Origin of the sequence: Prevotella sp. P5-64, from assembly GCF_002251285.1 — a bacterium.
GTDB lineage: Bacteria > Bacteroidota > Bacteroidia > Bacteroidales > Bacteroidaceae > Prevotella.
This window is the reverse complement of sequence record NZ_NPJK01000010.1, coordinates 1-57671: the sequence shown is the minus strand read 5'-3', so window position 1 is coordinate 57671 and position 57671 is coordinate 1. Positions and strand designations below refer to the sequence as shown.

Below are 57671 nucleotides of genomic sequence, written 5' to 3'. Positions count from 1 at the left end.
CCACCGACAAGGCTCTCGGCCACGCCGCGACATATCTGGCTGATGCCCTGACACAGCAGACGGGTCGCAAGGTAAGGACTGGCAGCAAGAAGGGTGACATAAGGCTGGGGCTCGACCGCAGTCTCGGCAGCGGAGCCTACAGGCTGAGCGTCGGCGCCAAGGGAGCCACCATCGAGGGCGGCGACTATGCCGGAGTGGTCAACGGCATAGCCACTCTGCGCCAACTGATGCCTGCTGCACCGGACACAGGAGCGACGGTGGCTGGCGTGAAGGTAAGCGACGCGCCGCAGTTTGGCTGGAGAGGCTTCATGATAGACTGCTCGCGCCACTTCTACACGGTGGGCGAGATAGAGCGGGTGCTCGACATGATGGCATACTACAAGATGAACCGCTTCCACTGGCATCTCACCGACGACCAGGGCTGGCGTATCGAAATCAAGCGTTATCCCGCGCTCACACTCAAGGGTGGCTGGCGCCGGCTCAACGGCCAGGACTCGCTCTGCCTCAAGCGCGCGGAGCAGGAGGATATGCCCAATCTGATGCTGCCCGAAGAGAAGATGCGCACCGCTGACGACGGCTCGCGCGAGTATGGCGGCTACTACACCCAGGACGACGTGAGACGCGTCGTGGCTTATGCCGCCGAGCGTGGCATCGACGTGATACCCGAGTTGGACATGCCCGGCCACAGTCTGGCTGCCATCCAGTGTGTGGGCGGCCTCTCCTGCTCGGAAGATACGCGGTGGGGACGACTCTTCTCGACACCTATGTGCCCCGGCAAGGACACCATGCTGGAGTTCTGCAAGAACGTTTGGACCGAGGTCTTTGGTCTCTTCCCCTATGAATACGTACACATCGGTGGCGACGAGGTGGATATGAAGAACTGGCGTGCCTGCGCCGACTGCCAGCGTCGCATGAAGGACAACGGACTCAGTTCGGAGCCTCAACTGCAGACCTGGTTCAACCACTATATGGAAGACTTCTTCCGCGCACATGGTCGCAAGATGATTGCCTGGGACGACGTCATCGACGGAGGTCTCTCGCCCTACACCACCGTGATGTGGTGGCGCTCGTGGCTGCCCAAGGGGCCCAAGCGGACTACCAGCCACGGCAACGACCTTATCGACGTGCCCGTCTCCTACTTCTATCTCAGTGGCCGCGATGACCCCAGCAAGATGGAAGGTATCTACCGCTTTGACCCCTACGCCACCCTCAACGCCGAAGAGAGTCAGCGCGTGCGTGGCATCCACTCCTGTCTGTGGGGAGAGCGTATAGCAAGCGCCGAACGCATGTGGTACCAGCTCTTTCCACGGTTTATGGCGGTGGCAGAGCGCGCCTGGAGCCGTCCTGAACGTATGGACTACGAAGACTTCAGCCGTCGTATGCTCAAGCATCTGCCCCGTCTGGAGGCGATGGGCATACAGTACAGGTTGCCCGATGTGACCGGACTCATCCGCACCGCCGTCTTCACCGACAGCGACACAGTGAGCGTGGCGTGCATAGACCCCTCGGTGAGCATACACTATACCACCGACGGCACCATGCCACAGGTATCGTCGGCCAAGTATACCGGTCCGATTGCGGTGAGCCAGACCACGCACTTCATCTTCAGGCCCTTTGGCGCAGACGGACGCAAGGGCGACGCCGTGAGCACCTCGCTGGTCAAGACGACTATGGCAGAGGCGGTAGGCGTGGACGGCGAACTGCTGCCTGGGCTGCGCAACGTGTGGTATGACTATGGCGGCGACAACTGTGCCGGCATCGAGAAGGCTCAGATTAAGGGCGAATATGTCACCGATGGCGTGGTCATTCCTCGCGAGGCCCGCGAGAATATCGGACTGGTCATCACGGGTTATATCGAGGTGCCCCACGACGGCATCTACTCCTTCGCGCTCTACTCGGATGACGGCAGCCAACTCATCATCGACGACAAGATGGTGGTAGACAGCGACGGCATGCACGACATTATGGAAGTGACTGGCCAACACGCCATGAAGGCTGGTCTGCACCCCCTACGCGCCACTTACTTTGACCACAACGGCGGCGACTTGAGACTCACCGTCAAGGACAAGCATGGCAAGAAGGTGGAAGTGAAATACTGGCATAAATAAGACAATGATGACAACACTGGATATAGACGAAAGATACATGAAACGCTGTCTGCAACTGGCAGCGTGTGGACAACAGAACGCCAAGCCTAACCCCATGGTGGGCGCGGTGCTCGTGGCCGACGACCGCATCATCGGCGAAGGTTACCACGTGCGTTGCGGCGAGGGCCATGCCGAAGTCAACTGCTTTGCATCGGTCAAGCCCGAAGACGAAGGGCTCCTCGGCCGCGCCACACTCTATGTCAGCCTGGAGCCATGCTCCCACTACGGGCGTACTCCTCCCTGCGCCGACCTCATCGTGGCCAAGGGCGTCAAGCGCGTTGTGGTGGGCTGCATCGACCCTTTCGCCCGTGTGAGCGGACGTGGCATCCAGCGTCTCCGCGACGCCGGTATCGAGGTCAGAGTGGGTGTGCTCGAGCGCGAATGTCGTTGGCTCAACCGTCGCTTTATCACTATGCACACCCATCATCGTCCCTACATCATCCTGAAGTGGGCGCAGACTGCCGATGGCTTCCTCGACGACCACTACCAGCCCACGATGATATCCAACGCCATGACCCAGATGGTCTCGCACCGTCTGCGGGCAGAGAGCGATGCCATCCTCGTGGGCAGGGTGACTGCCGAGCGCGACAAGCCACAGCTCAATGTGCGCCACTGGGTTGGTCCGGCGCCCGAGCGGATTGTCTTGAGTCACAGCACGACTATCGACGCTATTCTGGAGCGTCTCTACACCGAGCAGCGGCAGAGCCTCATCGTGGAAGGGGGTGCCTCTACGCTCAAGTCATTCATAGACCGCGACCTCTGGGATGAACTGCGAGTAGAGACGGGTACTGCGGTGGTAGGCGAAGGCACCAAGGCACCACAGGTGCCAGCCACGGCACGGCTCAACACCAACCGCATGTATGGCAACAATGACTATCGCATTTACCATAACCATTCACTCCTGAAAATTCATGACCGATAGACAAACAACAATGACTATCGCATTTACCATAACCATTCACTCCTGAAACTCCATGACCAATAGATATACACGACGGCTGGACGGCGACGACGAGATGCGGCGCCGCGAACTCATAGACAAGATAGAGCGCGCGCTGAGCCAGCGGAGCGTAGCCGAACTTGAAGCTATCTCCTACGACCTTTTCACCAAGGGGTATCTGGAGGATTAGGCGACTCACGCCATGATACACACTACGCCCTGAAGGGATGAGAGCAGAGCCAAACGGCTGCTTCGGTCCCTTCAGGGCGTAGTGTATATGGATAATCGGTGTTCCGGAGGGCATCGCCTCTGACTCTGCGCCAGAGGCGGGTATCCCTACGGAGATATGGGCTATGCCGGCAGACTTACTGGATGCTTACAGTAGCCTTGGCATGCACGTCCTTCTGATGGAGGGTAACGCTGACGATGCCCTCGGGGCTATAGGTGAAGTCCTTGGTAGCCACACCGTTGACCTTGACAGCGGTAGGACGGCGGTGGGTATAGACCTCGAGCTTATAGGTACGGCTGGTGTACATACCCTTGTACTGACCCTTGACGGGCTGCACGGTGAAGTCGACGCGCTGACCGTTCTGGGCGCAGTCGAAAGTGGTACGAGCCACGGCACCCTTCTCGTAGTCATAGCTCTCGCCATCGTCTTCCATGAGGGTGTAAGAAGACTTGCCCTTGGGGAACACCTTGACGGTGAGGGTATCGATGGGATATTCGCCCACGAAATTCATGTCGCGCTGCATGGGGATGATAGAGCCCTCACGCACGAAGAGCAGACCGGCACGACCTTCAGGGATATCGCGCTTCACGGTGCGTCCACCCTGTACGCGTTCACCATTCCAGAAGTCGGTCCATTCGCCCTTGGGCAGATAAACCTCATTGCTGAATATTCCTACGAGGAAGTTCTTGCCAAACATATACTGATAGCAAGCATCGTCGACATTGCGGTCGGCAGGGAACTCGAGCGGCATCGACCTTACAATAGGCATACCAGTCTGCGCACCCTCGATGGCGGCAGTGTAGATGTAAGGCAGCAGACGGTAGCGCAGCTGCACATAATACTTGTAGATAGCCTTGTCATGGGTAGAGAAGTAGAAGGGCTGCAGGAGCGAGTACCAACTGTTAATCTGTACCCAGGGGAGGAAGAGACCGAAGTGCAGACTCTGCATCTCCTGCTCCTTGGGCACTGACATCACGTCGCACGATGTGTTGAGGAAGCCGCTCATACCCAGGTTGAGCTGGTCGAAGAGCGCAGTCTTGCCGCCACCATTGTCGCCGCTGGTCGATGCTCCCCAGTGCTGGGTACCAGCCCATCCGGCGGTGTAGTGATGCCAGTTGCGTCGGCCGGTATGGTCGCGCATCATCACCTCCATCTGCTTGGGCAGCAGTATCTGGTTGAGGTTGTGCATCACCTTGTCAGTGTAACCGTTGTAGTAGTCGCGTGTGGGATGCTCATCGATAGTACGGGCGGGGTCCATCTTGAAGCCGCGCACACCATTGTCTACAAAGTTGCGCAGGTGGTCCATCCAGTGCTCCTTGCCGCTTTCGGGCTTGCCGGCAGCCTTTGCCAGCGCGTCCTCTTCGGCGATACTCAGGTCGTATTCCTCACAGAGCCAGAGGCCGAGCTTGAAGCCCATGTTCTTGAGGCGTCCGACGAGCAGGCGATGGTTTTCCTTCTTCGGGTATTTGCATGAGTCCCAGTAAGCCTCTGCCGAGAAGAGCTTGTAGTTCCACTTCTTCTTCGTAGAGAAGTCGTATCGCTTCTCCATCCACTGGGGTTCGAGCCAGAGCAGGTCGCAAGGCACCTCCATACGACGGAACTCGACGGCGTCGCGCAGGATGTCAAACTGGTTTTCGAGCATGTTGGGACCGAAGCAGAGACCGTAGGCCCACTTGGGCTGCAGGTAAGGACGGCCGGTGATGAGGGTGTAGGCGTCGATGATGGCGGGCATATCCTTGCCAAGCATCAGGTAGAAGTCGGCTTCGTCGGTGGTGTTGTAGACCGACATGATGTCCTTCTGGTGACGGCCGATGTCGAAGAAGTGCTTCAGTGTGGTGTTGTTGAAGACACCCCAGCCGTTGCTGCTGATGAGCATGGGCTGTGGTATCTCGGTGTGCTGGTATGTTGTCCACATACGCAGCAACTCTCCTCGGTGCTGGATGTGCTCGCGGCTGGTGCTGCCACCGCCGTAGAAGCGCTCTCCCTCACGCAGGGTGAAGTTGATGATGCTGCACTTCTTGTATTCGCCGGTCTCGGCAGTATCCTTGGCGGCAGCCGAGGTCTTGACGTCGCCGATAATACCATTGTTCTTTGCCACCTTCATGTCGGCAAACTTCACATTGATGTCTTTGCCCAGCGAGGCGAGCAGCGGGTCGGTGCCCTTGAGGTAGTTGACGCGGTCCACTATCTTCTTGCCCGACTTGTCGGCTACGCTGATAGAGCCGTCCTTCTTGTCGATGGTCAGGGAGTAGAGTCCGGTGGTGATAGTCATCACTCCACCCTTGTCGGTGGTATTGCAGTCGACGCGCTGCCAGTCTTTCTTCTGCACATTGTAGCGCAGCATGAGATTTTCGGCATACTTGTCACGAGGCGAGAAGCGTACGCGGAAGATGCCGTCCGTACATACCTGTACGTTCATGTGCATCTTGTTCTTCAGCTTTACCTCGTACTCGGTGGTGTTCTGCGCCATCATGGGGATGGCTGTCAGCAACAGCAGGAAGATAAACAGTTTTTTCATGATTTGTAGCATTGTGATTGTTTCTGCCACAAAGATACTGATAATTATCAAGATAGGCCGTATCGGAATGGACAAAAAAAAGGCGCAGAGCATTTTTTATGGTTTTTTGGGCCAACCTCTCGGTTTTTGCACAGGTCGACGGGAACGAAAAAAGGCTTGCCTCCTTAGCGGAGACAAGCCCAGAGACTACATTGGGTATGACGAAGGTTATAGGTCGTCGCCTGTGTACTGGCCCACGAAGAAGATGGCTCCCGTGGGGCGATGGGTAATCATGTAGATGAAGGGGCGGTCGGCGTGGAAGTTGACGAACCAGGGCTCCTGATCCTCCAGCGCGGTGGTGCGCACCATCACCGAGGTCACGGCGGCAGCCTTGGTGCCCTCTTCGCTCACCTCGATTTTGGCTTTCTGCAGCATGCCCGAGATGTAGATGGGCTGGGCGGTCATCTGGCTGAAGTCTGCCTGGCCGGGGGTAAACATGGTGGCAGCGCCGAGCTGTGCCATAGGCTCGTTGAGCCGGGTCTCGGTGGCTATGGTGAAGCGTGGCAGCTTCAGGTCTACCCTGCACTCTTCGGCAGCGCGCCAGATGCTGTCCATGACGCTGGCGTCGAGAGAGTTCATCACCTCGGTCACCGACTTGCCCTCATAGGGCAGCATTACGGTCATCGTGAAGTTGCCGTTGCCATAGGGCAGCACCACTGCACCATATCCCTGCATGCGTGCATAGTACATCCTGCCCTCTCGGTGCATCATCGGTGCCCGCTTGATGTCGCGGGTATAGCCGTGGAAAGGCTCTACGCGGGTGTCGGCTTTATCAAACTTGTCGGCCCAGGTACCGTTGAAGTAGATGGCATTCATCAGCACAGCCACATCATCGGCGCTGAGCTGGTCGATGATGCGCGGTATCATGCCGTGGGTCTGTCGCTGACACCAGCCGTTAAGATAGTCTACCGTCGAAGCCTTGCCAAAGTCGCGGCTGGTCACCTCGGCGTCGTAGAAGTTCTTCATCTTGGTCACATAGTCGGGGTTGAGACTCGCCTGCCGGTCTACGGCGATGCAGTTGGCCACATTGATGCGGGTCTGGCTGTCCAGACGCGACGCCTTGTCAATGAGAGACTTGCAGACCTCGTTGAGCGCATCCATCTGACTGTCGTCTACGCCGAGGGTCTTCATGATTTCGGCACGGGTAGTGCCGTTGGCGCCGTTGGCGAGCATCGCCATGAGATACGACACGCTGATGGGCGAAACCACCTTGGAGTCCATGCCCGCCTGGGTACGCATCAGGTCGAACGCCATGCCGTTGATGCTCCGCAGAGCCGACTGCTGGGCGTCGGAGAGTACGAGATACTCGCTGTCGAGTTTTTCTATTTCCACGATCTTACTTGCGTTCATGTCTGCGTCTTTGGCAGCGGGCTGCTTGCTGGTGGCACACGAGCCGAGGCCGGTCATCACCATGACGGCGGCGGCTATTACATTGGTTGTCTTGTTCATCTTTGTTCGTTTTATTATATATATAATGTATAAGGTGACGAAAGATTGCATGGCGGCGACGATTTTCCCGCTTTTTTCAGTTTTTTTCACGCTTGTTATGTCCTATTTTGGCTTTTCATACGTTATTAGTGTGAAAGGATATGACTACTGAAGACTTCTATCATACGATCATACCGCTGCGCGACGACCTGTTGCGATACGCCGTCAGTCTGACGGCCAGCAGCGACGACGCCGACGACCTGGCCCAGGAGACCCTGCTGCGGCTCTGGGACATGCGCGAGCGTCTCGATGCCGGCGACAACCTCAGGGCGATGGCCGTGACCATGCTGCGCAACAGGTTCTACGACCAGCAGCGCCACGCCAGCCACAGCCGACGGCTCTCTACCGCTGACGACATGGGGCACGAAGACCTGCGGGTCGAGGCGCGCGACCAGATAGGTCTGGTGAGCGACATCATCGACCACCTGCCGCCTCTGCAGCAGCGACTCTTCCGTATGAAGGAGATTGAAGGCTACACCGCCGACGAGATTATGCGCATCACGGGATGCTCGGCAGCCACTCTGCGCAAGAACCTCTCTCGGGCACGTATCGCCATCCGCACCCAGTTTATCCATATCACACGACAAGGAGGTAACAATATATGAACAATCATCAAGACATAACCCGGCTGATAGACCGCTACATGGCAGGCGCCACCACCAACGACGAGGAAGCCCGTCTGCGAGCCTACTTCGCCACAGCCGGCGACATCCCCGCCGAATGGGCGATATACAAGGCGCTCTTCGGCTACGTCGATGGCCAACGGATGGAGGCAGCCCACTCTCTCTCGACTGCCCCCACCGCGCCCCGACACACCGCCCGGCGCCCGGCGCCGATGGTGCGCCGCCTGTGGATAGGGGCAGCAGCGGCGGCAGCCGTAGTGGCGGTGGCAGTGATGGTATGGCCACGCCCCAGCGCCTCTAACTATGCCGTCATCGACGGCAAGGTATGCACCGACCGCAGCGAGGTGAGAGCCGAGGCACTCAGCGCCCTGCAGACCATACAGCTCGAGGACGACGACGATGCCTTTGCGGCTCTCGGCATGATGGAAAGACAATAGAGAACAAACAATACGACTATGGCACAATATCACATAACGACTACAGCCCGGCGCACCCTCATGGCGGTGGCGCTTGCGCTGATGATGCACCTCGCAGCCATCGCCCAGACGGGGCTGAGCGTCAACGAGGTCTTTACGAGGTACGGCCACGCCAAGGGATGCAAGATGGTATCCATGCGCAACGCCACCCTCAAGGGCTACAAGCTCAACATATACAAGAGTCTGGTGTACAAGCACCTTGCCGACGACGTGGCGCCCTATCTGCAGGCCGACCGCAAGCGCGCCAGGAAGATACGCGAGGTGGTCGAAGACGGACTCGTCACCGGCGGATACTACATGATGCAGCCCACAGCCGAAGGTCTGAACCGCTACATACTCTTCAGCAACGGCGCAGGGCAGCGCGGCACGGTCATCTACATCGAGGGGCGCCTCTCGCCCGACGATATCATGACGCTGTGCTACTCCAGAAGAAAATAAGACATAAATACACACGACAATGAATATCAAGCACATCATCGCGGCAGTGGCGCTCATGGCTATGCCTCACTATGCCGCAGCACAACAGAAAGACACCACCATCGTGGTGGGCAACAGACAAATCGTAGTAAGCGGCACCGAGGCCAACACCACCGTCACCGTCTACGGCAAAGACCAGAAGGAGATGAAGAAGGTGTCGGAGACCCGCTTTGTCGACGGCCAGGACATCGAGCAGGTCTACGTGACCTCGCCGTTTATCCCCTCGTCGCTGGGCAAGAAGAAGGGGCGCATCGTCAACAACTACCCGTGGCTCTACTTCGGCTACAATCTCCTGGGCAGCAGCGCCATGTCGCTGAGCAGTGGCGACAATCTGCCCACACGCGACGCCAAGTCGTGGGAATGGGGCATCACGCTCACCAGCGTGGGCTTCCGCGTGCACCAGAACCTGGCTTTGACCTCGTCGCTGTCAGTGGGACAAGTCTTCAACCACCTCAAGGGCAACACCGTGCTTGCCACCAGCGACGGCAAGACCTCGTTTGCCACCCGCCCCGATGACGAAAACGTGGAGAAGAGTTATCTCATGTACGACTTTGTGCGGTTGCCCATGATGCTGGAATGGCAGAAGCGGCTCGGTCTTAATGCCTTCGTGGCCGTGGGACCATCGCTCGAACTGCGCTGGCACGAGCGGTCGCGCTATGTGGTCAATGGCGACAAGCGCACATCGGCTTCAGACATCAATCTCAATCCCGTGGGACTGAGCCTCGACCTGCGCGCCGGCTACGGAGCCATAGTCGTCTACACCCGCACGGCGCTCACCCCGCTGCTCAAGACCGCCAACGCCCCCAAGTGCTATCCCGTGTCGATAGGAATGGGCATCCGTTTCTGACGCGGGCACGAAGCCAAGGCCAGTGTGGGCCACAGCGCTCGCCGTCACCACATTTGGCGACACCGGAGGCATCGTCGGCGGCTCGTAACGGAAGTCACGAGACCACGTATCAATAGGCACGAAGCCACGTAACAATAGGCACGAGGGCTCGTATCAATAGGCACGAGCCGACGATGATAATCAGCAGAGTGCTGGAGATGGTCAGAAAATTGCTGGAGGTCATCAGCAGAGTGCTGGAGATGGTCAGAAAATTGCCGGAGGTCATCAGCAGAGTGCTGGAGTAATCCATATTGAACAATACGCATACCGCAACAGAAAGACCGACGGTCGGCAGCCCTGTATATAGGGTCGCCGGCCGTCGGTCTTGATCCGATAGAGAGGCGGAGTCAATCCACCTTGCTGAATTCGTCTTTGCCTACACCGCAGAGAGGGCAGAGCCAGTCTTCGGGCAGGTCTTCAAATGCTGTACCTGGTTCGATGCCATTGTCGGGATCGCCTACGGCGGGGGCGTAGATGTATCCGCAGACATCACATACATACTTGTCCATATTCATTATAGTTTTAAGGGTTCTGACCGGAACCATTTCCGGCCAGTCTTGGGGTTATTTCTCTCTGTTGTCGGTGGGGACGACAAGGGGGTTGATGATTTTGACCGACTCCTTGGCGATGACGGTGGGCGCCATGAATATGCGCGACTGCAACTGCTTCCCCTCGTTGATGCAGTTGATCATCATCTTGACGGCAGCCAGCGCCATGTGCTCAGTGGGCTGTGCCACGCGCGTGATGGGCGGGTTCATGTAGTCGAGGAAGACGCTGTCGTCGAAGGAGATTACCGAGATGTCGTTGGGGATGTCCATGTTCTGCTCGCGGAGCGCCTTGATGGTGCCCAACAGGATATTGGTGCTCATGGCAAAGATGGCTGTGGGCACGCGGGGACCTATGAGCGCCACCTTGGTCTCGGTATATCCGTTCTGGATGGAAAACTCGTTGCCCAGCATCTGCAGGCGCACGGGCTGTCCGAAGTCTATCACCGCCTTGCGACATCCCTTGACTCTCTCCTGGGTAGTCACGGCTGTCTCTGGACCGCGTATGCAGAGGATGTCACGGTGGCCGGCGTTGAGGAGCGTCATCATGGCGTCGTAGGCACCCTTGTAGTTGTTGGTCGAGACATAGGGCAGGAAGGAGTCTCTGAAATATCGGTCGATGAGGATTACGGGTATGTTCTTGCTGATGATTTCGAGCAGGTCGGGCGTCTCGGAGCATGGGGCGATGATGATGCCGTTGACCTCGTACTCTACCATCGCCGAGATGCACTTCTTCTCGATGTTGGCGTCTTCCTGGGTGTCAAAGAGCATGACGCTATAGTTGTTCTTCTTGGCCTCGATGGTGATGGTCGACACCAGTTGGGCAAAGAAGAGATTGCTGAGAAACGGTACGGCAATTCCGAGCGTTCGGCCCTCGGACTTGCGCAAAAATTGCGCAACGAGATTTGGCCGATAATTGAGCTCCTTGGCAGCCTGAATTATCTGCTGGCACGTCTCGTCATTGATGCGGAATTCCTTGCCTTTTCCGTTGAGTACCCGAGAAATAGTGGTTTTCGAGTATCCGGTTATCCGGGACAGGTCTTCCAATGTTTCTTTTTTCATGAGCCTTATAGACGTTGTGGTTTTGACTGCCCAAAGATACGCTTTTTTTGCCTCTTGCGAAAAAATAGCCATAATTATTTTGCGCTTGGTTAATTTTTTTTTACTTTAGCACTGTCAATTTGCAAATTATAACCAGGTTTACCATGATAATGAAAGAAAACAAAAAAATTCTCGTCGTGGGCAGTGCCAACACGGACTTAGTGATTTCAGCCGACCACTTCCCACTACCTGGCGAGACTATGTTTGGCCATGGATTTATGACCAATCATGGCGGTAAAGGTGCCAACCAGGCTGTAGCCGCAGCCCGCTTGGGTGGAGACACCGCATTTATAGGTAAGGTGGGCGACGACCAGTTTGGCAACTCCACCATTGACATGCTGCGAGGCGAGGGCATCGACGTATCGGCACTCAAGGTGACTGCCGAGGCACCCTCGGGAGTGGCCATCATCACCACCATCGACTCAGGTGAAAACAACATTGTGCTCGACTCGGGCGCCAATGCCTGTCTGACCGCTGCTGATGTGCGCGAGGCCGAGGCGCTGTTTGCCGATGCCAGCATCGTGCTGATGCAGCTGGAGACCCCTGTCGAGGCGCTCGTCGAGGCTGCCGCGCTGGGCAAGAAGGCGGGAGCCTATGTGGTGCTCAATCCGGCTCCGGCTCCCAAGGAACCGCTGCCCGAGGCTCTGCTGAAGAATGTGGACCTGCTCATCCCCAACGAGACCGAAGCCTCTTACATCGCGGGCATCGAGGTCAAGGGCGAAGATGACATCCCCGCCGCTATGGACGAGATACAGAAGCTGGGCGTCAAGGACGTCATCATCACCGTGGGCAGCAAGGGCGTGTGTGCCCGTCTCGACGGCGAGCTCATCCGTGTGCCTGCCTTCAAGGTGAAGGCTGTCGACACCACCGCTGCCGGCGACACCTTCTGTGGTGCGCTCTGTGTGGCTCTGTCGCAGGGTAAGTCGCTGCCCGATGCCATCCTCTTCGGCAACAAGGCCGCATCCATCTCTGTGACCCGTCGTGGCGCCCAGATGTCTATGCCTCATCTCGACGAAGTGGAACTCTAATCAGTCAATCGCGCAATTATTAACAATCTAAATCTTATACAAATATGTTTATAGTAAGCAGTTATGCAGTAGCCCTGGTGCTCTGCGTCGTTACGATGCTCTGTTGGGGCTCGTGGGGTAACACCCAGAAACTTGCCGGCAAGACCTGGCGTTACGAACTCTTCTACTGGGACTATGTCATCGGTATTCTGCTCTTCTCTCTCCTTATCGGCTTCACTCTGGGTAGCTTTGGTGAGGGTGGCCGCAGCTTTGTCGACGACCTGAAGCAGGTATCTTCGGCCAGCGTGCTCTCTGCCGTTGCCGGTGGTATCATCTTCAACCTGTCCAATATCCTTCTCTCGGCTTCTACCTCGCTTGCCGGCCTGTCTATCGCCTTCCCCGTGGGTTGCGGTCTGGCTCTGGTGCTGGGTGTAGTCAACAACTACCTCTTCGTAGGTGGTGACCAGGGCGACCCCGTGCTCATCTTCTCGGGTGTGGCTCTCGTTATGGTAGCCCTGATACTCAACGGCGTAGCTGCTGCCAAGAAGGGCAACGGCGAAGCAACCAAGGAGACTGGCAATGCGGCTTCGACAGCCAAGAAGGGCGTGGTGCTCGCCATCATCGCCGGCGTGCTGATGTCTACCTTCTATGCACTCGTGGCTCGCGCTATGGACGTGACCAACTTTGAGAACCCCGCCGAGGGTCTGGCTACTCCCTATACCGCGTTTTTCCTCTTCGCAGTGGGTATCTTTGTGAGCAACTTCCTCTTCAACACCATCGTGATGAAGAAGCCTTTCGAGGGCGAGCCTGTAGGTTATGACACCTACTTCAAGGGCAAGCTGTCGACCCACATGGTAGGTGTGCTCGGCGGTTGCGTTTGGGGCCTGGGTACTGTGCTCAGCTATATCGCCAGTGGCAAGATAGGTGCCTCTATCTCTTACGCTCTCGGCCAGGGCGCTCCTATGATTGCCGCTCTCTGGGGCGTATTTATCTGGAAGGAGTTCAAGGGCAGCAAGAGCATCGTCAACATCCTGCTCTCTCTCATGTTCGTGCTCTTCATCGTGGGTCTGGGCATGATAGCCGTAGCCAAGTCATAAACTAAACACATTAATATATAACGCATGAAAACAATGAAAGTCTGCACCCTCGCATTTGCGTCGCTTCTCGCTGTCGCAGCATCGGCAAAGACCGTAACCATGACCCGTGCCACCCTGCAGGACAAAATCAAGGGTGGCTGGGCAGGACAGACCATAGGCTGCGCCTTTGGTGGTCCGACAGAGTTCAAGTACAACGGAAAGATAATCCCCGACGAGACCAAGATAGTATGGGACGACACCCGGGTGAAACACTACTTCGACACGTTCCCCGGTCTGTATGACGACATCTACATGGACCTCACCTTCGTAGAGGTATTTGAGAAGAAGGGGCTGGACGCTCCCATCAGCGAGTTTGCCCACGCCTTCGCCAATGCCAAATACCCCTTGTGGCACGCCAACCAGAGCGCCCGCTACAATATCCTGCAGGGTATGGAGTCTCCCGCCTCGGGCCACTGGAAGAACAATCCTCATGCCGACGACATCGACTTCCAGATTGAGGCCGACTATGCCGGCCTGATGGCTCCCGGTATGCCCCAGGCAGCCGCACACTACAGCGACGCCATCGGCCACATGATGTGCTATGGTGACGGCTGGTACGGCGGTGTCTATGTAGCTACCATGTACTCGCTGGCGTTTCTCTCCAACGATGTCAACTACATCGTGACCGAAGCCCTCAAGTCTATCCCCGAGCAGTCTACCTTCTACCAGTGCCAGGCCGACGTCATCGCCGGTTTCAAGGCTGGCAAGGACTGGAAGACCCTCTGGCACGAGATGCAGAAGAAGTGGGGAACCACCGATCTCTGCCCCGACGGTGTCAAGGCCGCCTTCAACATCGACGCCAAGATCAACTGCGCCTATGTCATCATGGGTCTGCTCTATGGCGGCGGTGACTATACCAAGACTATGGAAGTGTCGACACGCTGCGGACAGGACTCAGACTGCAACCCCTCGACCGCAGGCGGCATCCTGGGCACCATGCTGGGCTACAGCAACATCCCCGACTACTGGAAAAACTCTCTCAAGTCTGTAGAGGACATCCCCTTCATCTACACCGACATCTCACTGAACAAGGTGTATGAGCTGGGCATGAAGCACGCGCTCCAGGTGATAGCCAAGAATGGCGGCAAGGTGACAGCCAAAGCTGTGAAGATCAAGGCACAGCCCATCAAGACCGTACGCTTGGAGCAGTCGTTTGAGGGCATGGAGTTTGTACGCAAGATAGGACTCGGCAACAAGGGCATCGACAAGGTAGGCGCCATCAAGTTCAACGGCTGTGGCATCGTCATCCGCGGTCATCTGCGCACCAAGGACCCCAACTACGTGGGCGAGGTGGAGATAACCATCGACGGCAAGAAGATGCCTATCGTCAAGCTGCCTGGCAACAACCACGCACGCTCTAACGACCTCTACTGGAACTTTGACCTTGAGGACGGCGACCACGTGCTCACCATGAAGCGTCTCAACCCCGAAGACAACGTGGAGAGCAATGTATACAGCTATCTCACTTTCAAGAAGAAGGCTAAGTAGTTTTTATCTTAATATTTCCCAAAGACGGGGTGTGATGCTCTATCCTGATGAGAGGGGCGTTACATTCCGTCTTTTCATTTCAGACGACATCCTTAATAGCACCAATTATGACAAACAGAATGAGAATAGCGCTCATCGCCCTGATGACGGCTGTGGCCGTGGGGGCAGGGGCCAAGACCGTGACGCTGAGCCGCTCGGCCCTGACAGACAAAATCAGGGGCGGATGGGCAGGCAAGACCATCGGCGTAGCCTATGGCGGACCCACAGAGTTCAAATATCCCGGCCGCATGATTCCCGACTCGGTGGCCATAGCCTGGAACGACACCCTGGTGCGCCACTACTTCGACACGTTCCCCGGACTGTATGACGACATCTACATGGACCTGACCTTTGTGGAGGTCTATGAACGGCTGGGGCTCAACGCACCCACCTCGGCGTTTGCCCATGCCTTCGCCCATGCGGGCTATCCCCTCTGGGCTGCCAACCAGGGCGCACGCTACAACATCCTGCAGGGTATGGAGCCTCCGGCTACGGGCTACTGGAAGAACAATCCCCATGCCGACGACATAGACTTCCAGATCGAGGCCGACTATGCCGGACTGATGGCGCCGGGCATGCCCCAGGCTGCCGCCTACTACACCGACAGCATAGGGCACATCATGAGCTACGGCGACGGATGGTATGGCGGCGTGTATGTGGCAACGATGTTCTCGCTGGCATTCATCTCCAACGATGTAGACTACATCGTGACCGAGGCGCTCAAGGCCATCCCCGAACAATCGTACTACCACAAGTTCATGAGCGACGTGATAAAACTCTGCAGGACCAACGCCGACTGGCGCGACACATGGCGCGAGATAGAAAACACGTATGGCCGCCACAAGGCTTGCCCCGACAACTTCAGGGGCAAGGCCAGCATAGACGCCACCGTAAACAGCGCATACGTCATCATGGGTCTGCTCTACGGCAAGGGCGACTTCGGGCGCACTATCGACATATCTACCCGCTGCGGACAGGACTCTGACTGCAACCCATCGACCGCCGGCGGCATCCTGGGTACCATGCTGGGCTACAGCAATATCCCCGACAACTGGAAACGCTGCATAGACCTCGTCGAAGACCGTCCGTTCGAGTACACCGACATCTCGCTGCGACGCGCCACCGAACTCTCGACCCGCCATGCGCTAAAGGTGATAGCCCTCAACGGGGGCAAAACGACCGCCAAGACGGTGAAGATAAAGACCCAAGGGGTGAAGCCCGTGCGCCTGGAGCAATCGTTTGAGGGCATGCAGGCCGTGGGCAAGCGCGGACTGGGCAACAAGCCCATCGACCGTGTGGGCGCCATACGCTTCAACGGCAACGGCGTGGTGGTGCGTGGCGAACTCACTGCCGACGACCAGGACTATGTGGGTCTGGTCGAAGTGACGCTCGACGGCAAGGTAGTGAAGACCGTCAAGATGCCTGCCTCGAAGCACAGTCGTGCCAACGAAATCTACTGCAACTTTGACCTCGAGGACGGCGACCACACCATCACGCTGCGCCGCGTAAACCCGCAAGACAACGTGAAAAGCCGCGTCTACGGCATCGTGGTCTACAAGAAGAAATAGGCCGCCTGCGGCATCGGTCGCAATGCCCGATGCCGCAGGGCGGCTCTTGTGGCCCGCAGCCATAAACAGCAGCTGGTCAGTAGGCCGAAAAGAGCAACTGTGCAGAATGATAAATCGCCCGCCGATGGCGGACGATTTACAAACAGCGGACTATAAGGAGGCGCTGCCATTCTGCTCTTCTGGATAGACCACAAACAGCACTGGCAAACAAACAAAAGCTACGCCCTGAATGGGGAAAGGCAGTGACAGAGACTGCTCTCTTCCCATTCAGGGCGTAATCTATGGTGGACTATACGGCGAGGGGCGACGGGGATGGCGCGGCTCTCGCCGTAGGGGGCGCGACGGCGCAAGGAGGGAGGATTAGTCCTCCATCAGCTTGCGATAGCGGCCCTTCTTGATTTCCTCGTTGCCGAGACGGCGTGCCTTGTTGATCTCGTAATCGGAGTAGCTGCCCTCGAAGTAGAACACTTCGCCATTGCCCTCGAAAGCGAGGATGTGGGTACAGATACGGTCGAGGAACCAGCGGTCGTGGCTGATGACCACGGCGCAACCGGCGAAACTCTCGAGACCTTCCTCGAGGGCACGCAGGGTGTTGACATCGATGTCATTGGTAGGCTCGTCGAGGAGCAGCACGTTGCCCTCCTGCTTGAGCGCCATAGCGAGCTGCAGACGGTTGCGCTCACCGCCGGAGAGGGTTCCGCAGAGCTTGCTCTGGTCGGTTCCGGAGAAGTTGAAGCGCGAGATATAGGCACGGGCGTTGACATCGCGGCCTCCCATGCGGATGGTCTCGTTGCCCTGGGCTATGGTGTCGTATACGCTCTTGCTGGGGTCGATGTCCTTGTGCTGCTGGTCTACATAGGCGAGCTTGACGGTCTCGCCCACCTCAAAGGTACCGCTGTCGACCTGCTCCAGTCCCATGATGAGACGGAAGAGGGTGGTCTTACCGGCGCCGTTGGGGCCGATGACGCCCACGATGCCGTTAGGAGGCAGCATGAAGTTGAGGTCGGAGAAGAGCACCTTGTCGCCAAAGGCCTTGCTGACATGCTGTGCCTCGATGACCTTGTTGCCGAGGCGGGGTCCGTTGGGGATGAAGATTTCGAGTTTCTCCTCGCGCTCCTTCTGCTCTTCGCCCAGCATCTGCTCGTAGGCGTTGAGACGGGCCTTACCCTTGGCCTGACGCGCCTTGGGAGCCATGTGTGCCCATTCGAGCTCGCGCTCGAGAGCCTTGCGTCGCTTGGAGGCCTGCTTCTCTTCCTGCATCATACGCTTGGTCTTCTGGTCGAGCCATGAAGAGTAGTTGCCGTGCCATGGGATGCCCTCGCCACGGTCGAGCTCGAGTATCCACTCGCTCACGTCGTCGAGGAAGTAGCGGTCGTGGGTCACGGCGATGACTGTGCCTTCATACTGCTGCAGATGCTGCTCGAGCCAGTCGATGCTCTCGGCGTCGAGGTGGTTGGTGGGCTCGTCGAGGAGCAGCACATCGGGTTTCTGAAGGAGCAGGCGGCAGAGAGCCACGCGGCGGCGCTCACCACCAGAGAGGTTGGTGACGGGCAGGTCGCCAGCCGGACAGCGCAGGGCAGCCATGGCGCGGTCGAGCTTGGAGTCCATATTCCACGCGTCGGTGGCGTCGATGATGTCCTGGACCTCGGCCTGGCGCTGCATGAGTTTGTCCATCTTGTCGGCGTCGCTGTAGTACTCCTCTTCGCCAAACTTGCGGTTGATTTCTTCGTATTCGGCGAGCGCGTCATAGACCTGCTGCACGCCTTCCATCACGTTTTGCTTGACGGTCTTGCTCTCGTTGAGTGGTGGGTCCTGTGGCAGATAGCCCACGCTGTAGCCGGGGCTCCATACCACCTCGCCCTGTGTGGGCTGTTCCAGTCCGGCGATAATCTTCATCAGGGTAGATTTACCGGCGCCATTCAGACCGATGATACCTATCTTGGCACCATAGAAGAATGAAAGGTAAATGTCCTTGAGGATTTGCTTTCGGTTTTGTGGGATAATCTTGGATACTCCCACCATAGAGAAAATAATCTTCTTGTCGTCAACTGTTGCCATAGTTGTATTAAAAAACTTGTATTGGGTTATTGTTATTTCAGGAATGTGGCCACGCGCAGCACGGGGATGCCGAAGTTGAAGTTGTCGCTGCCATTGGTGCCGGCGAAATTGACGGCTACCACGCGGCCGTGGTCATCGACAACGGGCGAGCCGCTGGAACCCTGCATGGCGGGGATGCTGTACATCACGCGGTTGCCATCGGGCTGCTGGGTGACGGTGCCGCTGGTAAACTGGGCACTGATGCCGCTGGTGGTCTGGGCAAGGGTCACACCATGGTTGTAGCCTATCATGTAGAGGGGTTGGTTGATTTCGAGCTTGTCGCCCACCTTGATGTTGGTCTCGTCGATGGTGAAAATGTACTTCCCATCGGGGGTGACGCCGCGGTCGAGCTGGAGCAGAGCGAGGTCGGAGTTGGCGTCTTGGGAGACGCGCTTCAGGGTGCAGGGCGTCTTCATGAAGTCGTCCCACGAAGCCACGCTGCTGCCATCATAGGCAATGCCGAACTGGGAGTGGAGCTTGACATCGAAGTTGTAGTTCAGGATATTCTCCTGGAGCTGCTGCTTGATTTCCTGTGCCTGCCGGTACTGCTCCTTGAGGCTCTCGAGCTCGGAGTTGATGGTGAAATACTCTTCCTGGCTCATGCTGGTGTAGCTGTTGCCGTCGTAGTCGGTGTAGACCTTGTCCTGGGCGTAGGCCTGGAGCGCCTGGTAACGCTGGTTCATCGAGTCTTGAAGCACCTCGATATACTGGGCATAGCCCATGATGATGGCGTTCATGTTCTTGCGCACAGTGGCCTTGTCGACCTCGGGCGCCACCACGTGGCGGTTGGTCAGGATGCTGCCCTTGTTGTCGATGAAGAACCCGGTGCCGTTGAGCACGCCGGCGTTCTGCCTTATCTCGCTGAGGTCGGCGGTGAGGTTGCTGAAATCGCCATCCTCGTCGAGGCCAGAGAAGTAGAAATGGGTGTCGTTGAGCGTAATCTCGTAGTAGAACTTATTGCAGATGAGCACTACGCCCGACTTCTGCTCGCTGAAGATTTGCTGGGGCGTCTTCTTGCATCCCGTGACGAGGCACATCATGCCTATCAACGCAATCAGATAGTGGTAGTATTTCATATTGTCGTATGGTTGTTGTCGTATTTGGGCTTTATGGCTTGACCGTCGCTGTCGCCGTGGAGGTAATGATATCCATAGGAAACGGCTAAACCTATTCAAAATTAGTCAAAAAAAACGATGTAATGGCTATGAATGGTCTAAAAAATGCGTTTTTGCCGCAAAAATAATCTTTCTCCATACTTTTGGACCCACAGGGGCTGTCGCGCCACCGATGTGACTGCACACGGAGGCAGCGCAGAGCGTCGCCAAGGACATGGGAGGGGGCTAAAGGCATCAGCAAAAGTCCCCTACTCCACCTTTATATATATACGCGTGCGTGCGCGAGGGGGCGGCGGAAGGTGGCTGAGCCGCATCTGCGACCTGCGGGAGGCGGGCGGGGCATGGCGGCGGACAAAGAAAAAGCCGCAACACCTGTTGGCAAGTGTTGCGGCTCGTATAGAGATTGGTGATTATGCTTTATTCAGGGTCTGCTTCAATGCGGCGGTCACGAATCTTGCGTCCCAGTGTGAGGTAAGCGATAGGTGATGCGATGAAGATAGACGACAGAGTTCCGAATACAACACCCAGAGTCATGGCGAAGGCGAAGGGCTGGATGCTCTTACCGCCGAGGAACAGAATACACAGCAACACAATCAGTGTAGAAACAGAGGTGTTGATGGTACGGGCCAGAGTCTGGTTGATAGAGTTGTTGAACAGTATCTGGTAGTCCTGCTTGGGGTGCAGCTTCAGGTTCTCACGGATACGGTCGAATACTACCACCTTATCGTTGATAGAGTAACCGATAACCGTAAGCACAGCACCGATGAAGGTCTGGTCGACCTCGAGCGAGAAGGGCAGCATCCCCTTGAGCACAGAGAACAGGCCGATAACGGTGAGGGCGTCGAACGCCAGCGCAACGGTAGAACCTACAGAGAAGGCGAGGTTGCGGAAGCGGAGCAGGATGTAGAGGAAGATAGCGACAAGGGCGATACCCACGCTGATGAAAGCGCCATTGGTAACATCCTTGGCTACCGAAGGACCTACCTTAGAAGAACTGATGATAGAACCACCCTGACGGATGTCGGGGTTCTTGAAGTCCTTGACAGAAGTCTGGCTTACCAGACCGTTAGCCTTCAGTGTCTTGTAGAGCATGGTCTCAGCCTCGTCGTCCACGGTGGGGCTGTTAGACTCTATCTTATAGTTGGTAGAGATACGGATAGTCTTGTTGTCGGTACCCAGAGAGAGGGCGCTGTTGGTGCAGCCAGGGAAGGCCTGGTCGAGGATTTCGCGAACCTGCTCGGGCTCGATAGACTTCTCAAACTGTACCACGTAGTTGCGACCACCGGTGAAGTCGATGCTCTTGTCGAGACCGCGTACACCAAGGCTGGCACCAAAGATTACCACTGCTGCACCTGCGATGATGAAGGTGAGCTTGTACATAGACATGAACTTGAAGTTGGTGCCCTGTACGAGGTTCTTGGAGATAGGAGTCCAGAACTTGAGGCTTGTCCACTTGTCGTGGTTGAGCTGACGCTCGTAAACCAGACGTGTCAGGAAGACAGCGGTGAAGAACGAGCAGAAGATACCGATAATCCATGTGGTGGCGAAGCCCTGGATAGGACCTGTACCGAAGGCCAGCAGGATGACACCGGTAATCAATGAAGTCAAGTTAGAGTCGAAGATAGCGCTGAAGGCGTTGCTGTAACCTGCCTTGATGGCTTCCTTCATCATCTTGCCGGCGCGCAGCTCTTCCTTGATACGCTCATAGATGAGCACGTTGGCGTCGACGGCAGTACCCAGTGACAATACCATACCGGCGATACCACTCATGGTGAGCGCAGCCTGGAACGAGGTAAGGATACCGAGGGTGAAGAATACGTTGATGACCAGCGCGCAGTTGGCAATCATACCGGGGATGAAGTTGTACATCATCACCATGTAGACAATCAGCAGCACGAAGGCGATTACGAATGAGATGATACCCTGCTGGATAGACTGGGCACCCAGTGTAGGACCTACCACCTCTTCCTGCACGATGCGGGCGGGAGCGGGCATACGACCAGACTTCAGTGTATTGGCCAAGTCCTTGGTCATCTCTACGGTGAAGTTACCTGAGATTGAAGACTGGCCACCGTCGATTTCAGAGTTTACGCGGGGAGCTGAATAGACGGCGTTGTCAAGCACGATGGCAATGGCCTTGCCTACGTTGGCCTTGGTGAGCGCTGCCCAACGGCGTGCGCCTTCGGGGTTCATCTTCATGCTCACCTCGGGAGCACCGGTCATGTGGTTGAACTCGTCGCTGGCGTCGGTTACCACGTCACCCTCGAGAGGAGCGCGACCACTGGTAGATGTCACCTTGATGGCGTGGAGCTCAAATACGTTCTTCACCTGCTCGCCGTACATGTCTGTAGGAGTAGCACTCCACAGCAGTTTCACGTCTGAGGGAAGTATCTGCTTGGCTGCAGCAGAGTAGATAATCTTGTCGATGGCTGCGGTATCGCGCACGCTGGCAAAACCAACAAGGCTCAGCTGGCCGTTGCCAGTAGTCTGAAGCATGGCGGTGAGGGGGTGCTGCTTCTTGAGAGCCTCAACCTGTGCCTCGTCGTTGAGCTTGGCAGGCTTCTTGGCGTCGTTGTCCTTGAGCTGGAACTTGGGTTTGTCGGCAGCAGCCTTGGCAGCAGCGTTGTCGGCAGCGGCCTTCTTTTCCTTCACAGCGGTGGTATCGGCGCCATTGTTGGCCAGGTGCTGGTCTATCTGGATGAGGTAGGGCACAATCTCGTCAGAGTTGTAAGTCTCCCAGAACTCCAGGTTGGCGCTACCCTGCAACAGCTTGCGCATACGCTCGGGCTCCTTCACACCAGGCATTTCCACCATGATGCGGCCAGCCTGACCTTCCAGCTTCTGGATGTTGGGCTGTACTACGCCGAACTTATCGATACGGTTGCGCACTACGTTGAATGAGTTGTCGATAGCCAACTGCACCTCGCTGCGCAGTACCTTCTCTACCTCTGAGTCGCTGCTCTGCGGACTTACTTTGCCCTGGAGCTGCTGTGTAGCGAAGATCTCGGCCAGATGATGACCGGGGGCGTTCTTGTGATAAGCCTTGATGAAGAGAGTGATGAAGTCTGACTGACTGGTCTCTTCCTCTGTCCGAGCTTCCTTCATTGACTTGGTGTAGGCTGCGTCTGTCTTGTGGTCAGCCAGGTTGTCTACCACGTCAGGTACTGAAATCTCGAGGATTACGTTCATACCTCCCTTCAAGTCAAGACCAAGGCCAATCTGAGTCTCGAGGCACTTCTGGTAAGAGTAGATGCCGAGGTACTTGACAGAGTCCTTGTAATCTTGCTGGGCAATTGGGTCGTCGAGCTTTGCTGCCTGTGCGTCATAGTAGCGTGTAGCTCCTGAGAATGACAGGTAGAAAATGCTGGCAAGTGTCAGCATGACGGCCGTAAAAATTACGATTCCTTTGTTTTGCATTTTTATTTGATTTTTAAATTGTAATCTTGTTCTTCTGGTCTCCACGGCGTTAGCCGATAGCCCCACTCATCCTTGCTGCACCTAAGCGCAGCCTATCACCTTGCAAAGATAGTTATTTTTTTTACATTATTAAAGAGAATAAACGACTTTTTATATAAAAAGGTGGGATAAAGGCTTGTTCCCGTTGACGCTGTTGGTTTTTCAGTGGTTTTCGGGGTTATTTCCGCCCTTTTTCTTCAGCCATCCCATGATGGGATAATGGTCGCTGGCCTTGATGCTGCGGTCTACGGTGCAACCGTATGGCTCCCAGTCGTCAGAGCAGAAGATGTTGTCTATCCTCACGTAAAATCCCGAGAGATGGTAGCTGATGCCAGGGCCGTTGCCCGACGCCACATAGCAGTCGGTGAGCTCCTTGTCTATCGTGTGGTGGGCATAGGAGAGCGGACTGTCGTTGAAGTCGCCCATGCAGATGATGCTCTGATAGGCGTGCTTGCGGATATAGCGCGCCACAGCCTGTGCCTGCGGAGCGCGCGTACGTGCCGACTCGCCCAGCTGGTCTATCAGTCGTTTGGATTCGGTCTTGACGGTGTGGCTTTCCAGATTGCCCTTGAGCATGTCCTTGAAGTTCTCGCGCTCTTCCAGCGTGAGCCCCGTCGTTTCCAGGTGGTTGCAGATAACCACCACGTCGTCGCCATCGATGTCAAGTAGGAAGGCGCCCGAGAGATTGCCCACCGAGGGATAGTCGATGATCTCCTTGTGGCGTATAGGGAAGCGGCTCAGTATGGCCAGCCCACCCTTGTCCTTGCGCTGCAGGGTGTCGTGATAGGCATACTTGGTGTAGAGCAGCGAGTCTATCTGCGCCTGCACTTCAGCCGAGGCGTTGGCCTCTTGCAGGCACACGATGTCGGCATCGCTGTCGGCGATATACTGCACCACGATATTGGTGCCGTCCACATTCTTGTCGGTGCCGTAGCCCCACACGTTGTACGACATCACCTTGATGGCGCCCTCGGGTGCCGCGCTGGGGATGTTGAAGGGGCAGTAGGTGCGTATGGGCGTGAAGCCTATCACCATTCCCACAAAGGGGATGATGGCGTAGAGGGGCTTGAAGAACAGCCAGAATATGAGGAAAGCGAAATTGAGAAAGAGGAAGACGGGGAAGACCAGCGCTGCATTGGCAAGCCACGGCGACACCGCGGGGTTGATATACCCCGAATATCCCGTGGCCAGCATCGCTACGATGGTTGCCACATTGGCGCCGGCAATCATCTGCAGCATTATCTTGGTTACCGTCTTCGCCATAGTTACTTGCCTAAGTCGAAGAGGCGGTGCTTCTCTTCGGCGGTGAGACTCTCATAGCCGCTCTTCCTGATTTTGTCAAGGATGCGGTCTATCTCTGCCTGGTTGGCTTTCTGCCGCGCGTTGTACTCCCAGTCGGTCTCTCGGCTCGCCTGGTTCTTGGGCCGACGCTGGTAGTGGCTCCTGTCGCGGCTCCACTTGCGGCGCATATTGTCAAACATCTCATGCCCGGTAAATCCGCGCGGGTTGACATAGGGGCGGCGACGCCAGTAGCGTATGAGGATATAGCCGAAGAGCATACCGCCGAGGTGGGCGAGATGCGCCACGCCGTCGTTAGACGAAGCGATGGATGAAATCAGCTCGATGGCAACGCAGATTACCACAAACCACTTGCTCTTGATGGGGAAAGGAATGGGGAAGATGAATATGCGCTCGTTGGGGAACGTCATGCCAAAGGCGAGCATCACCGCATAGATGGCTCCCGAGGCACCCACCGTGGTCAGCAAGTTCAGATAGTCGCGGCTGTTGTAAGCCAAGGCCATCGTGTCGCTCAGCGAGAACTGGGGTATCTGGTCATAAGCCATCATATAGAAGCGCCCGAGCTGCGCCATTTCCTGCAGCAGACCAGCTCCGACGCCACAGAAAATGTAAAAAAACAAGAAACGTTTGGCTCCCCATCTGTATTCGACAGCTGAGCCGAACATCCATAGGGCGAACATATTAAAGAGGATGTGTTCCCAACCTCCGTGCATAAACATATAGGTAAAGAGCTGGTACACGTGGAAATTGCCTGCAAGGAAGAAGTGAAGGCCCAGCACATCGTTGAGGTCAATGCCCCAACCCCTAAGCCCGAGCATAGCCAGGAAGGCTATGAGGTTGATGATTAACAAGTTCTTTGTAATCAGCGGAATATTGCGTATCATACTGTTTCGTTTTCTATTATATATAATTGTGAATATAGTGCTCTTTAGCGTCACAAAATTACGAAAAATATCTGTTATGGCTTCAAAAAGGGGCCTTAAACGTGTTTTTTTATGGAAAAAGTTCACTTTTCTGCTTTTTTTGTTTGTTGATTGAAAACTTTACTCTATATTTGTCACGTAAAAACGATTATTTCTTATAATTTTTAACCATTTAATATCCACATTATGAACAAGACTGAATTGGTTGCAAAGATCGCAGAAGTTGCAGGTCTGAGCAAAGCAGATGCAAAGAAGGCTCTCGACGCTACTGTAGAGGCTGTTAAGGAAGCTCTCGTAGCAGGTGATAACGTACAGCTCGTTGGCTTTGGCACATACTCTGTTACCGAGCGTCCCGCTCGCGAAGGTGTCAACCCCAGAACAGGCGAGAAGCTCGCTATTGCTGCCAAGAAGGTGGTAAAATTCAAGGCTGGCGCAGAGCTTGCTAACGCTGTGAAGTAATAATATTGTAAAAGATTTTTATCATCAATGGTGGCTCCATCCGGAGTCGCCATTTTTTGTTTGGAGAGGGCGTTGCATTAGGTTATCCGTAGCCTGGACAGCAGTGCATGGACAGTTGTAGGTCGTATATACCTCGACAAAGGATTAACGCCTACGGCTAAGCGCAACTCCGACAGAGTTGCCTGATTAGTGTGTCGCTTACCCAGGGTAGCGAGCTTCGCCCGCAACCCTGGGCTGGGAAAACGCAACTCCTACAGAGTTGCCAGGGGTGCGTACCGTCCACGATGGGATAGCCATACATGGTTGTAGGGGCGCACTTCATCGACAGCGGACTAATTATGCATAACTTTTGGGGAGCACTTCATCCACGATGGGATAAACATACATGGCGGTAAAGGCGCACATCATCGCCAACGGACTAAACATGCATAGCCATGGGAGGCGCATCATCAACGATGAATTATGGCCCACAAGCAGCAGCAACTCTGAAGGAGTTGCGATTACATAGCCCAGGGTTGAGGGGCGAAGCACCTCTACCCTGGGTAAGAAACCCACCCTACTTAGCTACTCTGTAAGAGTTGCGATTAGCCGAAGGCGTTACCACGGCAGGAAACAAGGTTTCAATTGCGGGGTTAATCAATTAATAACTGCCTCAATTAGAGGTTGATATAAACACAAAAAGCCATGGCGACTGTTGTCGGCTTCGCCTTTTGGGGGTTGGCGGTGACGCCAGTCGGAAAACAAGTTTTCCTCCTTCTCGTCGCCGTCACCCCCAACGCCATGCACGGCATGACGACAACAGCCACCATGGTTCAAAAAGCGGCCGGTGGCCGTAAAAAAAGGCCGCCGTTGGCGGTAAAAAAACAGCAGTTTGTGTATTTCACCTATATGATGACTGCCGATAGAAAATAAGGTAATCCTTTTTTGTACCGGCGTAGCCGGACTTTTTTTTACCGCCAACGGCGGACTTTTTGTATTTGCGGCTATTCAGCCTGCCATCAGGCAGGCGCAGATGGAGGTGTCGGGAAATATCCGAGAGCATGCTCTCAAGATATTTACCGACACACACGGACGCATAGGGCATAGCCCGGAAAAGCCACAAATCTTTTTGTATATTCTTGCGATAGTATATTCAAGGAATATTGACATATACATTACAAGTAACGCCTACGGCTAAGCGCAACTCCGTCAGAGTTGCAAGATTAGTAGGTCGCTTACCCAGGGTAGCGAGCTTCGCCCGCAACCCTGGGCTGGGAAAACGCAACTCCTTCAGAGTTGAGGGCACTGAAAAACTAAAACCCACTATCAAATTGAAAGTTGATGACGGAAAAATAGCTGTTTTACCCTTTATTATCTGTCTATTTTAGCCTTATTTTAGGCGATTTGCAGAAAGAGAAGTTACAAATCGTAAGCATTTTCCGTTTTGGTCATAAAAAAAGGGGACTTTTTCAGTGCCCTCAGAGTTGCCAGGGGTGCGCACCGTCCACAATGGGATAAACATACATGGTTGTAGGGGCGCACATCATCGACAACAAACCAATTATGTATAACCCTTGGGGGCGCATCATCAACGATGGTATAGGCATACATGGTTGTAGGGGCGCACACCATCGACAGCGGACTTAATTATGCATAACCCTTGAGGGCGCATCATCAACGATGAATTATGGCCCGCAAGCAGCAGCAACTCTGGAGGAATTGCCAGGGGTGCGCACCGTCCACAATGGGATAAACATACATGGTTGTAGGGGCGCACATCATCGACAACAAACCAATTATGTATAACCCTTGGGGGCGCATCATCAACGATGAATTATGGCCCACAAGCAGCAGCAACTCTGAAGGAGTTGCGATTACACAGCCCAGGGTTGAGGGGCGAAGCACCTCTACCCTGGGTATGAACACCACCCTACTTAGCTACTCTGTAAGAGTTGCGCTTAGCCGAAGGCGTTATACTCAATCTGTCATTATTGTCCTACACCGTTTTAGCCATAACCCCCAACGCCATGCACGGCATGACGACAACAGCCACTAATCTTTTTGTAGATTTTTATCATTGTGCATCCACCGCAGGAAAGTATTGTCAACGAAGAGGGAATCAACTATAACTATGTAAATCAGCATGTTCCGCCATGTCGTGACCAACCCTACTGCTTCGTGTCATTTGATACGTGGGCTCGTGACTTATGATACGTGGCCGCGTGACTTATGATACGAGCCCACGTATCAGAAGGTACGAGCCAGCCACCACAATCACCACTACATTATTAATATTAGCGGGACTGGCGTTTGCTATGACGAGATAAACCGCCGTCTGCCCAACGCTGGCGCACGTGCCTGCCGAGGTTGTGGGGATATGGAAAAAACTTGGGGAGTGGGTTAACTTGATGGCGAAGCACAATTCGAGGATGGCAAAGCATGAACCGAGTGTGGCAAAGAACGGCACGAGAAAAGCAAAGCACAAACCGAGGATTATGACGCCCAATGTGAGGATAATAAAAACACGAACCGTGAGGGGGTCTTCATCCAGATTCCTCGGGTTCGTGCTCTTGCTTCAAAAAAATTACTAAGTTATTGTATTAATGTGTATGATTTTTGTTGAGAATGTGTAAAGAATATCTATCTGCTTATGCGTATTTCGAATAAATCATATTAAAAACCTTGTTATCATCTGCAGTGATGGGGTCTGTGTGACCTACATAGTTGATGGTTTGGTCTTCGACCTCGCAACAGGCATTGCCAGCGAAGCGGTATACGATATTGCCGTTCTCCTCATAGAAGTTGGGGAAGTAAGCGGCGTTCATCATATCCATGGTGGGATTGAGGCACATACCAAAATCAATGCGGTCGTCGTAGATTACGATGTTGGCAGTTGGATTCTCCGACAGCATGATGCCATTCTCGATGGCCTCAGAAAGGTACATGCACGCCTTACGTGTAATCTTCTTAATCGACGAGTCGACTGTAATGTCCAGATTATCAAATTTAGAATACATTTCCTTAAAGTGGGTTCCTACCCTGTTTTGCTTGATTTTTCTCTTTATGTCTGATACTTTTCTTGCTGGGCTTTCGACCTCAGCGATTGCAAAATTACAGACTGTCGCGCCCACTGCCAAGACTTTTTCACGCGCGCCTATCTCGTTTTTTCTCTTGGCGCCCACAAAGGCTGGAAATATAATAAAAATGCGTACGAATATCATTTTTTTCATATTCTATTTAGTTGCTTTCCTCATGATCAGCAAAGAGACCTCCCGCCAACGACGCCACAACAGCTCCGCTGAACTCATTGATACTATGCGTATTACAACTCGACCTTATCAAACAACATCTAACACGGCGCAAGAGCGCAGCGACGATGCGCCAACTTAGCAACAAGGGCTGCAACAGCGGCTGCCATGCGATTTATGACCACCCTATGGCAATAAAACCACACTGCTGGCGTTATATCTATATACATTATTATATATATAGACTATGACACCAGCATCTGTTGACGCCCCCAAGCCCAAGAGGCTTCTCTTCGTATGTCTCGGCAACATCTGCCGTTCGCCCGCCGCCCATGCCGTAATGGAAGCGATGGTAGCCGAAGCCGGTCTGAACGACCAGATTGAGGTCGACTCGTGTGGCGTCGGCGACTGGCATGTGGGCCAGCTGCCCGACAGCCGTATGCGCCGCCACGGAGCCCGCCGCGGCTACCGTGTAGACCATCATGCCCGCCAGTTCTCGGCAGCCGACTTCGACCGCTTCGACTATATCATCGTGATGGACGAGGGCAACTACCGCGCCATCAGCGCCAAGGCACGCACCCAGGCCCAGGCCGACCGCATCCTGCGCATGAGCGACTACCTCGACGCCGACTGCGGCTACGACTCCGTGCCCGACCCCTACTATGGCGGCGACCGCGACTTCGAACTGGCACTCGACCTCATCGAGCAGGGCTGCCGCCGTCTGCTCAGCCAACTCCAACGACAACTATAACCCACAAAATCATACCCGACCATGCTAAAACGTATCATGCAGTTTATTGCCGCCGCGCTCCTTACCCTTACCGCCGGCACCGATGCCACCGCCCAGACCCTGAAGTTTGACACCCGTGGCGAGTTCAAGATAGTCCAGTTTACCGACCTCCACTACCAGAGCCGCAACCCACGCTCTGCCACCGCCTTGGAGTGCATCGACGCCGTGGTCGGCACCGAGCGTCCCGACCTGGTGGTCTTCACCGGCGACAACATCTACGCGCGTCCTGCCGACACCGCCATGACGCATATCGTAGACCGCATCGAGCGCCACGGCGTGCCCTACGTCATCCTCTTCGGCAACCACGACCACGAGCAGGGCATGACCCTCGCCCAGCTCTACGACATAATCCGCCGCGGACGCCACTGCCTACAGCCCGACCGTGGCAGCGTAGAGTCGCCCGACTATGTGCTCGAGATTGCCGGCAGCAAGAGCGCCGCCCCCGCTGCCCTACTCTACTGCCTCGACTCCCACAGCTACCCCGCCACCAAGCGCCTCGGCACCTACGCCTGGCTCACGCTCGACCAGGTGCAGTGGTATCGCGAGCGCAGCCGTGCCTACACCGCAGCCAACGGCGGGCGCCCGCTCCCAGCCCTCTCCTTCTTCCACATCCCTCTGCCTGAGTTTGCCCAAGCCGCCACCACCGAGGCCAACGTGCTGATAGGCACCCGTATGGAGAAATCGTGCCCCCCGCTGCTCAATAGCGGCATGTTCTGCGCCATGCGCGAGGGAGGCGACGTGATGGGCATCTTCTGCGGTCACGACCACGACAACGACTACACTACCCTCTACCACGACATTCTGTTGGGCTACGGCCGCTTCTCGGGCGGCAACACCGAGTACAACCATCTGCCCGTGGGCGCACGCGTCATCGTGCTCTACGAGGGCCAGCGCCGCTTTGACACCTGGATACGCACCCTCAAGGGCGACCGCCAGAACGTCACCGTCTATCCCGACAGCTATGTCAAGGACGACTGGCGCAAGCGCCCCGTGGAAGAGAAGCGATAGGAAGTATTTTTCTAAGCCAAAAATAAGTTACTGAATTATTCTGTATTAAGCTTCTATTTTTTATCAACGTAATCATGTATGTAAAAACGTAACAGATTGCTGGTAAGATAAAGAAGATGTGGATTCTATATAAGGAGCAAGGATGAATATGACTGAGAATAAAATTGTTGCAAATAATAGTTCGTCCATCGTCCTATATACGACTGATGATGGCAATACCCAACTTGAAGTAAAGTTGGAAAAGGATACCGTGTGGCTTACACAAAACTAAATGGCTGAATTATTCGGAAGAGATCGTACTGTAATAATGCGCCATATAAGAAACATTTTCAAGGAATGTGAATTGGATGAAAATATCACATGTGCAAAATTTGCACATATGGGTGCTGACCAAGATCAAACCTATAGATGCCTATTTTATCTTTTATAAACGACATTATCGGCATAAAATTATCGTCTATAAAAGACAAAACATACAAAAGGAATTTTACTGTGAGAGTAATCATAGCTATTAGTCTATACTTCAACTTGACGAAGCACACTCCTTCAACTGGATGGTAAAACAGGAAACGTGATTTTGCCATCAGAAAAGGAATGTCATAAATAGCAGCAATCTCCAGAACATATACATACGCTCTAATTACGACCTGATAATCATTATTTTCTATCATCAGAATCTATATTGAACAAATCCTAATCGGGTTGGATACCAAGAGAGGAATCCAACCCGATTAGGATTTGCTTTTATGCGGTTTGTGACCCAGATAATAATTAACACAAAGATTCCAATATCCCTTCAGCGGCCTCCCGCCTTGAGGTCATCGTTGTGTATACCGTGGCTTGCGCGCTTGGTAGCCGACTGGCGGAGCGTGCCGAAGCGGTACATAACTGTCAGACCGAAATACTGGCGCTTCACCTGGTTATCCCTTTGCGTATAGAAGTTGGTGCCGTAGGTGGTGGTGCTACGTGTCATCCAACTGCGGGCAAACTCGGTTGCCATGAGCGACAAGGTGAGCCTCTTGTCTTTGAGGAAAGAGCGGGTAAGTCCGATGTTATAGGTCAACAGTGAATTGTTGTTGCCCTGCAACATCACACTGCGGCTGCTGTATGCCACTCTGCCCATGAGTCTCAGGTCACCAGGCAGTCTCACCGAGGTGCTGCCGCTGAGCGAGGTCTGCCATCCGTGGTTGCGCAGTTGGCGCGCGGGATCAGAGAGGTCCAGATAAGACAGGTTGGAATTGATGGTCCAGCTGATGCGGCTGTTCATATTCCATCTAAGATACACATCGAGAGCCGTGCGCTGGGTGCGGCCTATATTCATATAGGTGCTGTAGAGCGCGCCCGGGGCTGCATAGTGCTTGCCTTCGTCAAAGTATTCGCCCCCGTCGCCTATGATGCGGCTCACCTGTTCAATGCCGTTGTCGAGACGACGGTATCCGAGCGACATGTTGAGGTTCAGCCGGCGGGTGAAGTTGCCATAGGTGATTCCGAAGTTGTGGCTGCGCTCGGCATCGAGCTGTCCGTTGCCCTGGGTGATGCGCTGCGGGTTGAGGTCATTGAAGTAGGGGTTCAGATAATAGATGCTGGGGCGCGACAGGCGCATGCCGTATTCGAGGCGCAGCGACTGGTGGGGCCCTACCTTGAAGTTGACCTTCATCGAGGGCACCAGATAGGCATAGTGTCCGCTATAGTCGGCATCGGCACCCATAGCTCCCGAGAGGTAGCGTATGTCCTGGTAGGTGTATTCGTAGCGCAGACCGGGCATGAGGGAGACAGCCGCGCTGTGGTAGGTATAACTGAGATAGGCAGCCAGAATGTCGTTGCGGTTCTTGTAGTGGTTGCTGCGCTGGTCGTTGTAGGCAAAGTCGCCGACAACAATGCGGGCATCGTAGATGTCATTGGTGCTCTCGTTGTTGCGCACAATGTATTTGAGTCCGGTCTCTATGGTGTTGTGTTTGTCTATGGGCGTGGTATAGTCGGCCTGGAGGGTGTGCTCTACGCTCTTGTTGTCGGCGTCGGTGCGGTTGGCATAGAGCTGCAGTTCCTCTATTATGTTAGAAGGCGTATTGTAGACTATCTCATCGTACTGGGTGTTGTTCTTAATCCACTGTGGATTGGTGCTGATCTGGTATGACAGCGTGGTAAGTCGCTGCTTGTTGTATCGCCCCGTACGCTGGTAGTCTATGCCCGCCGTTCCATTGAGAAACGACTCCTTCGCCAAGCTGCTGCGCAGATATGAGTAGGCGAGCTGCGAGCGGTCGCGGTTCCACATCTCGGTGCTGCCCCATACGGGCAGCCGCTGCTGGCTTCCCATCCCCGACAGCGAGAGGGTGAGCAGTTGGAGAGTATCTATCTCGTAACTGGCATTGATGTTGGCAAACTCCGTGCTGCCTCTGCTCTTGTGCCTGCTGGCGGTCTGCTGGTAAGCGCGAGAGTCCGAGGCGTAGTTGTAGGTATGGCTGGCGTTGCTTCCGGTGGGTGTGAGTATGCGGTTATAGTTCATATATCCGTCTATCGAGAAACGGCCTATCTTGGTAGTGGTCGAGAGTCCGGTGACGAAGCCCATGTTGTTGACTGCCCCGTTGAGGTTGGTAAGGTGGCCTTCGTAGCGGCGCTGCATGACGATGTTGATGATGCCGCCTATGCCCTCGGCATCGTATTTGGCTCCCGGCGAGGTGATGACCTCTATGCTCTTGATAAGTTCGGTGGGCAGCGAGCGCAGGATTTCCTTGGGATGGCGCGTCACGGCGGTGCGGCGCCCGTTTTGCAGGATGAGGAAGTTGGTGGTGCCATTCATCTTGATGTTTCCCATGCCGTCGACATCGAGCAGAGGCACCTTGTTGAGTATCTCCGAGGTCATCATGTATTTGGCGTCAGGGTCGGAAGCCACATCGTATGTCAGCTTGTCCACATCCATGGTCACGAGGGGTTTCTGGGCGAGCACCTGTACCTCGTCGAGCAGCCGGGCGTCGTCTGCGAGCAGAATATCGCCCAGGTCGATAAGCGTGTCGGCAGGCGTCATGGTCAGTTTCACCTATGCCGCCTTCTTGCCCAGTACCGAGGCGGTGAGGATGTATCGGGCGTCGGTGGCAGGGAGCGTCAGCGAGAAGACTCCGCCCGTGTCGGTCACGCCTTTCTTGAACGCCACTTTAGGCTGCGACTGCTTTGCCACGATGATGGTGGCTGCCAGCTCGGGCTCGTGGGTAGCCTTGTCGCGTATGGTTCCGGTCACCTGGCACGTGGGCGACTTGGTGTCCTGCGCCATTGTCTGCATCGTAGCCAGCATGGTCACCATTAGGGTGAGCGCCATACAGCGTAGTGCATAGACTGTGTTTCTGAGTGTTAGACTTACCATAGTAGTATCCTTCCTTATATTAGGTGCTGTAAATGTATCTAAAAAATCAATACCCTCCACTTCCTGTTTGTAACATTTAACAGAAACAGGGTGTATATCATGTGTTTTTGAGTTATTTAACGTGCGTATAGCCATAATCTATGTTTCTTTTGACCTCTTATTTATCACTTCGTGTTTTTCTTGGCATTGTCTTCGACTTGCACTATCTTTCCATAAGATAGGCGGCGCCTCAACAATGCCAATTGAAAAAAACTTCGGTTTTTTCTTGGCATTGTCTTCGACTTGCACTATCTTTCCATAAGATAGGCGGCGCCTCAACAATGCCAATTGAAAAAAACTTCGTGTTTTTCTTGGCATTGTCTTCGACTTGCACTATCTTTCCATAAGATAGGCGGCGCCTCAACAATGCCAATTGAAAAAAACTTCGTGTTTTTCTTGGCATTGTCTTCGACTTGCACTATCTTTGCATAAGATAGGCGGCACCTCGGCCATTAAGCGAGCTTATGGCACTCGGGTTTGCACTATCTTTGCAAAAGATAGGCTACGGGCAGGAAGCATAAATCAAAAAACAAGTTTGTTGCTTTGCCCTCCGCCTCGTGTCTCTACCGATACCTGTACCAGTACACATTATTATATATATAACATTAACCAATTTATCAACAAAAACACTTATGGTAAGTAGATTTATCCTTAACGAAGTGTCTTACTTCGGTCCCGGTGCTCGCAAGGAGCTGCCTGGAGTAGTTGCCCGACTGGGTTTCACCAAAGCATTGGTAGTAACAGACAAGGGTCTGATGAAGTTTGGCGTTGCCAAGATGGTGCTCGACGTGCTCGACGAGGCCAACATTCCTTACGCTGTGTATGACGACGTAAAGCCCAACCCCACTGTGACCAACGTGAAGATGGGTGTAGACGCCCTCAAGGCTGCCCAAGCCGATTTCATCGTGGCTATCGGTGGCGGTAGTGCCATGGACACCGCTAAGGGTATCGGTATCGTAAGCAACAACCCCGAATTTGCCGACGTGGTATCGCTCGAAGGCGTGGCCGACACCAAGAAGAAGACCGTGCCAATCATCGCCCTGCCCACCACAGCCGGTACTGCTGCCGAGACTACCATCAACTACGTAATCATCGACGAAACCAAGCAGAAGAAGATGGTCTGCGTAGACCCCAACGACATTCCCTGTGTGGCTATCGTTGATGCCGAGCTGATGTACTCGCTGCCTAAGAGCCTCACCGCCGCTACCGGTATGGATGCCATGACCCACGCCATCGAAGGTCTAATCACCAAGGGTGCCTGGGAACTGAGCGATATGTTTGAAATCAAAGCCATCAATATGATTCACCGCTACCTGCCCGTAGCCGTAGAAGACCCCACCAACCCCGAGGGCCGCAACGGTATGGCCGTAGCCCAGTATGTGGCTGGTATGGCTTTCTCTAACGTAGGTCTGGGTGTAGACCACGGCATGGCTCACCCCATGTCGGCTCTGCACGATGTGCCCCACGGTGTGGCTTGTGCCATCCTGTTGCCTACAGTAATGCGTTTCAACGCTCCTGCCGCTCTCGACAAGTATGTAGACATCGCCAAGGCGCTCGATGTATACACTCCGGGTATGACCAAGGAAGAGGCTGCCGACGCTGCATGCACCGAGATTGAGAACCTGAGCCGCCGCGTGGGCATCCCTGCCCATCTGTCTGACCTGGGTATCACCGAGGCCGACATCGACGCACTCGCCGACCAGGCTATCGCCGACGTATGTACTCCGGGCAACCCCCGCGAGGTGACACGCGACGACATTGTGGCCCTCTACAAGAGCATCTTGTAATACAAGACACTTATAATCTTCAAGGTTTACGGCATCTGTCTCCATGGCAGATGCCGTATTTTTTTGCTGGGTCAACAGGGATAAAGCATCAACGGCAACACCAGTAGCTCTGGAGGCTCTGGTGTTGCCGTTGGCTATGCGTATCAGTGCCGACAGCCGAGGCTTATGCCGCGAGGGCTCGCCGGCAGCCGCAGCTGGACTGTCAAAGAGGCAAGGCACTTGCTCCGTCCTTGAACTCAGCGAAGAAGGGACGGTAGTTGCCCTCGGGATTGTGGGGACGGTGGGCGTTGTGGTCGTCGATGATGGCAAAGGTGATGTAGCGGAACTTCTGGTAGAACTCTGGTTCTGAGAGCACCTCGTGGAAGAGTCGCGCCACATGGGCAGGCGGATTGCAGAAGGCTCCACAGCCCAAAGCGCCCAGCACAAGGGCATCGTGATGATGCGCAAGTCCTATGCGCAGGATGGTACGTATCTTGTCGCAGATGGCAGGCACATGGTGGGGCGCTATCAGTCCGTCGGGGGTGAGGTCGGGACGGTTCTTGCCTGCCACAGAGATGAAGTCCATGCTCACAGGCTCTGCCATAAGGCGGTAGCCCTGGTCTTCGCTCTCGCGGAAGATGGTGGCACCGGGAGTATAGATGCCGCCAAAGTGACTGTCGAGGGGATAGTGATGGGACGAAGGCGGCAGGCCATAGACCTTGGCAAGCGGCGAGAAACGGTAGAGCGAACGATAGAGATCGGTACGGCGGAAGAGCGTCTCTTCCTGGGCAGCGGCACCATTGTCTACCCCACCGCCGGGATGGTGGCGGTTGGCCATATTGAGCACGGCGGGGGTATAGCCGTCGGCCTTGAGGCGCATGGCCACGGCGAGGCAGTCGTCGTTGACCACCTCGATGCAGGTCTCGTCGGCAGTGGGCGCATCGGTCTCTATCTCGTGGTCATAGTAGACCGTGGCGTTCATCATCTCCGCTCCGTCACCAAGTTCCACGCGCTTGCCGTCCTCGGTGGTGTAGTGGCCCTGGGTCACCAGGTCGATGGTGTTGCGATAGACCTTGGTGCGCAGACCCTTAATCTGATAGTATGCCTCACGGTCGCCGTTCTTCATACACCCCTTGAGATGGCGGTAAGACTGGAGGAAGTCGGTCTCGGCCTGCCATCCGTGGTCGGGGGTGCAGGTGGCGTGGATGACGTCTACAAAGTCCTTGGGCAGTATCACGTTCTCCATGTCTATGGCTGCGGCAAAGAGGGGCGCTATCTCGCTGACGGGGAGTCCGGCTATGCCACAGGCTATGCGGGTGACCAGGAAGGTAAGCTCGCTGTGCTCGGCGGCAAAGGCAATAAACTGGTCTACATAAGGCTTGATGGTCTCGGCACCTCCCTGCATGGTGGGTATGGCATAGCTCTGTCCCTGCAGGCCTACGCCCTGGCCCCATACGGCTCCGAAGGCGTCGAGGGCGGTACGGGCTGCGCCTCCGCCATGAAAACCAGAAAGATTGCTGCCGAAAACAAAAATCTCATTATCCTCGAGTCGGGTAATGAAATGTGGGGTAAATCTGCGATTGTACATAATCAAGTCCTCCTTAATCTTTAATCACCACAAAGCTACTAAAAAATAATGAGTATCAAAACGATAATCACTTTTTTTTTGTAATTTTGCAGCCTGTAGCAAGAACAGATTATCCTATGACCAAACGCCATCCACTCCTCCCACATTATTATAAAGACTGCATCGAGGCCGGCTGCGACGAGGCTGGCCGTGGCTGCCTTGCCGGCAGTGTCTATGCCGCTGCGGTGATACTGCCTGCCGACTATGACAATCCCGACCTCAACGACTCGAAGCAGATGAGCCACAGCCGTAGGTATGCACTGCGTCAGCAGATTATGGACGACGCCGTGGCCTGGGCTGTGGGCGTGGTCACCCCGGAGGAAATAGACCAAATCAACATCCTCAACGCCAGCATCCTGGCTATGCACCGCGCCCTGGACCAGCTCGGCGTGAGACCCGAAGCCGTCATCGTCGACGGCAACCGCTTCAAGCCCTACGGCAACCTGCCCTACACCACCATCGTCAAGGGCGACGGCAAATACCAGGCCATCGCCGCCGCCAGCATCCTGGCCAAGACCTTCCGCGACGACTATATGGACGCCCTCGACGACGAGTGTCCGCAGTATGGCTGGCGACGCAACAAGGGCTACCCCACCCGCGAGCACCGCGAGGCCATACGCCAGCACGGCATCACCCCCTATCACCGTCGCAGTTACAACCTCACCGGGCAGGAACTGCCCCTACCATTCGATGATTAGCCCCTCGGAGAGGGCAATTACTGACAAAATGCACGATATTGGGTAAAATATCGTGCATTTTGTTTGCCAGTATCAATAGAAAAGCGTAATTTTGTTGAGTTAATCGTAACCAACACTTTTACAAGATATGGAGAAAGTAGATAAACTGGATAAAAAGATACTGGGTATCTTATCCACCAACGCCCGTATGCCCTTCAAGGATGTGGCAGCCGAGTGCGGCGTGTCGCGTGCAGCCGTTCACCAGCGCGTACAGCATCTGATAGACAACGGAGTGATTACCGGTAGCGGTTTCTATGTCAACCCCAAAAGTCTGGGCTATACCACCTGCACCTACGTGGGCATCAACCTCGAGCGCGGAAGCATGTACAAGGAGGTAGTGTCGCGCCTGCTGTGCATACCCGAGATTGTGGAGTGTCACTTCACCACTGGCTCATACACCATGTTGCTGAAACTCTACGCCCGCGACAACGAGCAGCTCATGGACCTGCTCAACAACAAGCTGCAGACCATCCCCGGCGTGGTGTCGACAGAGACCCTCATCTCGCTCGAGCAGAGCATCAAGCGCGAGATAACCATCCAGCCCGACGAGGTCTGACCCGACAGTCCAGACAGTGGTGCCACAACCACAGTAAGTATTTGTTTATGCCTATCTGATAATAATGGAACATTTCGATTTGGAGGCCCATCTCCAGAAGATATATACTGCCTATCCCGAGGGTGAAAGCCGTCCGGTGATAGGCATTACTGCAAATTATAGTCAGGGCGACGCCACGCTGCGCGACCGCTACTACCGCCAGGTAGAGGTTGCCGGCGGCATTCCCGTCATCATCCCGCCCATCGCCGACCGCCATATCCTCGCGGGAACGCTGGACCGCATCGACGGACTGTTGCTCACGGGTGGCGGAGACTACAACCCGCTCTGGACGGGCGAAGAGCCACAGCCGCAGCTGGGCAACATCAACGCCGAGCGCGACCTGCCCGAACTGCTCATCACCCGCCTGGCATTCAACCGCCAGCTACCCATGCTCGGCATCTGCCGCGGCATGCAGACACTCGCCATCGCCCTCGGTGGAAGTGTAGCGCAGCATGCCGAGATGCAGCTCAAGCACTCGCAAGACGCCGACCGACAGGAGCCCACCCACTCGGTGACCATCGGGAAGGGCTCGATGCTCAGCGCCATCTACGCTGAAGAGCGGATATACGTCAACTCGTTCCACCACCAGGCGGTGACAGCCGGCGGACCCCACATGACCGTCACGGCGACAGCGGCCGACGGAGTGGTAGAGGCCATAGAGAGCAGCGAGCAGAAAGGCATCATCGGCGTGCAGTGGCATCCCGAATGGCTTGGAGCCGACGGACTGCCGCTATTCCAATGGCTCACCCGCCGGGCAAGCCTCTTCGCCGAAGCCAAGAACGTACACCGACGTACCCTCACCCTCGACTCCCACTGCGACACGCCCATGTTCTTCCCGCAAGGGGTGGACTTCGGCACCCGCGACCCTCGCATCCTCGTAGACCTGCACAAGATGACAGACGGACGGCTCGACGCCACCACCATGGTGGCGTATCTGCCCCAACCCAAGCCCGGACAGAACTTTGCCGAGATAGCCCCGCTGCCTGCCGGTTCGCCCCATGAGTATGCCGACATGATATTCGACCGCATCGACGAAATCCTCGGCGCCCATCCCGACGCCGTACGCCGCGCCAGAAACCCGCAAGAACTGTGGCAGAACAAGCAAGACGGGGTGAAATCTATCATGACGGGCATTGAAAACGGTCTCGCCATCGAGCACGACCTCAGCCATCTGCGCCACTTTGCCCACCGTGGCATCGTCTATGTCACCCTCTGCCACAACGGCGACAACGACATCTGCGACTCGGCCCGCGGCACAGCCACCCATGGCGGCGTGAGCCCCTGGGGAGCAGAGGTGATAGCCGAGATGAACCGCCTGGGGCTTATGGTCGACCTCTCCCACGCTGCCGAGACCAGCTTCTACGACGCCCTCGACCTCAGCGCCACGCCCATCGTGTGCAGCCACAGCAACTGCAAGGCCCTCTGCGACGTGCCGCGCAACCTGACCGACGACCAGCTGCGTGCCCTCGCCCGCAAGGGTGGCGTGGCACAGATTACGCTGTACCACGGATTTCTGCGCAACGAGGCCGAAGCCACCATCACCGACGCCGTAGCCCATCTGCAACACGCCATCGACGTGATGGGCATAGACCACGTGGGCATAGGCACCGACTTCGACGGCGACGGCGGAGTGAGAGGCATAGCCGATGCCTCAGAGGCGATACTCTTCACCGAGCAGCTGCTCGCCAAGCGCTTCAGCCGCGAAGACATCGCCAAGATATGGGGCGGCAACTGGCTGCGCGTGATGAACCAAGTACAACAATACAACAAAGGACAATGATGACCAGAAAAATGAAGATGATAATAGGAGGAGCGACCGCCGCCGTGGTGGTTGCCATCGCTGCCGTCGGCATGAACACCGGATGGGGACATGCCGACAGCATAGACATGGAAGAAAGTATGGACAAGATAGACCCCGTGGGTCCCGCGTTCAGCGCCGACAGTGCCTACGCCTTCACCCAGGCCCAGTGTGACTTTGGCCCAAGAGCCATGAACACCGAGGGCCATGACCGCTGTGCGCAGTGGATAGAGAAGAAGTTTGAAGAGTATGGCTGCCAGCTGGAGATACAGCAAGCCGATGTGACGGGATATGACGGCACCACGCTCAAATGCCGCAATATCATAGCCCGGTCGCATCCCGAGCGCTCCACACGCATCATGCTCTGCGCCCACTGGGACAGCCGCCCTTGGGCAGACAATGACCCCGACTCCACCAATTGGCGCAAGCCCATCCTCGCTGCCAACGACGCCGCCAGCGGTGTGGCTGTGATGCTCGAGGTGGCTCGCCTCATCCACCGCGACACCACCCTCAACATCGGAGTAGACTTCGTGTGCTTCGACGCCGAAGACTGGGGCACCCCGCAGTGGATCAACAGCGGCGACAGCGAGAGTACATGGGCGCTGGGTGCCCAGCACTTCGCCAGCCATCTCCCCGACGGCTTCGAGGTGCGCTACGCCATCCTGCTCGACATGGTAGGCGGCGAGGGAGCACGCTTCTACAAGGAGGGAATGTCAATGCAGTTTGCGCCGGAGATAGTCAAGAAGGTATGGCGGGCAGCCCGCAAGGCCGGCTATGGCAACTTCTTCCCCCGTCAGGAGGGAGGTATGGTCACCGACGACCACATCCCACTCAACCAGACGGCACGTATACCCACGATAGACATCATCCCCTTCTACCCCGACTGCGCCCAGAGCAGTTTCGGACCCACGTGGCACACGCTGAACGACAACATGCAGCACATCAGCCGCAACACCCTCAAAGCCGTGGGACAGACGATGATTCAGGTCATCTACACCGAAGAGTAAACTATCATCCACCTAAATCTATCCATTATGTTAGGAGCTATCATTGGCGACATCGTAGGGTCGCGATTCGAGTTTGAAAATGTGGCTACACCGGGCTTCAAGCTCTTCAGCCCCGACTGCAGCTACACCGATGACACCATCTGCACCATCGCCATAGCCGATGCGGCGATGAACCATCGGGAGTACAAGGACGCACTGGTAGACTGGTGCAGCCGCTATCTCGACCCCATGGGAGGCTATGGAGGGAGGTTCCTGAAGTGGCTGCAGAGCGCCGACCATCTGCCCCAGGCCTCGTATGGCAACGGTTCGGCGATGCGGGTGAGCCCGATAGGATGGCTCTACGACGACTTCCACCAGATGCAGGACGAGGCGATGAAGACGGCGCTGCCCAGCCACTGCCACAGGGAAGGCATACGCGGAGCACAGTGTGTGGCTACGCTCATCTACTGGCTGCGCACGGTGCGCATCACCAAAGATGAGGTGATAGGCACCGTCAAGCAGACTTTCGGCTACGACATCCCCGACCTCAAGGAGGTCTACAGACTCGGCAACGAGGGCCACTTCGACGCCACCTGCCAGGAGACGGTGCCGGCGGCCATCAGCTGTTTTCTCGACAGCAACAACTTCGAAGACGCCATACGCACAGCCATCCTCGCCCAGGGCGACACCGACACCAAGGGTGCCATCTGCGGCAGCATAGCCGAAGCCTACTACGAGATACCCGAAGAGATGATTACCAAAGCCTATGAATACCTGCCCGCAGATATGCTCGAAATAGTCGACCAGTTCTATACCACGCTGCAGGGCCACATCAAGCGATAAAACGCCATGGGCACCATCCGTCAAGATGGTGCCCATGGCATTATTGATAGCATAAGATTTTCTGAAGCAATGCGTGGCGGCGTCAGATTTGCCCGCTCTCTACCTGGCGCACGATGCGCTCGGTGAAACGGTCTACTCCCTCAGGCTCGTAGCCCTTGCGCAGACTGGCTCCGAAGACCCAGGCAAAGGCCTGATAGACGCCAGCGCGGGTGGGACCAAAGAACGACTGGATAAGATTGTAGGACGACGAGTTGCACTCACGGTAAATCAGTTTGATGAGCAGTTTGCCCTGCTGGTAGGTAAGCCGCTTCATGCGGGGAGTATACTCGGCCTTGATGCCCTTCTCCACGAGTTTCAGGTGGCGGTCGCGCGCTTCCTTGTTGGGCAATGTCTGCAGATAGTCATAGGTCTCGAGGATGATGCCACGACATTCCTTGGCTATAGGCAGCACCTTTTTCACGTTATAGACCAGTCTGTTGTACGCCATCATCTGCCGCTCGTTCTTGAAGACGGGCTTGGGATATACATAGATATTATTGAGCTCGACATACTGCACCGAGTCGCGGCCCAACAGCACCTTGCCCACCTTGACCATAGGCACAAAGGTGGGGTTGTCCATGTCCACCTTTCGGTCTTCAGGGTTTATGACCGCCCGCTTAGCGGTCTGAGCGTCAGCAGTTATCGCTGCCACCATCAGGCACACCATACCTATGATACGATACATCTTCATCATGACCGCAAAAGTAGTGATATTTATCCGAAGTCTCAAAAAAATTGTGTTATAATTTGCTGTCCGGCTGCAAAAAGTCGCGCCAACGACAGCCATCATCCTGTTGCGCCCATCTCCGGTCGCCATTCCTTCCAAGACTCTCATCGTCATCAGCCGGCTTGTCGCGGCGACGGTAAGGGAGGACAACAAAAATCCCCGAGTCAGGGTAGGATTCTCATCCTTCGCCTTCCTCGGGGACTCTTGGGTCTCAGTGAGGTTAGTCTGCCTCTCTTCCTATGTCATCCATGATGCAGGGCCGGCAGCGTCGCCTCCTGTGTCATCATTCGCCGTTATTGGCGTCCTGGCTGTTCTCTGCCGTCTCTGCCTCGTCATGGCTGTACTCGCCCATCTGATTGATGGATGCAAGTTGGCTCAATCGGGCATTGATACTGCCACCAGTGGCTCGCGCCCGCAACTTGTAACCGGTGATATGGGTGCGGGCATTAAATTCCTCCTTGGTGTTGGCAGGCTTGCTCTCAATTCCTACCGAGAAGATGGCAAGGTTGTCGAGCTTCACGGCATTGCCCTCGAGCACAAGTTCCTTGATACATCCCACCATATCGTTCAGCACACCGCAGATTACACCTTTGGAGTAAGGGGTGCCATGGTCAGACATGTGAGCGGCCAATTCGTCAAGGCCCATAGTGCCGTCGAGATTCATGTGGGCATACCAGTTGCCCTTGTGCTGCGCATTGCTGCGATTGTCTTGATACAATTTGTACTTCAACATAATGATTGATTTTTGTTAGTTTGACATTGTGTTTGTGTGTTCGCTTGTTGTCATCCGTTCCGGTACTTTTGACAATGCAAAGGTAGTCACGCACTTCGTCGATACCAAATCTGCGCACGCCATAACCTGCAAAATTCTGTTAACAGCCACCGCCATTCCTGCCAACTTTAGTTAACGCCATCGCCACAGTCATCTCTAACGCCCTGTAGTACACCCCTTCCGAGCCCGTCGCCATCTCCACCGCCGTCACGACCGCTTTCACCCCCATCTGGGCCACCATTACACCTATTATTATATATAGGGGCTGACAGGAGACCATCATCCGATGACACCAACCTAAAGACGGGAAGCACAAGGATAGACACAATAAACCCCGAAGATACGACTATCAGAGTCGCGTTCTTCGGGGCCTTTATCCGTATGGCTTTACTTCTGCACAAACACCTTGCGCGTAGTGCCGTCACTTAGTTTTTCTATATTGATTCCGCTCACGGGAGCAGAGACACGCCGCCCGTCGGGAGTATAGCGCTCTACGACTTTGACATCGCGCTTGCCGTCGACGCCCACGATTTCTGTCGTGCTGCCATTGGAGAGAATGAGTTGCACGCAAGCGGCATATGGAAGCTCGTTAGAGCTTAACCGATATAGCTTATAGCCTTCGTCTTTTATCAACTCACCCCAAACCAGAAAGCCGTTGGCCGTATCAACGGTAAGACCCACTGTGACATCGTTATCATTAGTAGGATTATTTTCAATAGGACTAAAATTTATCGGCTTAAACGTATATCCGAAGATTATATGTCCGGGCTCCTTAGGAATGACATAATTCCATGTACATTCCACCTCGTTGAACACGTAGGACAGAGGTTCTGTCATATAGTCCTTGACAATTGATTCTCCTATCAATTCGTACCCATATCCGTATGATTCATAGGCTACGACGTAGGGGGGAATTACCCAAGGTCGAACCCACCGCGAATGATATACCCACTATCTTGTAACCGGCATAGGGCTTGAGCATCTCGGGAGTGAGGCGTCCCATGACCTCGGCTGACAAGTTATTTCCGATGCCTACATCTATATACCGAGAGTCGGCACCCTTGACAAAGAGATGTTTCTGCTTGGACAGATAGCTACCATCATCCATGGCCTTGCATACTGGTGCCGACTGGATACGCTGAGTCTTAAATAGCGCGGGGTCGATGTCCACTATCTCCGAATCAATCCTTTTGGGCAGCTCTTTGTGCGACTTGCAAACGGTCTGCGCTCCGGCTGTCAACGATACCAATGTAATGAATACTAACGTGAGTAAATTTCTTTTCATATAGACTAACTTTTTATGTATACTTGTGCATGGTTGTCTCATAAACATACCCCCCAAACACACTTTTGACGGCGCAAAGGTACACAAATCATCAGTAAACATGGGTAGAAATAAGAGATTTATTGCGATTATACAAAGAAATATGGAGAAAGCGATGCGCCATGTACGCCCACCCATCACCTTCACACCTATTATTATATATAGGGGTGGCCATGTGGCTGTCTACCGACCTTCCGATGACATCAACAGAAAGACATGGAGAACAAGTATGGACACAATAAACCCCGAAGATACGACCATCAGTGTCGCGTTCTTCGGGGCCTTTATCCGTATAGCTTTACTTCTGCACAAACACCTTACGCGTAGTGCCGTCGCTTAGTTTTTCTATATTGATGCCGTTCACAGGGGCAGAGACTCGCCGCCCGTCGGGAGTATAGCGTTCTACAACTTTGACGTCGCGCTTGCCGTCAACACCCACGATTTCTGTCGTGCTGCCATTAGAGAGGATGAGTTGCACGCAAGCGGCATAAGGGAACTTGGCGCTACTCACCGTATAGATGCCACGACCATAGGCTGCATTGAGGGTACCCAGTACCAGATATCCGTTGGCCGTATCAGTGGTCTTGCCCAGGAAGATAGGTTTGTCGGCATTAGTACCAGTGGCCGACTGGGTATAACCATATCCGAAGAGAATGTCCTTGGGCTCCTTGGGAATGACATAAGTCTGTGTACATCCCACCTCATTGAGCACGATGCCATTGGTAGCATTGGTCACATCATAACTCTCGATGTTTCCACCAGCTACAGTATGTTATCCATCAGTACGGCGCTCCATCGCTATGATACTGGGAACGGAGCCCAAGTCTGAAGCCACTATAAATGCGATACCCACAATGCTATAATCGGCATAGGGTTTGAGTTTATCGGCGGTGATACGACCAAAGACCGCATTAGAGCCAGGAGCTTCGGGGAAGCCGTCGGCGCCAAAGGGAACATCGGCGCCATTGACGAAGAGATACTCCAACGGAACCTTTGTACCGCCCTCGCCCTCAGCCTTGCACATAGGTGCCGCCACGGAAATCTGAGCTGCAGATAGAGAATGGTCAATCGTCCCGTTGCCCGAAACGACATGCACGGGCTGCCCCTTGAGCGACTCGTAGACGGTCTGCGCATTGGCTGTCAATGATACCAATGTGATTAATACCAACGTAAGTAGATGTTTTTTCATATAGATGAGTTTTAATGAATAATCTTGCATCTTTGTTGCAGGCAAGTGCCCAAAAACGGGCATTTTTCGGCGCAAAGATACACAAATAATGCGTAAACGTTGGAAAAATCATGAAAAATATTGCGCCACTCAAAAAAAATAAGGAAAAAACGATACATATTATAAATATATCCATTACCTTTGTGGCAAATTAATGTTACAACACGCCTTCTGAGCCATCCTGTATCTATGCTATGCACCCTGACTAAGAGGTATGTTAACCACGGAGAGAGATAATTAACTTACATAATACATGCTTATGCAACACAATTCACACCTTTTGGGTATGGTGGCAGCCAGCATTCTCGCTGTTGCACCTACCGATGCGTTTGCCCAGGCCAAAGCAGGCGAACAGACTCCAGTAACCGTCAATGTGACTACTGCTGGAACCCTCAACACACTGGTCACCTCTGACCAGAAGTTTACCACAACCTCACTTGTCGTCAAGGGCGACCTCAACGGAGCCGACATACTGTTTCTCCGCGAGATGGCTGGCAGTGACAAGAAGGGCGTAGCCACCGAAGGCAAACTCGAAGTGCTCGACCTGACCGAAGCCAACTTTGTGGCTGGCGGCGGAGACTACTACGACAAGAGCTTCACCGAGAAGGGCTCACCCGCCGATGCCACTGTAGGCTCCTACTGCTTTGCCGGTACCATATTAAAAGAGGTAAAACTGCCCAACTCTGTTACCAAGATTAAGGACAGTGCCTTCGAGAAGTGCGCCGCTCTTACCAGTGTTACCTTCTCCAAGGATGTGACAGAGGTTGGCGCCAGCGCTTTCAGCGGATGCACCTCACTCAAATCATTCGAGTTCCCCAAGGTCAAGATAGTTTCTGCCTACGTTCTTTCTGGCTGTACCGCTCTGACCAAGGTTGTCATCCCCGAGACAGTGACCGACCTCAAGGGCTACATCTTCAAGAACTGCTCTGCTCTCACCGAGATTCACATCGCTGCTGCCAACGTTCCCTCGATAAATTATTCTGCCTTCAGCGGCATCACCCAGAGTGACATCACCCTGTATGTACCCGACGAGAGTCTGAAGAAGTATCAGGACGACTATAACTGCAAATTGTTCAAGGAAGTAAAGAAGGAGTCAGAGTATGATCCCACCGTCAATCCTGGAGAGCCCGGTACTACCGAGGTAGTACGCTCTGTAGAACTCACCGCAGCTGGCACACTCTCTACGACCATCGATGCAGCTGAGAAACTCACCATCACTTCGCTTACCATCAAGGGCGACATCAACGGCGACGACCTGCTCTACATCCGCGAGATGGCTGGCCGCGACATCAAGAGCGACCCCACCAGCGGCAAGCTCGAAATACTCGACCTGACCGACGCCAACTTCGTAGCCGGAGGTGGCAACTTCTATGAGAAAGACAAGTGGAACAAGGCTGCCGCTGCAGAGAACACCGTGCAGAGCCACTGCTTTGAGATGACCACACTGAAGGAAATCAAGCTGCCCAAGTCGCTGCGCGCCATCAAGAGCGAGTCGTTCAAGCAGTCCAACAAGCTGACCGCCATCACCATCCCCGAAGAGGTTACCGAGGTGGGCGACAACGCATTCGAAGGCTGCTCGTCACTCGTCACTTTCGACTTCCCCAAAGTAACAAAGATTGCCGGCTCAGTACTCGCCAACTGTACTGCACTGACCAAGATAACCATCCCCGCTACTGTTACCGAACTGAGCTTCGGCATGTTCAGCGGCTGTTCATCAGTTACCGAGATACATATCGCTGCTACCACTCTGCCCAACAAGGGCTATCAGCCATTCAACGGCATCGACCAGCGAAACATCACTCTCTATGTGCCCGCAGGCTGTGCAGATATGTATAAGGCCGATACCGACTGGAGTCTCTTCAAGGAAATCAAGGAAGAGGGCGGCACCACCACTCCCGAGACTGGTGTCAAGACCATCGATGTCAAGACCGCCGGCACCCTGTCTACTCTCGTAGGCGCAGACAAGTTCAACCTGACCGAAATCAAGGTTACTGGCGACATCAACAGTTCCGACATTCTCTGCCTCCGCGAGATGGCTGGACGTGACAAGATGAATGTTGAGACATCGGGCAAGCTCGTCAGCCTCGACCTCTCTGGTGCCAACATTGTGGCAGGTGGAGACAGCTACTACAAAAACTCTACCACCAATCTCGAGTTCACTACTACCGCCAATATCATCAGCGAGTATATGTTTGACCACTGCAAGCTGGAGTCTTTCGTATTCCCCGCTACAGCTACAGCCATCGAGGGTGGAGCCTTCGGTTCTTGCTACAACCTCAAGGGCACTCTGACTATCCCCGACAACATCACCCGCATCGGTAACTATGCTTTCGAGGCTTGCGTGTCTCTTGAGCACGTCGTGCTGCCTGCCGCTCTGAAGTATGAGAGCTTCTCCAAGCCAGAACTCGGATCCAATGTATTCTCTGGCTGCCATGCCCTGAAGGACATCGTCATCCCCGAAGGTGTGACCCGTATCAGAACCAACGCCTTCAGAGACTGCTTCGAACTTACCAAGGTGACCCTCCCCACAACAGTGACCTACATCGACGGCGACGTATTCAAAGGCTGCAAGAAGCTGGCCCACATCTTCGCCAAGAGAGAAAAGGCACCAACAGCCAACTATGGTACTTTCGAAGACGGCATCTATCCCACATGTACAGTGCATGTTCCTGCTGGCTCAGTCGACAACTACAGGGGCGCGTCCTACTGGGAGTATTTCACCAATATCGTAGAAGGCACCGTTGATGGCATCGGCAATATCGAAGCAGGACATACATCCAAGGTTGCCGACGGCATCTACACCCTGAACGGTGTCAAGGTGTCTGAAAGCAATCTGGCTCCTGGCATCTACATCGTAAGAAAGAACGGTGTAAGCATGAAGTTTGTCAAGAGATAAACCAACCAACAATACATCAAAGGATGCGTCACTCAAGTTGTGGCGCATCCTTTTTCACTTTAACTCAACAACAATTATAAAACAGACCCTCTTACTCCTCATGGCCTTTATCTTCACCGGTCTTTCTGCATTTGCCGATGAAGACACACGCAAAGACCCCGAGCTCTCGTTCTACAGTTCTTCTGTCGGCATCCTCGCCGGCACGGCTCTCGAAGCCCCATTGCGTAACCCCCACGGACTGATGCCCATCGTCTACACCTCATCAGACAAGTCCATCTGCCAGGTGGATGAGAGTGGTAAGATAAGCACGGCACTCGTCGAGACCACCACCACGGTGACTGTGACCGCCTCGTTTGCCGGCAACGACGAATACCGCCCCGGCACAGCCACCCTCGAGGTAGGCATCATTCCCCGCTCGCCGCTCAAGATTCCCGAGATGACTCCTATGGGCGGCACCTTTGACCACGCCGTAGAGGTACAGGTCACCACCGATGACGCTGCCGCCACGGAGATATGGTACTCCACCGTGGCCAAGAGCGCCGAAGAGTTCAAGAACAGCGACACCAACACCAGTTACATGATAACTGGGCAGACTGGAACCATCCGTATCGACCGCTCCTGCAAGCTCTATGTGATGACGCGCGGCAGAGGCACCAAAAGCCCCGTGATAGAAGCCGACTTCACCATCAGCATGCCGCTCAAGGCCGACTTCACTACCGACAAGTCGGTGATGGCAGACTACGCCCAGTATTTCGAGTCCAGCAAGGACCTCGCCGACTGGACGGTACCCAGCGAGTGGCACATAGACGATATGAAGTTCGGCGAGGTCAGAGACGGCGACAAGAAATCAATCGCCATTACCTACGCAGCCGGAGACGGCGCCGCACCGCTCACCTCGCCCGTTTTCGACATCAAAGAGGGGCAACGTCTGGAATTCTACGCTTACTTCAAGACCAAAAATTTGAACTGGGCGCCATGGACGATTGACGTTACCGATTTTACCACAGGACAGACAACCACCCTGTTTAACATCTATCGCTGGACGTTGGAAAACAACTTTGTCTCCGACGACATCATGCAGTGGAAGAAGATAGACATAGACCTCGCCGCCTATGCTTGACACAAAGTGCAGATAGTGCTCAACTACAACTTTGACGGTGAGAACCTGGCCATCGACGCCTTCCGTCTGGTACGCGACAACCCCGAGGCTGCCACACGCATCACAGCCTCCGTCGACGAGCCTATCACCTTCATCAGCCGTTGCCAGGGCGAGCCCACCAAGACGATATGGACGCTCCCTGGCAGCGAGAACAACGAGTATGCCGGCAACAGCGTCACAGTGACTTACCCCCAAAGAGGGCATCTACGACGTCACCCTTACCATAAGTCGCAAGAGCGAGAAGGATGTGAAGGAAATCAAGCAGTTTGTCGAAATCATCGGTAAGGCACCCACCTCAGCCTTTGCCATCACCTCCGACACCTACACCACTGCAGCCGACATGGCATTTGTTCCCGCCGGAGTACCCGTACAGTTCGCCGACAAGAGCGAGGGGGCGCCCACCTCTTGGGAATGGAAGTTCACCAGCGACAGCGAGACATTGACCAGCACCGAGCAGAACCCCACCGTTACCTTTACCAAGGAAGGTCGCTATGATGTGACTCTCACCACTGCCAATGCCAACGGCTCCAATCAGGCATACAAGGCGGAGTGCCTGCAGGTTGGCGGCGAAATGATGATATGGAACATCACCGAGCAGGAGATAGACAATCTCAAACCCATCAGCTACGACAGCTTTGGTTTCTATGCCGGCAGCAATATGTTCGGCCTCGACCGCTTTGCCGAGAAATATCCTGCACCATTGGCCGATGCTACAGTGAAGACCGTCGACGCCTACTTCGCCTCAACCAAGACCCGCGAGCCCGACGCCGCCATCGAGCTGGCGATATACGATATGGCTGCCGACGGCGGACCTGGCAAGGTGCTCGCCAAGACATCGCTCAAAGCAAGCGAGCTCAAGAGCAATGCCTCCGAATACGTACAGACCACCTTCGAGTTTGCCGAACCTGTAGCCCTCGCAAAAGGCAAGCCTTTCTTCGTGGCCATTGGTCCATTCCCTTATCAGGGTGTCAGCAGCTATGAGGACCAGATAGCCCTCTACTGCGTGACCCGCAACCAGGGAGGACTCTGCGCCACATGGGATCTGGCACAGTATTCGGACCGATGGATAGCCAACGTCTCAGGCTATTGCTCTATGGCGATGGGCCCAGTGGTCAACTACACATCTGTAGCCAACGGCATAGACAACACTGTAGCCTCTGGCTCCACCAAGCATGAAATAAAGGCCATCTATAACCTCTGCGGCCAACAAGTGACCACTCCCGAAAGCCACCAGATTTACATCGTGCGCTATACCGACGGCACCAGTCGCAAGATTATGTGGAAATAAAGAAAAATAGCAGATTGGCATCTGCCGCCTGACCGCCGCTGACATAACCATGATTAGGGCTGGAATTCTCGCAAGAGGACTCCAGCTCTTTCTCTTTTCCGCATTGCCACTGCGGCACTAAGACATATCCTACATCACCCCCGCCATCTTTACCTCATTCACCCTTACACCTATTATTATATATAAGGGCTGCCACATGGCTGTCTACCGGTCGTCCCCCACCCGTCCAGGAAACATGGAGATGGTGAAGGGGTGGATGCCAGGTTTCCCGTTGCCTGCCGTCGATTAGAAATCTTTAATGCTGGATGATAGGGTTCTAATTGTGATTGTTTCCTGTGCTTGCGCGGAAGTGGTAATTTTGCGGCATGATGATGAAACGATACATTTTAGTAAGGCTGCGACTGGCAAGGCGTAGGCTGCGCCACCGTTCGCTGCCGCCGGCAGCCTCGCTATTGTCGCCGCCGGCATAATCCTTGTCAACGTACTATCTTTGCATATTATTCAAAAAAAACTCATTCAATGTCAGTTCGTTTTAATGCGTTTTGCATCGTTTTAATAGGGTATTAAAATGATGCAGAGTGGTCAAGTAAATCGAAAAGAGTTACTATCTCGACGATTACATTATGTATTATCTCCTCTTCTGATTTGCCAAATTCAGAAAGGTGCTTCTTTCCAAGCCAGACATGGTCTTTTGCGTAACCTCTCTCTCCCAACATACCTGCAACCTTGTCATCATTGGGATTATATTGAGGCGTCTTATATTTGTCTTCATAAGCCTGGCGTATGTACAAATGGCTTTTGGCTATAGTTATACCGTATTGCGCATTTTCGTTCTTTCTGATTCTCGTTCCATGCGCATAGATATAAGACGATAGTTTGCCAAGGACAGCTTGCTCTATCTGGCAGTAATCCAATTTGTCCTTTCTTTCACGTTTAACCTCATGCTTATTGTGATATGCCTGATTTTCTTTAGCACAAAAGTCTCTTAATTCGCCGATATTGATATGGTCTATGTCTTTTTTATATACATACGCAAAGAACCTGGCTATTAGTGCCTTTTCTTCCTTGGTCAAGTAAGCGGCAGGATGAGGGACGCCATAACAGGGGATGTCATTAAACTCGCCCATAAGGATGCGACCCAAAACGGGATTATTGTCCTTGTCGTATCTAAATGAGAAGCCGGCAACATTTATAGAAGCCAATCGGCTAAAGGCATCTTTTCCACTTAGAAAAACAATCATCTTGGGATTGCATAGTCTTATCAGTTCCAATGTCTGAGGAAAGGTCTGGGTCAATAAAGATCGGTTTAATTCCGCAGCTGTTGCTGTATTGAAGAATGTAGCATTAGCCATAACAAATCTGCTTTCATCATCCAGAACATTGGGATGACCTAAACCACTGAAATAGATTTTAAGATTTCTGAAATAATTCCATGTGTAATGCAGGCTCCAGCTTGTGCAATTCCCATGTTTAGGGTTCTTGCAGAAATTACCCGATACCAATTGCTCGGCGGTCATTCCACGTTGAGGGTCAATGCCCCAGTTGGGATTGGCTATCATGTCTTCATAATTACCACCAGAGCCAGGATTGATGCCGGCTATCAAAACATCAACGGAGTCGGTGCCAACAATATTGTTTAGGTCCGATTGTGAATAGAAAGCAGGGACATTATTTCTGCCCAACTCGTCAGCAATGCCATTATAAACTTTAATGGTCGCCTTGCCCCAATCCATCAACTCTTCTTTGGTCATATATGTATCGTTATTTGTTCATCATTCTATATTACGGCGTCTACAAAGCATAGCTGCCACATCTGTCACAGTTATTAAATACTCCTTTCTTTAACTAACGATTTCTATGCAACGATATTGTAAAGATAGCTCGAATTTGTTAAGACAAAGGATATACATAAGCCGATAGCGGTGCCACAGCCATTACCTTCATCACCATCTCCACCCATGCAGCAAAGGCTGAGACCCTTGCGGCATGGGTGGAGATGGTGTTTATTCTGATTGCGGGGTGGGAAATAGTGATTGCGGGGCTTGCAGTCATTATTGCAGGCTTGGCAATCACTATTTCGTGCCACGAACCCAACTTTACTGTGGGCTCGGGCGAGATGGGCTTGGGCTCGGGTGAGATGGGGATGGTCGCTGACAAGATGGCTGTGGCCTCTGGCATGGCGGTAGCGGACTCGGGCTTATTGCCAGCGGGGGCTATCTTGGTCGGAGTCATGGGCGATGGAATGGGGATGGGGGCGGCGGCGGGGGCAATCGTGAGGGTGGCGACAGCGCAAATAATTGCAGCGGCGGGGTGCAATTGTTTGTAAACAAACACATTACTTAATAATAATTTTGTAACTTTGCACCAAAATAAATACAATCACAACAAATATGGAGAAGAATTTCAAGCGTACTACCGTGACTGCGGCGCTTCCTTACGCCAACGGCGGTGTGCATATCGGCCATCTCGCCGGCGTATATGTGCCTGCCGACATCTATGTAAGATATCTCAGACTGAAGAAAAAGGATGTGATATTCATCGGCGGAAGCGACGAGCACGGCGTACCCGTGACCATACGTGCCCGCAAGGAGGGCATCAGCGTGCAGGAGGTGGTAGACCGCTATCACAAGCTCATCAAGGACTCGTTTGCAGAGTTCGGCATCTCGTTCGACATCTACAGCCGCACCACCAGCAAGATACACCACAAGTTTGCATCCGACTTCTTCCGCAAGCTCTATGACGACGGCAAGCTCGAAGAGATCACCGAGGAGCAGTACTGTGACGAGGTGACCGGCGAGTTCCTCACCGACCGCAATATCGTGGGCACCTGTCCGCGCTGTGGTGCCGAGGGTGCCTACGGTGACCAGTGCGAGAAGTGCGGAGCCACGCTCTCGCCCGAGGAGCTTATCAATCCCACCAACAAGAACAACCCTGGCCACGGCCTCGTGAAGCGTCCCACCAAGAACTGGTATCTCCCGCTGGGCGACTATCAGCAGTGGCTCAAGGACTGGATACTGGAGGGACACAAGGAGTGGCGTCCCAATGTGTATGGACAGTGCAAGTCGTGGCTCGACATGGACTTGCAGCCACGCGCGATGACCCGCGACCTGGACTGGGGTATCCCCGTGCCCGTAGAGGGTGCCGATGGCAAGGTGCTCTACGTGTGGTTCGACGCGCCCATCGGCTATATCTCCAACACCAAGGAGCTCTGCGACAGCGACCCGGCCCGCTGGGGCAACTGGGAGAAGTGGTGGAAGGACGACGATACCCGCCTCATCCACTTCATCGGCAAGGACAACATCGTGTTCCACTGCCTCATCTTCCCCACCATGCTCAAGGCCCACGGCGGATATATCCTGCCCGACAACGTGCCTGCCAATGAGTTCCTCAACCTGGAGAACGACAAGATTTCCACCTCGCGCAACTGGGCGGTGTGGCTCCACGAGTATCTCGTCGATTTCCCCGGCAAGCAGGACGTGCTCCGCTATGTCCTCACAGCCAATGCTCCCGAGACCAAGGACAACAACTTCACCTGGAAGGACTTCCAGGAGCGCAACAACTCTGAGCTGGTGGCCATCTATGGCAACTTTGTCAACCGCGCGCTGCAGCTCACCAAGAAATACTGGGGCGGCGTGGTTCCCGCCTGTGGCGAGCTGACCGAGGTTGACCGACAGACTATCGCCGAGTTCAAGGACGTCAAGGCCAAGGTCGAGGAGCTGCTCGACGGCTTCAAGTTCCGCGACGCGCAGAAAGAGGCCATGAACCTGGCGCGTATCGGCAACCGCTATATCACCGAGTGTGAGCCCTGGAAGGTGTGGAAGACCGACTCCAAGCGTGTGGAGACCATCCTCTACGTGTGCTTGCAGCTCTGCGCCAACCTCGCCATCGCCTTCGAGCCTTTCCTGCCGTTCTCTTCCAAGAAGCTGCGCGCCATGCTCAATATGGACAGCTTCGAGTGGGAACAGCTGGGCAGCATGGACATCCTCGCCGCCGGCACACAGCTGGGAGAGGCTTCGCTGCTCTTCGAGAAGCTGGAAGACAGCGTCATCGACGCTCAGCTGCTCAAGCTCGAGAACACCAAGAAGGCCAACGAGGCTGCCAACTATGAGCCCGAGCCTATCAAGGACACCGTGGACTTCGACACCTTTGAGAAGCTGGACATCCGCGTGGGTCTCGTCACCTCGTGCGAGAAGGTGAAGAAGTCGAAGAAGCTGCTCAAGTTCCACATCGACGACGGCACCAAGGACGGCCGCACCATCCTCAGCGGCATCGCTGCCTACTATGAAGACCCACAGGAGCTCGTGGGCAAGCAGGTGTTGTTTGTAGCCAACTTCGCGCCACGCAAGATGATGGGCGAGGAAAGCCAGGGCATGATACTCTCGGCTGTCAACTACGACGGCACACTCTCTGTGACCACCACATCCAAGGATGTCAAGCCTGGAAGCCAGGTAGGATAAATATAGACTGTAGAGCCTCATGTGCCTTTCATTCCCTCGGGAAGTCTAAGGCTCATGAGGCTTTTCGCTTACCTTGGCGCGAGCATACGGGTCATGAGCAGAGCCCCAGCGCCGATCAGCCCCGCCCTGTCAGCCCTGCCAGCCGCCAGTGTGTTCACCCCGCCAGCCGTCAGCCGCCGCCCCGGTGCTCCAGTTGCTGCTCCGGAGAGACTGTATACCAACCCAAAAGTAACTATCCACTATCCGCACAACGATGAAGAGATACATCATCACCACACTTCTTGCCCTGGTAGCCATCGCGCTGCAGGCGCAGAACATCAAGGCCGTAGACCTGGGTCTGTCGGTCAAGTGGGCCGATGCCGACCTTGGCAGCGCCGACGGGGAGAGCAAGTACTACTTCCAATGGGGTGAGCCCAAGGGAGTATGGATGCAGGATTACAAGGCCTCTGCCTATCCCCCTGCCATCCAAGCCAAGCTGGACCCCAACAAGACCATATACAGAAGCCAGATAAGTAGCCAACTGGCCGAGCGAGTGGGCAAAGACAACATCCTTCTGCCCCAATACGATGCCGCCAGAGTCATTCTGCGCAGCCACTGGCGCATGCCCAACAAGGCAGACTGGACCGAACTGATAGAGAAGTGCAAGTTTGAGTGGGACAGAGTCAATGGCAGGAAGTGTATCAAGGTGACCGGCCCCAACGGCAACCACATCTTCCTCACCAACGGCGGATGGCTGGATAGCGACAACAACAAGCTGAAGAAATACTATATAGGCAAGGTGAGCTACTATTGGTCGAGCGAGGTCATGAACTATGGCTATGGCCCCGCCGAGATTATCTCCTTCTGGTGTAACAACAACCCCAAAGGCAAGATAGAGCCCCGCATCGACACATGCGACTTCCCCGCGCGCGGCATCCTTGTACGCCCCGTCTACGACGACCGCGCCCCCGCCCC

General features: G+C 54.6%; 48 protein-coding genes and 2 pseudogenes (1 of these 50 running past the window's edge). 27 read left to right on the top strand and 23 right to left on the bottom strand.

The window, feature by feature from the left end; translation table 11 throughout:
- The 3 genes in view from CIK87_RS02805 to CIK87_RS14465 are tightly spaced (at most 52 nt apart) and all read left to right on the top strand, a layout consistent with a single transcriptional unit that may run on beyond the window.
- A protein-coding gene (locus CIK87_RS02805; RefSeq protein WP_158216184.1) for a family 20 glycosylhydrolase crosses the window boundary here: on the top strand, positions 1-2108 show its 3' portion. It extends 196 nt beyond the left edge of the window; 2108 of the gene's 2304 nt are visible here — the last part of the coding sequence; its start codon lies beyond the left edge, outside the window; its stop codon occupies positions 2106-2108.
- Between the two features lie 7 nt (positions 2109-2115).
- Entirely contained in the window at positions 2116-3069 is a 954-nt protein-coding gene (gene ribD, locus CIK87_RS02800) for a bifunctional diaminohydroxyphosphoribosylaminopyrimidine deaminase/5-amino-6-(5-phosphoribosylamino)uracil reductase RibD (RefSeq protein WP_094385372.1), read from the top strand.
- 52 nt (positions 3070-3121) lie between these two features.
- A complete protein-coding gene (locus CIK87_RS14465; RefSeq protein WP_022310541.1) occupies positions 3122-3277 on the top strand; it encodes a hypothetical protein in 156 nt (51 codons plus the stop codon).
- 175 nt (positions 3278-3452) lie between these two features.
- Here the strand turns inward: CIK87_RS14465 and CIK87_RS02795 are convergent, their stop codons facing one another.
- The gene (locus CIK87_RS02795) at positions 3453-5834 is read right to left on the bottom strand and encodes a TIM-barrel domain-containing protein (protein WP_094385268.1); all 2382 of its coding nucleotides are present in this window, start codon (positions 5832-5834) and stop codon (positions 3453-3455) included.
- Between the two features lie 207 nt (positions 5835-6041).
- Entirely contained in the window at positions 6042-7322 is a 1281-nt protein-coding gene (locus CIK87_RS02790; RefSeq protein ID WP_094385266.1) for a serpin family protein, read from the bottom strand.
- Positions 7323-7462: 140 nt separating this feature from the next.
- Between CIK87_RS02790 and CIK87_RS02785 the strand changes: the two genes are divergently transcribed.
- The 4 genes from CIK87_RS02785 to CIK87_RS02770 are packed head-to-tail and all read left to right on the top strand — an operon-like array spanning position 7463 to position 9784.
- Positions 7463-7966 (top strand): RNA polymerase sigma factor, encoded by a 504-nt coding sequence (locus CIK87_RS02785; RefSeq protein WP_094385264.1) that lies wholly within the window; start codon positions 7463-7465, stop codon positions 7964-7966.
- Positions 7963-8421 (top strand): hypothetical protein, encoded by a 459-nt coding sequence (locus CIK87_RS02780; RefSeq protein ID WP_094385262.1) that lies wholly within the window; start codon positions 7963-7965, stop codon positions 8419-8421. The genes CIK87_RS02785 and CIK87_RS02780 overlap by 4 nt, the downstream gene beginning before the upstream one ends.
- A gap of 18 nt (positions 8422-8439) precedes the next feature.
- Positions 8440-8898, top strand: coding sequence for a hypothetical protein (locus CIK87_RS02775; protein WP_022310546.1), 459 nt, complete (start codon positions 8440-8442; stop codon positions 8896-8898).
- 19 nt (positions 8899-8917) lie between these two features.
- Complete coding sequence (locus tag CIK87_RS02770) at positions 8918-9784, top strand: hypothetical protein (protein ID WP_094385260.1); 867 nt, start codon at positions 8918-8920, stop codon at positions 9782-9784.
- Positions 9785-9893: 109 nt separating this feature from the next.
- Here CIK87_RS02770 and CIK87_RS02765 read toward each other — a convergent pair whose 3' ends face one another.
- The 3 genes from CIK87_RS02765 to CIK87_RS02755 form a co-directional block, all read right to left on the bottom strand.
- Entirely contained in the window at positions 9894-10073 is a 180-nt protein-coding gene (locus CIK87_RS02765; protein WP_094385258.1) for a hypothetical protein, read from the bottom strand.
- 97 nt (positions 10074-10170) lie between these two features.
- Entirely contained in the window at positions 10171-10332 is a 162-nt protein-coding gene (gene rd, locus CIK87_RS02760; RefSeq protein ID WP_094385370.1) for a rubredoxin, read from the bottom strand.
- 54 nt (positions 10333-10386) lie between these two features.
- On the bottom strand, positions 10387-11430 hold the full coding sequence (locus tag CIK87_RS02755) for a LacI family DNA-binding transcriptional regulator (RefSeq protein ID WP_158216183.1): 1044 nt from the start codon (positions 11428-11430) through the stop codon (positions 10387-10389).
- Between the two features lie 149 nt (positions 11431-11579).
- Between CIK87_RS02755 and rbsK the strand changes: the two genes are divergently transcribed.
- The 4 genes from rbsK to CIK87_RS02735 all read left to right on the top strand — a co-directional run bounded on the left by rbsK (position 11580) and on the right by CIK87_RS02735 (position 16707).
- Positions 11580-12497 (top strand): ribokinase, encoded by a 918-nt coding sequence (rbsK, locus tag CIK87_RS02750; RefSeq protein WP_094385368.1) that lies wholly within the window; start codon positions 11580-11582, stop codon positions 12495-12497.
- A gap of 44 nt (positions 12498-12541) precedes the next feature.
- Positions 12542-13573 (top strand): GRP family sugar transporter, encoded by a 1032-nt coding sequence (locus CIK87_RS02745; RefSeq protein WP_094385256.1) that lies wholly within the window; start codon positions 12542-12544, stop codon positions 13571-13573.
- A gap of 24 nt (positions 13574-13597) precedes the next feature.
- Complete coding sequence (locus CIK87_RS02740; protein ID WP_094385254.1) at positions 13598-15100, top strand: ADP-ribosylglycohydrolase family protein; 1503 nt, start codon at positions 13598-13600, stop codon at positions 15098-15100.
- Positions 15101-15207: 107 nt separating this feature from the next.
- Complete coding sequence (locus CIK87_RS02735; protein ID WP_094385252.1) at positions 15208-16707, top strand: ADP-ribosylglycohydrolase family protein; 1500 nt, start codon at positions 15208-15210, stop codon at positions 16705-16707.
- Between the two features lie 360 nt (positions 16708-17067).
- Here the strand turns inward: CIK87_RS02735 and ettA are convergent, their stop codons facing one another.
- The 5 genes from ettA to CIK87_RS02710 form a co-directional block, all read right to left on the bottom strand.
- Positions 17068-18765: an energy-dependent translational throttle protein EttA gene (ettA, locus tag CIK87_RS02730; protein WP_094385250.1), complete on the bottom strand. Its 1698-nt coding sequence runs from the start codon at positions 18763-18765 to the stop codon at positions 17068-17070.
- 32 nt (positions 18766-18797) lie between these two features.
- A complete protein-coding gene (locus CIK87_RS02725) occupies positions 18798-19880 on the bottom strand; it encodes a trypsin-like peptidase domain-containing protein (protein ID WP_094385248.1) in 1083 nt (360 codons plus the stop codon).
- Between the two features lie 456 nt (positions 19881-20336).
- Entirely contained in the window at positions 20337-23336 is a 3000-nt protein-coding gene (gene secDF, locus CIK87_RS02720) for a protein translocase subunit SecDF (protein ID WP_094385245.1), read from the bottom strand.
- A 201-nt stretch (positions 23337-23537) separates the two neighbouring features.
- The gene (locus tag CIK87_RS02715; protein WP_094385243.1) at positions 23538-24638 is read right to left on the bottom strand and encodes an endonuclease/exonuclease/phosphatase family protein; all 1101 of its coding nucleotides are present in this window, start codon (positions 24636-24638) and stop codon (positions 23538-23540) included.
- A 2-nt stretch (positions 24639-24640) separates the two neighbouring features.
- Positions 24641-25555, bottom strand: a complete 915-nt coding sequence (locus tag CIK87_RS02710; RefSeq protein WP_094385366.1) for a rhomboid family intramembrane serine protease — start codon at positions 25553-25555, stop codon at positions 24641-24643.
- A 228-nt stretch (positions 25556-25783) separates the two neighbouring features.
- Between CIK87_RS02710 and CIK87_RS02705 the strand changes: the two genes are divergently transcribed.
- Entirely contained in the window at positions 25784-26056 is a 273-nt protein-coding gene (locus CIK87_RS02705) for an HU family DNA-binding protein (protein WP_022310559.1), read from the top strand.
- A 684-nt stretch (positions 26057-26740) separates the two neighbouring features.
- Entirely contained in the window at positions 26741-26968 is a 228-nt protein-coding gene (locus CIK87_RS02700; protein ID WP_094385241.1) for a hypothetical protein, read from the top strand.
- A 1715-nt stretch (positions 26969-28683) separates the two neighbouring features.
- On the opposite strand, the gene CIK87_RS13885 is transcribed toward CIK87_RS02700, so the two are convergent.
- Entirely contained in the window at positions 28684-29052 is a 369-nt protein-coding gene (locus CIK87_RS13885) for a hypothetical protein (protein WP_144007657.1), read from the bottom strand.
- A 478-nt stretch (positions 29053-29530) separates the two neighbouring features.
- Here CIK87_RS13885 and CIK87_RS02685 point away from each other — a divergent pair, with 478 nt between their 5' ends.
- Positions 29531-30034, top strand: coding sequence for a low molecular weight protein-tyrosine-phosphatase (locus CIK87_RS02685; RefSeq protein WP_022310561.1), 504 nt, complete (start codon positions 29531-29533; stop codon positions 30032-30034).
- 21 nt (positions 30035-30055) lie between these two features.
- A complete protein-coding gene (locus tag CIK87_RS02680) occupies positions 30056-31081 on the top strand; it encodes a metallophosphoesterase family protein (protein WP_254046497.1) in 1026 nt (341 codons plus the stop codon).
- 796 nt (positions 31082-31877) lie between these two features.
- Here the strand turns inward: CIK87_RS02680 and CIK87_RS02670 are convergent.
- Together CIK87_RS02670 and CIK87_RS02665 are read right to left on the bottom strand one after the other, a co-directional pair.
- Positions 31878-34115, bottom strand: coding sequence for an outer membrane beta-barrel family protein (locus CIK87_RS02670; protein ID WP_094385232.1), 2238 nt, complete (start codon positions 34113-34115; stop codon positions 31878-31880).
- On the bottom strand, positions 34116-34436 hold the full coding sequence (locus tag CIK87_RS02665) for a carboxypeptidase-like regulatory domain-containing protein (protein WP_144007656.1): 321 nt from the start codon (positions 34434-34436) through the stop codon (positions 34116-34118). It abuts the gene before it with no gap.
- 671 nt (positions 34437-35107) lie between these two features.
- Here CIK87_RS02665 and fucO point away from each other — a divergent pair.
- On the top strand, positions 35108-36262 hold the full coding sequence (fucO, locus tag CIK87_RS02660; protein WP_094385228.1) for a lactaldehyde reductase: 1155 nt from the start codon (positions 35108-35110) through the stop codon (positions 36260-36262).
- A 202-nt stretch (positions 36263-36464) separates the two neighbouring features.
- On the opposite strand, the gene CIK87_RS14220 is transcribed toward fucO, so the two are convergent.
- Positions 36465-37367 (bottom strand): TIGR02452 family protein, encoded by a 903-nt coding sequence (locus CIK87_RS14220; protein WP_254046499.1) that lies wholly within the window; start codon positions 37365-37367, stop codon positions 36465-36467.
- A gap of 78 nt (positions 37368-37445) precedes the next feature.
- Positions 37446-37829 (bottom strand): annotated as a pseudogene (locus CIK87_RS14610) (hypothetical protein); the annotation flags it as partial.
- Positions 37830-37945: 116 nt separating this feature from the next.
- Between CIK87_RS14610 and CIK87_RS02650 the strand changes: the two are divergent.
- The 5 genes from CIK87_RS02650 (at position 37946) to CIK87_RS02630 (ending at position 42827) form a co-directional block, all read left to right on the top strand.
- Positions 37946-38566, top strand: coding sequence for a ribonuclease HII (locus CIK87_RS02650; RefSeq protein ID WP_094385226.1), 621 nt, complete (start codon positions 37946-37948; stop codon positions 38564-38566).
- A 127-nt stretch (positions 38567-38693) separates the two neighbouring features.
- The gene (locus CIK87_RS02645; protein WP_094385224.1) at positions 38694-39161 is read left to right on the top strand and encodes an Lrp/AsnC family transcriptional regulator; all 468 of its coding nucleotides are present in this window, start codon (positions 38694-38696) and stop codon (positions 39159-39161) included.
- Between the two features lie 64 nt (positions 39162-39225).
- Positions 39226-40980, top strand: a complete 1755-nt coding sequence (locus tag CIK87_RS02640; protein WP_094385222.1) for a membrane dipeptidase — start codon at positions 39226-39228, stop codon at positions 40978-40980.
- A complete protein-coding gene (locus tag CIK87_RS02635; RefSeq protein ID WP_094385364.1) occupies positions 40980-42005 on the top strand; it encodes a M28 family peptidase in 1026 nt (341 codons plus the stop codon). Before CIK87_RS02640 ends, CIK87_RS02635 begins: the two co-directional genes overlap by 1 nt.
- 27 nt (positions 42006-42032) lie before the next feature.
- On the top strand, positions 42033-42827 hold the full coding sequence (locus CIK87_RS02630; RefSeq protein ID WP_094385220.1) for an ADP-ribosylglycohydrolase family protein: 795 nt from the start codon (positions 42033-42035) through the stop codon (positions 42825-42827).
- Between the two features lie 82 nt (positions 42828-42909).
- On the opposite strand, the gene CIK87_RS02625 is transcribed toward CIK87_RS02630, so the two are convergent.
- The 6 genes from CIK87_RS02625 to CIK87_RS02595 all read right to left on the bottom strand — a co-directional run bounded on the left by CIK87_RS02625 (position 42910) and on the right by CIK87_RS02595 (position 46878).
- The gene (locus CIK87_RS02625) at positions 42910-43521 is read right to left on the bottom strand and encodes a DUF4294 domain-containing protein (protein ID WP_371327099.1); all 612 of its coding nucleotides are present in this window, start codon (positions 43519-43521) and stop codon (positions 42910-42912) included.
- 355 nt (positions 43522-43876) lie between these two features.
- Complete coding sequence (locus CIK87_RS02620) at positions 43877-44326, bottom strand: DNA-binding protein (RefSeq protein WP_022310575.1); 450 nt, start codon at positions 44324-44326, stop codon at positions 43877-43879.
- Positions 44327-44752: 426 nt separating this feature from the next.
- Positions 44753-45202 carry a hypothetical protein gene (locus tag CIK87_RS02610; protein WP_094385214.1) on the bottom strand — a complete coding sequence of 150 codons (450 nt, stop codon included), beginning with the start codon at positions 45200-45202 and terminating at the stop codon, positions 44753-44755.
- A gap of 52 nt (positions 45203-45254) precedes the next feature.
- Positions 45255-45650 carry a hypothetical protein gene (locus CIK87_RS02605; protein ID WP_144008077.1) on the bottom strand — a complete coding sequence of 132 codons (396 nt, stop codon included), beginning with the start codon at positions 45648-45650 and terminating at the stop codon, positions 45255-45257.
- Positions 45651-45987: 337 nt separating this feature from the next.
- Positions 45988-46425: a hypothetical protein gene (locus CIK87_RS02600; RefSeq protein ID WP_094385209.1), complete on the bottom strand. Its 438-nt coding sequence runs from the start codon at positions 46423-46425 to the stop codon at positions 45988-45990.
- Between the two features lie 36 nt (positions 46426-46461).
- Entirely contained in the window at positions 46462-46878 is a 417-nt protein-coding gene (locus CIK87_RS02595) for a hypothetical protein (RefSeq protein WP_144008076.1), read from the bottom strand.
- A gap of 298 nt (positions 46879-47176) precedes the next feature.
- On the opposite strand from CIK87_RS02595, the gene CIK87_RS02590 reads away from it, so the two are divergent.
- From CIK87_RS02590 to CIK87_RS02575, 4 genes are all read left to right on the top strand, one after another.
- Positions 47177-49813 carry a leucine-rich repeat domain-containing protein gene (locus CIK87_RS02590; protein WP_158216181.1) on the top strand — a complete coding sequence of 879 codons (2637 nt, stop codon included), beginning with the start codon at positions 47177-47179 and terminating at the stop codon, positions 49811-49813.
- Positions 49814-49913: 100 nt separating this feature from the next.
- Positions 49914-50933: a hypothetical protein gene (locus CIK87_RS02585; RefSeq protein ID WP_094385203.1), complete on the top strand. Its 1020-nt coding sequence runs from the start codon at positions 49914-49916 to the stop codon at positions 50931-50933.
- Between the two features lie 6 nt (positions 50934-50939).
- Entirely contained in the window at positions 50940-51257 is a 318-nt protein-coding gene (locus tag CIK87_RS02580) for a hypothetical protein (protein ID WP_094385201.1), read from the top strand.
- Positions 51220-52260 carry a PKD domain-containing protein gene (locus CIK87_RS02575; RefSeq protein ID WP_094385199.1) on the top strand — a complete coding sequence of 347 codons (1041 nt, stop codon included), beginning with the start codon at positions 51220-51222 and terminating at the stop codon, positions 52258-52260. The genes CIK87_RS02580 and CIK87_RS02575 overlap by 38 nt, the downstream gene beginning before the upstream one ends.
- A gap of 563 nt (positions 52261-52823) precedes the next feature.
- On the opposite strand, the gene CIK87_RS02570 is transcribed toward CIK87_RS02575, so the two are convergent.
- Complete coding sequence (locus CIK87_RS02570; protein WP_094385197.1) at positions 52824-54011, bottom strand: hypothetical protein; 1188 nt, start codon at positions 54009-54011, stop codon at positions 52824-52826.
- Between the two features lie 139 nt (positions 54012-54150).
- Positions 54151-54594 (bottom strand): hypothetical protein, encoded by a 444-nt coding sequence (locus CIK87_RS13880; protein ID WP_144008075.1) that lies wholly within the window; start codon positions 54592-54594, stop codon positions 54151-54153.
- A 56-nt stretch (positions 54595-54650) separates the two neighbouring features.
- Between CIK87_RS13880 and metG the strand changes: the two genes are divergently transcribed.
- Positions 54651-56717, top strand: coding sequence for a methionine--tRNA ligase (gene metG, locus CIK87_RS02560; protein WP_094385192.1), 2067 nt, complete (start codon positions 54651-54653; stop codon positions 56715-56717).
- A gap of 253 nt (positions 56718-56970) precedes the next feature.
- Positions 56971-57671: pseudogene (locus CIK87_RS02555) on the top strand (hypothetical protein); the annotation flags it as partial.

Coding starts and splice junctions, on each gene's coding strand:
- ribD (WP_094385372.1), top strand. CDS start 2,116: ATGACAACACTGGATATAGACGAAAGATACATGAAACGCTGTCTGCAA.
- CIK87_RS14465 (WP_022310541.1), top strand. CDS start 3,122: ATGACCAATAGATATACACGACGGCTGGACGGCGACGACGAGATGCGG.
- CIK87_RS02795 (WP_094385268.1), bottom strand. CDS start 5,834: ATGAAAAAACTGTTTATCTTCCTGCTGTTGCTGACAGCCATCCCCATG.
- CIK87_RS02790 (WP_094385266.1), bottom strand. CDS start 7,322: ATGAACAAGACAACCAATGTAATAGCCGCCGCCGTCATGGTGATGACC.
- CIK87_RS02785 (WP_094385264.1), top strand. CDS start 7,463: ATGACTACTGAAGACTTCTATCATACGATCATACCGCTGCGCGACGAC.
- CIK87_RS02780 (WP_094385262.1), top strand. CDS start 7,963: ATGAACAATCATCAAGACATAACCCGGCTGATAGACCGCTACATGGCA.
- CIK87_RS02775 (WP_022310546.1), top strand. CDS start 8,440: ATGGCACAATATCACATAACGACTACAGCCCGGCGCACCCTCATGGCG.
- CIK87_RS02770 (WP_094385260.1), top strand. CDS start 8,918: ATGAATATCAAGCACATCATCGCGGCAGTGGCGCTCATGGCTATGCCT.
- CIK87_RS02765 (WP_094385258.1), bottom strand. CDS start 10,073: ATGGATTACTCCAGCACTCTGCTGATGACCTCCGGCAATTTTCTGACC.
- rd (WP_094385370.1), bottom strand. CDS start 10,332: ATGGACAAGTATGTATGTGATGTCTGCGGATACATCTACGCCCCCGCC.
- CIK87_RS02755 (WP_158216183.1), bottom strand. CDS start 11,430: ATGAAAAAAGAAACATTGGAAGACCTGTCCCGGATAACCGGATACTCG.
- rbsK (WP_094385368.1), top strand. CDS start 11,580: ATGAAAGAAAACAAAAAAATTCTCGTCGTGGGCAGTGCCAACACGGAC.
- CIK87_RS02745 (WP_094385256.1), top strand. CDS start 12,542: ATGTTTATAGTAAGCAGTTATGCAGTAGCCCTGGTGCTCTGCGTCGTT.
- CIK87_RS02740 (WP_094385254.1), top strand. CDS start 13,598: ATGAAAACAATGAAAGTCTGCACCCTCGCATTTGCGTCGCTTCTCGCT.
- CIK87_RS02735 (WP_094385252.1), top strand. CDS start 15,208: ATGACAAACAGAATGAGAATAGCGCTCATCGCCCTGATGACGGCTGTG.
- ettA (WP_094385250.1), bottom strand. CDS start 18,765: ATGGCAACAGTTGACGACAAGAAGATTATTTTCTCTATGGTGGGAGTA.
- CIK87_RS02725 (WP_094385248.1), bottom strand. CDS start 19,880: ATGAAATACTACCACTATCTGATTGCGTTGATAGGCATGATGTGCCTC.
- secDF (WP_094385245.1), bottom strand. CDS start 23,336: ATGCAAAACAAAGGAATCGTAATTTTTACGGCCGTCATGCTGACACTT.
- CIK87_RS02715 (WP_094385243.1), bottom strand. CDS start 24,638: ATGGCGAAGACGGTAACCAAGATAATGCTGCAGATGATTGCCGGCGCC.
- CIK87_RS02705 (WP_022310559.1), top strand. CDS start 25,784: ATGAACAAGACTGAATTGGTTGCAAAGATCGCAGAAGTTGCAGGTCTG.
- CIK87_RS02700 (WP_094385241.1), top strand. CDS start 26,741: ATGGCGACTGTTGTCGGCTTCGCCTTTTGGGGGTTGGCGGTGACGCCA.
- CIK87_RS13885 (WP_144007657.1), bottom strand. CDS start 29,052: ATGTATTCTAAATTTGATAATCTGGACATTACAGTCGACTCGTCGATT.
- CIK87_RS02685 (WP_022310561.1), top strand. CDS start 29,531: ATGACACCAGCATCTGTTGACGCCCCCAAGCCCAAGAGGCTTCTCTTC.
- CIK87_RS02680 (WP_254046497.1), top strand. CDS start 30,056: ATGCTAAAACGTATCATGCAGTTTATTGCCGCCGCGCTCCTTACCCTT.
- CIK87_RS02665 (WP_144007656.1), bottom strand. CDS start 34,436: ATGGTAAGTCTAACACTCAGAAACACAGTCTATGCACTACGCTGTATG.
- fucO (WP_094385228.1), top strand. CDS start 35,108: ATGGTAAGTAGATTTATCCTTAACGAAGTGTCTTACTTCGGTCCCGGT.
- CIK87_RS14220 (WP_254046499.1), bottom strand. CDS start 37,367: ATGAAGAACGGCGACCGTGAGGCATACTATCAGATTAAGGGTCTGCGC.
- CIK87_RS02650 (WP_094385226.1), top strand. CDS start 37,946: ATGACCAAACGCCATCCACTCCTCCCACATTATTATAAAGACTGCATC.
- CIK87_RS02645 (WP_094385224.1), top strand. CDS start 38,694: ATGGAGAAAGTAGATAAACTGGATAAAAAGATACTGGGTATCTTATCC.
- CIK87_RS02640 (WP_094385222.1), top strand. CDS start 39,226: ATGGAACATTTCGATTTGGAGGCCCATCTCCAGAAGATATATACTGCC.
- CIK87_RS02635 (WP_094385364.1), top strand. CDS start 40,980: ATGACCAGAAAAATGAAGATGATAATAGGAGGAGCGACCGCCGCCGTG.
- CIK87_RS02630 (WP_094385220.1), top strand. CDS start 42,033: ATGTTAGGAGCTATCATTGGCGACATCGTAGGGTCGCGATTCGAGTTT.
- CIK87_RS02625 (WP_371327099.1), bottom strand. CDS start 43,521: ATGGTGGCAGCGATAACTGCTGACGCTCAGACCGCTAAGCGGGCGGTC.
- CIK87_RS02620 (WP_022310575.1), bottom strand. CDS start 44,326: ATGTTGAAGTACAAATTGTATCAAGACAATCGCAGCAATGCGCAGCAC.
- CIK87_RS02610 (WP_094385214.1), bottom strand. CDS start 45,202: ATGACAGAACCTCTGTCCTACGTGTTCAACGAGGTGGAATGTACATGG.
- CIK87_RS02605 (WP_144008077.1), bottom strand. CDS start 45,650: ATGAAAAGAAATTTACTCACGTTAGTATTCATTACATTGGTATCGTTG.
- CIK87_RS02595 (WP_144008076.1), bottom strand. CDS start 46,878: ATGAAAAAACATCTACTTACGTTGGTATTAATCACATTGGTATCATTG.
- CIK87_RS02590 (WP_158216181.1), top strand. CDS start 47,177: ATGCAACACAATTCACACCTTTTGGGTATGGTGGCAGCCAGCATTCTC.
- CIK87_RS02585 (WP_094385203.1), top strand. CDS start 49,914: ATGGCCTTTATCTTCACCGGTCTTTCTGCATTTGCCGATGAAGACACA.
- CIK87_RS02570 (WP_094385197.1), bottom strand. CDS start 54,011: ATGACCAAAGAAGAGTTGATGGATTGGGGCAAGGCGACCATTAAAGTT.
- metG (WP_094385192.1), top strand. CDS start 54,651: ATGGAGAAGAATTTCAAGCGTACTACCGTGACTGCGGCGCTTCCTTAC.